Below are 57,671 nucleotides of genomic sequence, written 5' to 3' on the forward strand. Positions count from 1 at the left end.
TCACTTTTAACTTTTCACTTTTAAATAAATTTTGCTGGCTTATATTCTAAACTGTTCAGTTTTCAAAGACCTGCTATACTGTTGAAAATCCTTTATCTTCTTCGTTGCTTCATAAATTTTGAATCCTCACCTATATCTGTATAGGCTCCGGTGAAAAATTTACTTGCGCCTTGAATCTAAAGTTTTTGAACAGCATTTCTTACTGTTGCTAATTCCTCATCTTCTTCGTTGCTGCATAAATTTTGCATCCTCGCCTATGTCTGTATAGGCTCCGGTGAAAAATTTACTTGCGCCTTGAATCTAAGTCCTTTTGAGCATTCTCATTAAAGCTCTTTCAAGGGGTTTACCCCCTTTGCCATCAACTGGCGACTTATCTAATATATCATATTTTCATCTTCATGTCAACCTCTTTTTTAAAATACATTTTTTACATTTAATAGTCTTTTGCATTAACAGATATTTTTATACATTCATTGAATCAATCACATAAATGTTTTTTACCTGTTGCCTTGAGGCGACTTTAATAATATACCACTTTTAAAAGGACTTTTCAACTGGTATTTTTTCTCTTTATTATACGCTTTTATCATCTGTATATCGCTAAAATATTATGATATACAAAGGATATTATAATAAAATTAAGGGTGAGATATTCTCACCCTTAACTACACTTTTTCCTAATTAATCTTATTTTAAGACAGCTATCGATATATTCTACAGTAGAGTCATCTGTCATCATTCCTATAATGTTCAATTCATGATATTGCTGATTTTCGCCCACCAGCTCCCATGAGTATTCCTCTACAGGTTCCTGCCTCGGTATTTCCAGAGACTCTCTTAACTCTGTTAATTCCTCCACCGATAGCTCAATGGGCTTGCAGGTTATACATATCTCCACTTGATGATCATCTTTATCATCAATCATAATATGACAATCCCTAGCCCCTCGATGAATTGCATAATTCATTATTTCGTCTACTATTCTTATACTTCTTGATGGGTCTAATAACAAATTTACTCTCCCCTTCTTAAGGAATCTAAAATTGGCACTAGAGTCGCTGCAACCAGTCCACCAGAAAAACCATTATTATAAAGATTGATACCACCATGGACAATTCCAACATTCATAACCATCGCCATATGAAGAAATCCGGCAATTATTCCACCCTTCCAGCCAAACTCACCGGCAATGGGAGCAAGGCTAGTTCCAAATAGTGCAGCCAGCAATGGTCCAACAGCATTAATCTCCCACTTCATTATATAGGCTGCTAAAAGGACTCCAAGCATAACAGGTGTAATATTTTTAGCATGTTTACCAAAAGATCCAAAGGCAACTACTGTAAATATACCCCCGATTATAGGCCCATTAAGCTGCCCTTTCACAAGTATGATATATAAAGTAGTTATTAATCCCAGTATACCCATGTTAATTAAGCTTAATCCAAAGCCATCTAAGAGAACAAAGTCTTCTACTAATCTACCTTTATGCTTTAATAGCCTTCCGTATCCTTTAAAGGAATATTTATTAAAGTAAAATCCTAATAAAACCATCGCTACAAATAGGATTACTATAAATAAACCAAGGCTTTTATTATATCCTTCAATAATCAATAACCTTTTTTCGTTTTCTAAATTAAAGGCCCTAAAAATAGCCATAAATAAGGTACCCACAACCCCCGCAGTAAAACCGATATTGTAAAGGTTGAAGCCTTGGTGAAACTTAATGAAATGATTTGCTAGAGGTGGCAGTATAAAGCCAATAACAATTCCCACTATGTTACCGAGGGCAATTGCCATTATAGGGTCAAGGCCGAATCCATAGCTGACCTGACTAACAGCAGGGGCTAATGCCGTTCCAAATAGAGCAATTAAAATGAACTTGCTAAATTTTTCCTTCTTATATAAACTGTAGAAATAAACCCCTAAAAGAATAGCCCAGATATTGTAGATATTCTTCCCAAAGAGGGCGAATCCTCCAACCGTCAGCACTGCTGCCATAGTTGTACCATTCATATTTACCCCATTAATCTTTGCAATGGTTATGGATATAATCATAAGTATACCACTATTCAATAAGGCTGCACCAATATTACCTACGTACATATAGTCCGATACTAATATACTTGGATCTACCAGTATACTTTGCAGACCATTGAAAATTTCAATTGGGCTATTAAATATAAAGGCTGCCATCAACACAAACAGTGCGATTCCATACATTACTGTATATTTTGTTTTTTCGTTTATCATGATTATTTCTATATCCTCTTTCTCTTCCTTTGCATTCAACTGTAATTCCGCAGACCCTTGCATTTATGATCCTCCTATCAACATTACATAAGATTGTTATTAGTTGCACAATGTGCACTAAATCTTATTATATCTAATTCTAGGTCCTGTGACAACTAATTTGTATGCAAAGATAGTTAAATTTTGTTGTTGTTGTATTTATATCATTGACCTATTTAGTTGTTTTCTTGCATTAAAATATCGCTTATAGGTTATCAGAGCTCCAGAAAATGTAGCTATAGACACTGTTGATATTAACATAAAGGTTACCATTATTTGATATCTTATGGCTAATACCGGTGATTGGCCTGCTAAAATTAAACCAGTCATCATACCTGGTAGTTGCACAATACCTAAGGTTTGCATTGAATCTACACTTGGCTGCATCCCTGTTCTAATGGCATCTCTAATTAAATCTATAGAAGCTGTTTTTTCTGTTGCACCCAGTGCTAGCTTGATTTCAACCTCCTGATACTTGTTTTTAAAATTATTATTTAGCTGTTTAAAGGTTAATCCTAATGCAACCATAGAATTTCCAACAATCATTCCGCTTACAGGAATAACCTCCGATGGAGAATAGCTTATTGCACCAGTGATAACAAGGATCGCAATAGTAATTGATGCTCCTAAAAAAATAGATACATATGCAGTTTTCTTAGTATCCTTTATTTGTCCTCCTCTTTTGGCAGCTATCTGACTGGCATTAAAAATCATAAGTAGTAGTATTACTGTAGTGATAATCCAATTATCGACCTTAAATATATATGTTAACACAATACCTATTAACGATAGTTGTAGAGTGGCACGAATTACTCCTATTATGATGTCCTTTTCTAGGTGTATTTTTTGTGTCTTTGATATTGATAGGGCTATCAATACTAATACCGTTGTAAAGGATAGGGTTAATATACTCATAGTTCTACCTCCTCATTAGCTTTCAATAAATTCTTTGATAAAGTCTTTTTGTTGATGACTAAAGAATTCTTCAGTCGTAGAGTCCATAAAAACAGTACCCTCTTTGAAAAAGACAGTTCGACTTCCCATCCGCTTTGCTTGTTCTACACTATGGGTTACCAATATAATAGTAATGTGATATTTCTTGTATATGTCTTTTATAAATTCTTCAACTAGCTTTGTATTTATAGGATCAAGGGAAGAAGTTATTTCATCCAGCAGCAGCACCTTTGGCCTAAGCATTAAACTCCTTAAAAGGGAAATCCTCTGTTGCTCACCCCCAGATAAGTCCTTACATTTTTTATCAAGAATCTCCTTTTTAAGATTTAAGCTTGTCAGCATCTCAGTAACATAATCTTCATCCAATTCCAATTTTCCTAGTTTAATAGGATATTCAATATTCTCTCTAACTTTTTCACCAAATAAATAGGGGACTTGAAACACATACCCAACTTCTCTCCTGAGGTCTATTGGGTCTATCTCAAGTATATCTCTTCCGTCATATCTTATAACCCCTCCATTAAAGGACTCTAAGCCATTCAATAGTTTTAAAAAGGTGGACTTTCCACTACCCGATGGCCCCATTATATTAATAAACTCACCCTCTTTAAAGCTAAGGGTAATTTCCTTTAATATCGTTTGATGATTTCTAGCTACTGATATATCCTCTACATTAATCATTTTCCAATGCTCCCTCATTAAATAAAGTGTCCTTGTTAATCCCATCTAGCACCTCTATTAGCAGCTGCCTAAGTTGTTGGCCTTTATCCCCTTTTACAGGTCGAAAAAAGTTATAAGAAAATATTTTATCTTCCTTTATATGATGCTTTATTTGATGGATCCCCTTATCTGTAAGGGAAATATATACTACCCTTCTATTTTTATTACCTCTCACCCTATTTATCAAGTCATTTTTTTCTAACCTATCAATTATCCCCGTTAGGGTGGAGGGGGGGATATGGTATTTCTCACTTAAATCCTTTGGAGTGACTTTACCACCAAAATAGATTCTCTCTAATATATACATATCCTGGGGCAATAGACCAGAGGACTTCAATTGATATTCTTCCTTGAACTTAAATATATCAATCAACCTATGGATTAACTCTTGATCATTCATAATTCCACCTCCGTATTATACGTTATTCGTATTATAATTAGTATATCAAAGCACCTTTTAGATTTCAAGCAAAGAATCTCACACTCTCAATATATAAAAAGAAGATATCCCTTTAGATATCTCCTTAATCTTATCCCTTTATTATATTTCCCTTAGAAGATTGGCCATTTCTATTGCCGTTACCGCTGCCTCAAAACCCTTATTCCCAGCCTTAGTACCAGCCCTCTCAATTGCCTGTTCTATAGTATCTGTTGTTAAAACTCCAAATATCGTTGGCACCTCAGTTTCTAAACCAACTAGAGCTACTCCCTTGGTTACTTCATTAGAAACATAGTCAAAGTGAGGTGTTGCCCCTCTAATTACAGCTCCTAAGCATATAACAGCATCGTATCTTTGGGTTTTTGCCATCTTTTTCGCCACCAATGGAATCTCAAAGGCTCCGGGAACCCATGTAATTTCTATATTGTCCTGGTATCCTCCGTGTCTTTTTATAGCATCTAGGGCTCCTGCCAAAAGCTTGCTACCAATAAATTCATTAAAACGTCCAATAACAATAGCAAATTTCAAACCTTCAGCTGTTAAATTTCCTTCGTAAACTCTCATTATTAATTCTCCTCCTTAAATTCTAACATGTGGCCTAATTTTTTTTGTTTAGTTTTAAGATAATACTCATTCTTTTCATTATGATTCATTTGAATAGGTACCCGTTCTACCACCTCTAGGTTATATCCTGACAATCCTACTAACTTGCGTGGATTATTGGTTATAAGCCTAATTTTTTTAACGCCTAGATCCTTTAATATTTGTGCACCTATACCATAATCCCTCATATCTTCTGGAAATCCAAGGGCTAAATTAGCTTCCACTGTATCATAGCCTTCATCCTGAAGGGCATAGGCTCGAAGCTTATTAATCAAACCGATACCTCTACCCTCCTGTCGCATATAAAGGATTATTCCCCTACCTTCCTCCTCTACCATTTCCATAGCCGTTCCCAATTGATCACCACAGTCGCATCTTAAAGAACCAAAGGCATCCCCTGTTAGGCATTCAGAGTGAACCCTTACTAAAACCGGTTCATCTCCAGCGACATTCCCCTTCACCAGCGCCACGTGGTGTTCATTATTCAATATGTTTTCATAGCCTACTATATTAAAGCTCCCGTGACTTGTAGGCATCTTTGCCTCCGTCACCCTTTTTATGGTTCTTTCATTTTTTCTTCTGTAGGCAATTAAATCTGCAATGGTAATAATCTTTAAACTATGCTCCTTTATAAATTCCATTAACTGTGGAACCCTTGACATGGATCCATCATCATTCATAATTTCACAGATCACTCCTGCAGGATATAGTCCAGCCATTCTAGCTAAATCAACTGATGCCTCAGTGTGGCCTGCTCTAGTAAGTACTCCTCCTTTTCTAGCAGAAAGGGGGAATATATGGCCTGGTTTTTTAAAATCCTTTGGCTTTGTATCTGATTTAACCGCCTTTAATACTGTTAATGCCCTTTCGTGGGCTGATATCCCTGTGGTGGTTTCGATGGCATCTATAGATACAGTAAAGGCCGTTTGATGCTCATCAGTATTTCTAGTTACCATTTGAGGTAAGTCTAATTCTTGTAGTCTCTCAGCCGTCATGGGTAGACAAATTAAACCTCGTCCATATTTAGCCATAAAGTTTATGGTCTCTGGGGTTATAAGCTCAGCAGCTGCAACTAAATCTCCTTCATTCTCTCGATCTTCATCATCAATTACTACAATCATTTTCCCTTTTTTAATATCCTCTAAAGCTTCTTCAATGTTGTTAAATTCATATTCCATCTAATCTCAACCTTTCCAATTATCAAAATCCATGCTTCGCTAGAAATTCCATCGTGATATCCTTCTTACCATTTTCCTTGTCATCTTTGTGATTTATAAGCTTTTCAATATATTTTACAATCATATCACACTCAAGATTTACCAATTGCCCCACGCCTTTTTCAATAAGGGTAGTTTCATCTTTAGTATGGGGGATGATGGAAACCTTGAATATCCTATCATCAACATAGGCCACCGTTAAACTAACTCCATCTATGGCAATGGATCCTTTATTAATAATGTATTTCAGTAATTCCCTAGAGGGTTGAACTGTAATCCATACAGCATTATCCTCTTTTTCATATTCCTGTATAATGCCTACATCGTCTATATGACCGCTGACAATATGTCCACCTAGCCTAGTTCCAACGGCAACTGCCCTTTCTAAATTAACCCTACTACCGACCTTTAAACTTCTTAGATTGCTTCTTCGCATGGTTTCTGCCATTACATCTACCCTAAAACTATTGGAGTTAAATTGATTAACCGTAAGACATACACCATTTGTTGAAATACTGTCCCCCAGCTTCACATCCTCCAATACTTTTTTTGCCTCGACAACGATACTTGCACCATCACCACTTTTTGAAAGGCTCTTAATTTTTCCTATTTCCTCAATAATACCTGTAAACATATTACTTATCTCCTTTAAAGTATCCTTCTATTAATAGATCCTTACCTAAGTACCCAACCCTTAGGTCATTAAGCATGAAAGCGTCATCCACATTGATTTTTCCTTCGCCCTCCACAGGGGTTAAGGCAGCAGTGCCACCTAAAATTTTAGGTGCTATGAAGGTAATCATTTTATCCACGATTCCTTCCTCTAAGGCAGAGTAATTCAATGTACCTCCACCCTCCAATAAAATGCTATCTATTCTCCGTTTTCCCAGTTCTATCATCAGTTGATTTAAATCAACTCTGTTGTTCTTTTCAGGTAATATAATGATTTCTACATGTTTGTCCTTAAGCTTCAAAAGCTTCTCCTTAGGTCCTCTGTTGGTGGTGGCAATTATCGTTGGCTGCTGCGATGCAGTTTCAACAACAATACTATCTAATGGAATTCGCAAGCTACTATCTACGATAACTCTTGTTGGGTGACTTACTTCTTCTAAGGGTAATCTCGTATTTAATCTAGGATTATCTTTAATAACTGTTGTTATTCCAACCATTATTCCTGCCACTCTATTTCTTATTTGGTGGACATAGTATCTAGATTCCTCTCCTGTTATCCATTTAGAGTTTCCTTCTGCGGTAGCAATTTTTCCATCCATCGACATGGCTGTTTTCAAGATTAAAAAGGGTTTACTTGTGGTTATGTATTTAATGAATATTTCATTTAGCCTACGGGCCTCCTCCTCTAAAACACCATGAATAACCTCTATACCGTGGTCTTGCAAAATCTTTATTCCCCTACCAGCAACTAAAGGGTTAGGATCTGTCATGGCAACTACAACGGTTTTAATTCCTGCCCTTATGATGGCCTCAACGCATGGAGGTGTTTTCCCATAATGGGAACAGGGCTCTAGATTTACATATAAGGTTGTACCTTCCCCTTGAAAATTAATTTTCTTTAAGGCATCCAGCTCGGCATGATCTCCACCATAAACCTTATGGAATCCCTCCGAGATAATTTTATCATCTCTTACAATTACAGCTCCCACCAAAGGATTGGGCCTAGTTTTTCCCATGCCCTCCTCTGCCAGTTCAAGGGCCCTTTTCATATATTTAATATCCATAAATTTCACCTCCCTTTATTTTTCCCTTTAAACCAATAAAAAAAACCCTGAGTTACCTCAGGGTCATTGTTTATGAATAGAAATCAACCTAATAGAAAGCATAGGCCTTCTATTATATTACTCCTTCTCTCATCCAGACTATAACTGTCGGCTCTGGAATTACACCAGATCTGCCAAAAGGCTCGCGGGCTTCGTTATAAACGTTACCGCCGGTAGGGAATCGCACCCTGCCCTGAAGGTTTCATTATTAATTGTATTTAAAAGATATCATAATTTGTGATCTAACACAAGGAAAAATTCATAATTATGCTTTAGCTTCCGTAAGCTTTTTGCCTTCCTTGTGGTTTACAATCAGTATTCCCATAATGATGACCACGCCACCCAAAAGCTGCAATGGATATAAGCGTTCTCCAAGCAACAAGAAGGCCGCTATTACTCCTATAAAAGGCATTAGGTTTATATATACATTGGTTTGGGACGGCCCTAAATTCTTTAAAGCATATAGATAGAGAACATAGCATAGGGCTGAGCAAAATAGTGCTAGATATAAAATGTTGACCCATGACAATAGAGAAATCGACTGCCACTGACCCCTTTCCAAAAGAGCAAAGGGTACTAAAAATATTCCACCTATTATACTTTGATAGGTTGATATAGAAATTGTAGGATATTTTCCATCTAAGGACTTATTAATCATTGAGTAGGCTACCCAGCTTAAGGCTGCGCCAATCATCAGTAGGCTTCCTATTATTACTTCATTACCTGCATTAACTGAAATGGAATTACCGATTACCAGCACTACTCCTAGAAGGGATAATATAACTCCAAGCATTTTCTTGGGTCCAATTTTAACTTTGTATATAAGGCCCTCTAGTACCACTGTAAATAGAGGTATAGCTGCCAAAAGAATTGTGGCATTGGCTGCACTAATAAATCTGAGGCCGTAGTTTTCAAATATAAAATAGACAGTAACACCAATTGTGCCACCCAACGTCATATTTTTTATATCTTCCTTCTTTAGCTTAACATTTGGATTCATTCTTAAATTCAGAATGATCAAACATACAGAAGCTATTATAAAGCGTAGAAGTGCAAGGGTTGCAGGGGGAACCTCCCTTAGGGCGATCTTATTGCTGGAAGCCGATATACCCCAGAAAAGGACCGTCAACAATATTGCGATATTTGCATAGAGTCTTTTTTTATTCATTGAAGTCTCTCCTTAAGTAATGTAAAAATTGAGAATTAAATACTCAAAGGAATGAAAATCAAATATATTCATCAAGGTGACTATTTTTTTATAACTAATATTTATTTCCAACCCTACTGATTATTAATTAGTTTATATGCCCTTTTAATAATATCCTAAAGTGATGTTTTTGTAAATAAACTTCATCACTCTATTGTATTTACTTGCATACTGTAATTAATATGATACAAAAAAGGAGGGATTAAATGCTACAGGCAATTATGATTGCATTTGCCATCAGCGTAGATAGCTTTAGTGTAGGTGTTGCTTATGGTGTAAAAAATATTAAAGTGCCTCTCCCTTCAATATTTATATTAGATATCATATCTGTGGTCTTATTAGCCTTGGGTCTTTTTACAGGAAATCTATTAACCAGGATTTTCCCTCCTATCGTTACAAATTTATTGGGCTCTATTATAATAATTGTCATTGGTATATGGTTCCTCATAGAAGGATGGCTTAATTACAAATTCCCTAAAGAAAAGATTCAACAGCAAGCTACAATAGCCTTTATAAGCATAAAATCATTGGGTATTGCCATTTCTGTATTAAGGAATCCCTCTGGGGCAGATTTAGATGTTTCAGGTACTATTGATACTAAAGAAGCTATGCTTTTAGGCTTTGCCCTTGCCATAGACTCCCTTGCAGTTGGTATCGTGGTTTCAATAAACTCCCTAGCAATTATATTATCCGCCTTAGTTTTGGTAGCCACAATGAATTTCTTGTTTTTATTAATGGGCATTTTCATCGGCAAAAGGTTTCTAATGAAAAGCTTAAAAGAAAAAACCTCATTAGTACCTGGTTTCATTTTAATAATACTGGGGATAATACGCTTATTATAAAAATTCTATGGAAATACTATTTTCATTAAATACTGTAATGGATTTAATTAGGCTTATGATAAATTTAGGAGGTTCAAATGATACTAGAACATTATATAGAGGATTATATTCAGTTGATTGTAGTATATACAATTTATGTACTGGAGTTAATTGGTATTTTCATTATTGGCTATTCAGCCGTAAGAGGTTTCTATAATTATATTAAAGAAAAGCTAAAATTTAATGATACCTGTATAAAGATCGAAATTGCAAAGGGTTTAGCCTTGGGTTTGGAATTTAAGCTAGGCGGCGAGGTTCTTAGAACAATCCTTGTTAGAACCATGGATGAAATCAAGGTTCTAGCTGCTATCATTGTCCTTAGGGTGATTCTTACCTTTGTTATCCACTGGGAGATTTCTTCTGAATTGCATCAAGATGAAGAAATTAGAGAATCTATGAATCGCAAACAGGCCTCTTTGAAAAAAGAAAAATAGAAATGTAAGTACCTCTTTAGAAGATTTGAGACTAATAGGTTGCAAAACCCCAAAGTCGGCCTGAGCTTAATTTGGGGTTTTCGTCTATGGTTCTAAATAGTGCTCTTCAGGTTCTGGAATTGCCTCTAATGAATTTACAACAATTAAAGGTTTCTGACTTTCCTCTCCTAAATCCTCATCATAATAGTTCATAGCCTGTAGGCTTCCTTCAATTTTTACCCATGTATTTTCCTCTGGTATATCACCATCATAATAGCAATTAAGAGTAATCATCTCTGGGTCATTCTCGCAACAGGTAATGACATATCGCGTTAAATAAAAGCTATTCTCCTCTAAATCCTGTGGTTTTAATACAAATCCTTGGATATCCACCCCCATACCATGATAGTCTTCAAAGTTATACATAAGCTCCACCATGTTTATTAAATAATTCTCATTATTAAAGATCATTACACCATTAATGATTTTCATGGCTTCCATGGGATCTCTTAAATTGATCTCTTCCCTCAAGTCTTCTGTACTGCTTTGATCAGTTGGAAATTCTTCATTTGGTTTTTTGGCTACGCTATATATTGTAAAAAACAATAATGACATAATGATTAAAGGTACTATAGCTTTTGTAATAATATCTTTTTTACCCATTACAACCTCCTATTAACTAAATCTGTATATCTATGAAATTATATTAGAGAATTGTGTGTTTTATTCTATATACTGGGGCTATCTTCTGTTAATCCTTGGTCATCCTCCTTATATAAACCCCAATATCCATAAGCCAGGGTTATCATGGGTAGAACATAGCATATAATTGCTACCGGTAAGTATTTGATAGTGCTGACCCCTAAAAGGGATACGATGGCAACAGCATTTACATTCCATGGTATCAGTGGTACTAAGACTGTACCGGTATCAGCAATGGTTCTAGCAAGGGTTTTTCCGGAAATTCTTCTCTTTTTAAATTCATCCTTCATGAATCTGCCTGGGATAATTATTGATAGGCTTTGATTACAAGTAATTGTAGCTATAATAAAGCTTAAGAGAGAGGTTTTATAGATGAGTCCCCCCACCTTATGAATCCCCTTTAAATACCATCGCTTAATTGCCTCCATCATAGATAGCTCTTCTATTAATCCGTTGAGGGCTGTAGATACTCCAATGATGATAATTACATTCTTCATGGATAATAATCCTCCACCTGAAATCAACTGAGCCAGTTGGGGGTCTAGGGGATAATAACCTGAAAATAATGATTTGGCTACTTCTATAAAAGAAGGGTTATATACGAAGGCTATAATTCCTAGGCTTGCAATTAGGCCAGTAGCCATACAATATACTATGGATACCTTCAGTAGTGACATGAATAAGATCACCAGTGGTGGCAAAAATGAATACCAGCCCATAGAAAAGCTACCGTTTATAATCCTCATGGTTTCTTCTATTTTTTCTAGACCCAATCCCTCCACCATATATCTATCTCCGGTAACATAATAGAATATTATAGAGATGACAAAAGCAGGGATAAGGGTTGTCATCATATGTTTAACAGTCTCCATCAGCTTCGATTCCGTTACACTAACAGTTAGGTTTAAGGAACTGGACATTGGTGAGGACCTGTCACCAATATATGCACCAGATATGATAGCCCCAGCTACTAGATATGGCGGTAATCCCATAGCCCTTGCAACCTCCATAAGGGGAATTCCTACGGTACTGATAGTACCAATGGAAGTGCCTAAAATCATTGAAATACCGCTACTTATAATAAAAGCTGCTAAAGGAAAATTCATATTAGACAGATAGCTCAGTCCCACTTTCATCATTGCAGGGATAATACCACCCATCATCCATGCAGCTGATATCATCCCTATTAATGACATGATGATCAGCAAAACATAGGCCTTCCTAACTCCCCTATACATCATAGATAGCAGTTCATCTAGATTGTAACCATGGGCTTTTCCCACCGATAAAACCAAAACAAGACCAAATAACAAGCCATAATAGGCCACTTTAAAAATACTAATACCTAGCAGGATAGCTATTAGTGTCAAAACAACACATATAATCGATGTTTTAGTCTTAATTTCCCTCTTCATTCTATGTCCTTCCTTCACAATGTTATAGTATTAGTACTAAAAAATTTGCTGAAAGCTTCATTCCTCTATGATTAATTAATTTTTACTTACATATTTCACTTTTCACATTTCATTTTTCACTTTACATTTTTTATTTTTCATTATTATCCCTTATATATTCTAACACTTTTTATCAAAAATTGCTTGTTAGTTCCCATATATTACAAAGCCTTTACATATCCTTGTTTTCATAGTATTATATAATAACGAAGGCAGAGTAGACATTATGCGTTAAGTGTTAGGAGATGGGAAGTCGCTCCTAAACGAAGAATTATTCAATTCGCGATATAATGTTGCGTCCGCTGCTGCATATGAGAGATACCATGATATTCTCTTAATGTGTAGCGCCTTATGCCTACTAATTAAGAGAAAGGAGGTAAGCAAATGGCAATCTCTCACAAATCATCAAAAACTGGTTTCATCACTCAAAGTAGATTATCAACTAGAAAGCTGGTAATGGCTTCATTGCTTGCAGGCTTAACGATTATCCTTACTAGGTATGGATCTATCATGCTGGCTGGAGGTACTATAAGGCTAGGCTTTGGAAACCTACCCGTTATACTTTCTGGCATACTTTTAGGCCCTATAGGTGGTGCCTTAACTGGTATCGTAGGGGATCTTCTAGGAGTCTTAGTTTTATCTCAGGGTGGCTTTCATCCTGGATTCACTTTAAGTGCTGCTTTAACAGGATTCATTCCTGGTTTAGTCGTAGCATTAAACCATAAGAAAAAGTTTTCTTTCTTAAATATTGTGTTGGCTAATCTATTGGTTTATTTAGTAATTTCATTAGGCTTAAATACTCTATGGCTTACTCAATTAATAGGCAAGAGTTTCTTTGTTTTATTGCCAGCTAGAGGACTAGCCCAAGGTATTGTAACAGTAATAACCATATTTTTGATATACTTCCTATCAAAATTCTTTAAATACTGGGAAAATTAATAAAAGGACCGCAAGGTCCTTTTTTAGTTTGAAACTAGTATCAATAATCCAGATCTTAATCTTATTTTTTATCCCTTTACTCCCCCAACTGTTAATCCACTTACAATATACTTTTGGAACACCATATAGATAATGGTTAAGGGTAGTGCCATAATTATTGATCCAGCACAGAAAACTCCCCATGAGACGGTTCTAAAGTCTGCTGCCCAACCAAAGAGACCTTGAGCTAGGGTATACATTGATCCATCCGATAAAAAAAGATATGAGGTTACGTAATCAGTCCACGGAGCAGTAAAAACAAAAATTGCTGTAATGGCAATAGCTGGCTTTGCTAAGGGTAGCATGATCAGAGTAAAGATTTGAAGCCTAGATGCACCATCTACAATGGCTGCTTCCTCGATGGATTTAGGAACCGTATCAAAATATCCTTTTAGATTCCACACTGCAAAGGCCATGTTGGCGGCAGACCATATAAATATTAGGCTCATGTAAGTGTTTTTAATCCCCAATACCTTCACCAGCATTAGCTGAGGTACCAAGGAGGCAGTTGCAGGTAGCATCATATATACTACAAAAGAGGCTAAGCCTGATTTTTTTCCTGGAAAATCAAACCTGGAAAAGGCGTAGGCAGCTAGGGTAGCTAGGGTTAAACAAAAAATTGTCGTACCAGCTGCAAATATAAAGCTATTCTTTAACCACATTAAAAATCTAGGATGGGATAGCACCGTAGTAAAGTTCTGTATTGTTGGATTTTGTGGCAACAGATATAAGTCCGTTGTTACTAGAGTAGTTCTACTATCAAGGGCAGTATTTAACACCCACCATATTGGTACCAGAGTGATCATACATACGGTTATCATAAATAAATGGGTAAAAAAGTAACTAATTTTTTCCTTCATTTTTCTACTCATTTACTCCACCCCTTCCTGCGATAATGCCTTTGTTACCCTCATGTTAATCATGGTAATGGCTATTAGAATTATAGAAACGATAACCGAATAGGTTGCTGCCATCGAATAGGCATTTTGTTGGGTTAAAACATTAAACTGATAGGTAGATACAATTTCAGTAGCCTTGTTTGGCCCACCACCGGTAATAAGATATATTACATTAAAATTGGTAAAGGTCCAAATTGTTCCTAGAATGGTTGCAGGAAGCATAGCTGGTTTTAGTAACGGCAGGGTTATATTCCTAAGTTTTTGCCAAGGTGTTGCTCCATCAATATCTGCTGCCTCATAATAATCCCTAGGTATACTTTGGAGGGCACCTGTGGCCACCATTGTCATAAAGGGAAAGCCCAACCAAATATTTACGATAATTGCTGACATTAATGCCAATTGTGGATGGGATAACCAAGGTACTGGTTGAATTCCTAAATTTCTTAGTATGATATTAAAAAAACCAAATTGCTCATTATACATCATTCTCCAAACCAAGGCTGTTACAAACTGTGGTATAGCCCAAGGTAAAATAATTAAGGTTCTGTAGAACCCCTTCCACCTCAGCTTTGGCCTGTTTAAGGTTAATGCCAAAACAAGACCTACAGTAACATGAAAAAAGACGTTGGCAAAGGTCCATACAAAGGTCCTTATTAAAACCCTAAAGAATTCTGCATCCAAACCACCTAAGGCCCTTATATAGTTACGTAATCCTACAAATCTTACGGTATCTTGCCCCATGGTATATAGGTTTGAGTTAAAGAAGGAAAGGCCAATACCATATATAATTGGACCAATTGAAATGATTAAAACCAATAGCATAGAAGGTAAAACATAATAATAAGCTTGCTTATTTTTTTTCATCCTATGCCATAGCTTTCCTTCCTTTGAAATTGTCGAGGTTGTTTTTTCACTGACAATCACCGGTTTCATTCTTTCACTCCTCGTTGAAAAAGCCGTCTATAGTTCTATTTTAAATGATTAGGCCTGGATAAACCAGACCTAATCTTATTTTAGAATTATTCACCTTTTGCTTCTTTAATAGCTTGCTCTATGGTAGTTTGTACTGTGTTAGCAACATCGGATGGATTTCCATTTGAGTCAAGAACTGAATCTATACCATCCTTAACTGGAGTCCATACCTGACCCATTTCTGGAATAGCTGGCATAGCAATGGCACTTTTGGCCTGCTCCTGAATTAATTGATCAGTCCACTTGTCAAGGGCTCCTACCTTCGTATTGGCAGGTACTGTTCCAACCATTTCATTAAACATCTTTGCAATTTCTGCAGATGCCATAAACTTTGCAAACTCATTGGCTGCTGCCTTGTTTTGTGACTCCTTAGACATAAAGGCCATCTTTACACCCATAAAAGGCTTAGATTCATTTCCTGTGATGTCATTCTTAGGAAAAGTAGTGGCTCCCCAGTTTACACCTGCTGCTTCTAAATCTCCAAAGCTCCATGGTCCATTTATCCAGAAGGCTGCTTTCCCTTCCATAAATAAAGCTTGTGCTGTACCATAATCCAATTGCTTAGGCATAACCTTTTCTTCGTTCTTTAGTTTATCTAAAAAGTCTAAGTAAGCAATAAACGCTTCATTGTTGAAGTTTGGTACTGCTTCGTCATCTTTGTTAAAGTTAAATATTTCATTTCCAAAACCAGAGAAGAAAGGATGGGTGAAGTAGAATATTCCATTATAGTCAAATACAATACCCCAGTTTTCGCCTTTGGTATTTTCCTTAGCTATGTTAACCATTTCTGTGATGGTTTTAGGAGCTTCGGTAACTAGATCTTTGTTGTAGATAAGTACAATTGCTTCCATTGACATAGGATAGCCATAATGCTTACCAGCGTAGGCACCTGCTTCATAGGTACTTGGTATATAATCGCCCTTTACAGACTTCACCCCATCGTCTATTGCTTGAACCATGTTGGCAACAGCAAATTCACCTGTCCAGTCATGGGGTCCAAAGAAAATATCTGGGCCATCTCCCGTTTGAATTGAAGCCTTTAGCTTATCTTTATAGCCACCTTCAAATGGTGTGTACAATAAATCAAATTGAATTTTTGGATGCTTTGCAGTAAACTGCTTAGTAGCTTCAATTAAAGCTGCTTCTTCTTGACCAGTCCATCCATGCCATACCCTTAATGTAACCTCTTGCTCTGGATCAAATTTACCTATTTCAGAGCTGGTGGATGTAGAACAGCCTGCTAATAAAACTACAAACATCGTAATCAGTAAAGCAACGCTGATAAGTCTTTTCATGAATATTTCCCCCTTTTACAATAATCTACATTTTTTATGCAACCGTTTGCATCTAATAAAATTATATACCATACTCTCTACCCTTGTCAATATAAAAAAATTGTCTCATCCGTCCATTTTGAATATTATTACTCTTGAGATAGACCTCTTATATGATAAAGAGATTAGAATTCTTTTTCTATTGAAATTACCCTTATCCAATATAAAAAGAGCAATACCTATTGTACTGCTCTACTTTACCCGATAGTACCTATGACTCTGTATTTTGCCTACTTTTACGACAATCTAGTAGATGATCATCTACTAGAATCCCTTTTAATAAATTCTGTATCAACTATATAGAAATTATGTTGTAATTTTCCATTGTCTATACCATCTAAAAGAAGTCTGGCTGCGTGATTTCCCAGGTCGGTTGCGTTGATTTCTACTGAGGTTAAGCTTGGGGTTAAATATTGTGCCAGTATAGTATTGTTAAAACCTGTAATAGATATTCCTTTAGGAATCGCATAGCCCATCTCCTTAATAGCCCTCATACTACCATAGGCAATCAAATCGTCTGTAGTGACGATTGCATCAATATCATGAACCTTCCGCAGAAGCCTTAAGGTAGAACGATATCCCTCATCTTCAGTAAAATCTACCTCTACCACAAGATTAGAATCGTAATCTATGCCATGCTTATTTAAGGCCCTTTTATATCCTAAAAATCTATTTTGAGTAACCTTTAACTTCTGGTCTCCACCTAAGAAAGCGATCCTTTTATGGCCTGATTTAATAAGACTTTCTGTAACCTCAAACATGGCTACCTCGTTATTGTTATCTATCCATAGAATTTCATCCTTCTTTATTGGTGTACCAACTACAACAAAAGGAAAGTTGTTTTCCATAAGAAACTCTATATTTTTATCCTCTTCTCTTACGGTCATTAAAATTATTCCATCCACCCTTTTGGAATTAACAATCCTTATAATTTGCTCCAGTTCATCCTCTTCATTTCTAGCAGAAGATAGTAGAAGGGAATAGTTCTGACTCTCTAGGTATCTTGTAACCCCTAAAATAAACTGAGTAAAGAAGGGATTGACAAAGCTATCCTCAGCTGAAGCGGGAAGAATCATCCCTAAGGTCTGGGAGGATTTATTAGCAAGGCTTCTGGCTATCTCGTTTGGATGGTACCCTAATTCTTGTACGATTTCCTTTATTTTATCTTTAGTGACCTGACTAATAAGGGGACTATTTTTTAAGGCCCTAGACACGGTGGATGTAGAAACCTGAGCTTTTTTTGCTACTTCCTTTATTGTAACCTTCATATTAACGCTTCCTTCTATTAAATATTCTAAATTAACATTAATTTTATCATTATTTTCCTTTCAGGTGAATAGCTATTTCATTATTTATTTGTCTCTTTATCTACCTCGACCAGTTTTTTCTGTTACCTCAACAAGAAATTGTTCCATTTCAGGGGTCACCTGATTTTGTGTGAACCGCCAGTCCCAATTACCTCCTACTGTTCCTGGATAGTTCATTCGACCCTCATTATCTAAGCATAACACATCCTGCATAGGTATGATTGCTATCTGGGAGGCAGTGGTCATGGTTATTTCAATCAACCTCCAACAAATCTCCTTGCCATCCATCCCTTTATGAATCCCGTAATATCTATCAAGAATATTCAACACATCGGTGGCACCAGTTTCAACTAGACTTTTGTACCAGCCTAAAGAGGTTTCATTATCATGGGTTCCAGTATACACCACTGAATTAGCCTCAAAGCCCATTGGTCGTTGATTTCTTGGGTTATGAGGACCAAAGGAAAACTGTATAATCTTCATACCAGGAAACTGAAACCTGTTCTTAAGATGATTTACTTCTGGAGTAATAAATCCTAAATCCTCTACTACAACAGGCAGCTCTTTAAGATGCTTGAAGATAGTTGTAAAAAGCTCTGCTCCCGGAGCTTTTACCCACTTCCCCGTTGCAGCTGTTGGAGCACTGGCTGGTATCTCCCAATAGGCTTCAAAGCCTCTGAAATGATCAATTCTTATGATATCTACTAGCTCCATCAGTTTTGCGAATCGATATCTCCACCATAGGAAATCATCTTCCATCATTTTATCCCATCTAAAGTGAGGATTACCCCATAACTGTCCGGTTTTACTAAAGTAATCCGGTGGAACTCCTGCTACCTTCGTAGGATTTCCTTTTTCATCAACCTCAAAAAGATGGGGCTGAGTCCATGCATCACTACTATCATAGGAAATAAATATAGGCAGGTCTCCTATAATTTTAATATGATTCTCATTGGCATAGGCTTTAAGCTCCTTCCATTGCTTATCAAAGATATATTGTAGAAAGTGATGAAATTCTATTTCTTCACGCAAAAGCTTTTTGTAGTGTTCTATCCCCTCTGGAGTCCTATAGGCAATTTTATCATCCCATTGGTTCCATGGCCTTTCATTATGATGATTTTTTAAAGCCATAAAAAAGCAGTAATCAAAAAGCCAGTAGCTATTATTTGATAGAAAGCTCTCATATTCTCCACTGTTATCTGCATTATTAAACCTACTAAAGGCCCTTCTAAAAACCTTCAATTTATAATCCATAGCTCTTTGAAATTCTACCCTTTTGTCATTAAACTTCGGAAGATCTTCTAAATCCTCCGGAAGAATCAAACCATCTTCCATTAATTTATCGATACTAATAAGATAGGAGTTACCTGCAAAGGCTGAGAAGCCTTGATAGGGGGACTCGCCATATCCGGGAGGGGTTAGGGGAAGTATTTGCCACAGACTTTGCCTGCTTCTTATTAGAAAATCTATAAATTCATAAGCCTCGTTTCCCATATCCCCAATGCCGTACTTAGAAGGCAGAGATGTGGGATGAAGGAGAATGCCACTGGATCTTTGCAATATCATTTATTAACCCTCCATCCAAAATTAATAATTTACGCAAACGCTTGCATAATGCTTTATTTAATAAGCGGCAGCCAAGCTCCCTACCGCTTATGTAATACTTTTTCTAAGAAGCCAACTAAGCTTAAAAAACATCGCATCATTAAACTTTCTTAAATCTAGGCCTGTATCTCTGTAAAATTTATCTAATCTGTAATTCAAGGTATTACGATGAATATATAGCTTTCCTGCTGCTTCACCTAAGTTCAAATCGCTATTTAATAGAACTTCCATTGTATAAACTAAATCTTCTTCCATCTTATCATATAGGTCTTTTTTAAAGTTTTCAATATATATTTTTCTTCTCTCTTTATAAGGGATTGAATAAATAAGCCTTTCCAGTTTAATATTTTCTGTATTCAGTACATGTTCACCAGGAAAGAAAACCTTCCCTATTTCAATAACCTCCATAGTCTCTTTAAATGCCTCATATATATCCTGAAGTTTATCATAGCCTCTACTTATGGTTATTTTAATATCTATAAGGAGTTCGGCATTGATGGTATCTCTAATTTGATTAGCTAGGGCGATGGGGTTATGACTATCCCCAGCAACAAATAGAACTATGCCATAGTCCATCTCTACAGAAATGACCCTTTGATCCCCCTTAAAGGCAACGTTTAAAAGTTGTAGAGTATCTGTCATGTCGATATTCTCTTCCCCCTTTAAGAGGATAAGTCTGTATAAATCAGAGGCTTTCATCAATTGTTGCTTAGCCCTTTTCAATAGCAATGGATCATACTGACCTTTAAGCAAGGAGATTAATAACTCTTCTCTACTATAGCTGTTCTGATTATAGGTTTGAATAATCAGTAGTTCTAGCAGTTTCCAAACCTCTAGCCCAAGACGATCTTTAGATGCCAAGTATAGCTCATCATTCCCCTGTAGCTTTATGGAATATGTAAAATGATATTCTAAAAATTTGGCATCATTATTTTCGGTAGCTATTAGAAGGTTCTTATTTTCGTCAAATAAGGCCAGACTATAACCGATGCTGCTATTAAAATGCTTAAACAACTCATTTAATGCCTTCATATTGATCCCTCATTATCATTAAAAGATTGCGACCTCTGTTTCTTTATCGAAAATGTGGATTTTATTTGGGTCAAAGGCCACGTTTATTTGGGTATTTGGTTTAATATTTGAAGAAGATGCACCGACTCTACCAGTGAAGCTATCCTTTCCAACCCTTAAGTAAATATAGGTTTCAGCACCCATAAGCTCTGATACTTCTATTGTGCCCTCTACAATACAATTAGGATACTTTTTAAGAGTCAAATCATCATTATAGATGTCCTCTGGTCTTATACCCATTACTACATCTTTGTTTATATAGCCTTTATCAAGAAGCATCTTAGATTTTTCTTCAGTTAACTGAATTTTATTATGATCAAAAACAAATACAGTATGTTGGCCTTCTGTTAAAAGCTTTCCTTCTACAAAGTTCATTTGAGGGCTTCCAATAAACCCTGCAACAAACACATTGGTTGGATAATTATAAAGGTTTAGGGGTGTATCCACCTGTTGAACAATTCCATCCTTCATAACCACAATTCTATCACCCATTGTCATAGCTTCTGTTTGATCGTGGGTTACATAAATAAAAGTTGTTTGAAGCTTCTGATGGAGTTTAGAAATCTCAGTTCTCATTTGTACCCTAAGTTTTGCATCTAGATTTGAAAGGGGTTCATCCATCAAGAAAACCTTGGGCTCCCTAACAATAGCTCTACCTAAGGCAACCCTTTGCCTTTGTCCACCAGAAAGGGCCTTTGGCTTTCGCTTCAAATATTCCTCAATATTTAGGATTTTGGCGGCCTCCATAACCCTTTTGTTGATTTCATCCTTTGGTGTTTTTTTCAGTTTTAGTCCAAAGGCCATGTTTTCATATACTGTCATATGGGGATATAGTGCATAGTTTTGGAACACCATTGCTATATCCCTATCCTTTGGAGCAACATCGTTTACTAATCGATCGTCAATGTATAGCTGACCTTGGGATATTTCCTCTAAGCCCGCAATCATCCTTAAAGTTGTAGATTTTCCACATCCTGAAGGACCTACCAACACAATGAATTCTTTATCGTTAATTTCTAAGTTGAAGTCCTTTACTGCAGTAATATTCCCTGGATAAACCTTATAAATGTTTTGAAGCGATAATTTTGCCAATTCTATAACCTCCCTATCAAAATATTTATTTGCCCCTATATATCCACAATAGGCAAACTTATAATAATATTCTATATTAAAGGAAGGCAATTAATAAATTGACAAAATTCACAAAATTTCAAAGCCACCTTGTACCAACGGCTTTAGATGGTTTGAAGACTGTCCCATGTCATCTTATAGTTTAATGCTATCATAATTTTGTTCAATATGACAGAAAAAGAATTTTACTAATTAGCAATTTAAGAAAAACAAATAGGGACTGATATTTATCAATCCCTATCATTCTAAGGTTATCCCTTTAGATTTTATAAAGTTTCATCTCCCGGCATCCAATCGATGGGGCATAAGCCGCCACTTTGTAAGGCTTTTAAAACCCGTAAAGTTTCATCAACACTTCTACCAACATTTAAATCATGAATTACAGAATATCTTAATATTCCTTCAGGATCAATAATAAATAATCCTCGAAGGGCTATACCTTCTTCCTCAATTAAAACCCCATAGTCTCTTGCAACTTTTTGGGTCATATCTGAAGCCAATGGAAGTTTAAGTTTTCCTAAGCCACCTTGATCAGCTGCAGCATTAATCCACGCCTTGTGGGAATGTTCACTATCTGTACTGACCCCTAATATATCTGCATTCATAGCTCTGAACTCATCTATCTTACTGTTATAACCTTTAATTTCTGTGGGGCAAACAAATGTAAAATCCAATGGATAAAAAAACATCACTAACCATTTTCCCTTGTAACCATTTAGAGTTACACTCCCAAAGTTTTTACCCTCACCATCAACTGTTTTCATCTCGAAGTGTGGTGCCTTAAGTCCAACTGTTCTTTCCGCCATAATCATTTTACCTCCTATTAATAATAATTTGTCCATTATATTATATCCACTGCTTTTCAATTTAAACATAATTATTATTAATTAATATTGATTATTATTTAAAGTTTTCATATCTTTGTTAATGTCTAGTAAAATGGGTATTATATAATAAGTATTAATATAGCATAAGGAGGATGATTATGAAGGAAGTAAAGATTTATACTAAGAACTATTGTCCCTATTGCAAGAAGGCTGTAGCCTTACTTAAAAGTAAAAGCTTAAACCTTGAAGAAATTGATGTAACCTATGATGAGGATACATTTAAAGAAGTATCGTTAAAAACAGGGTGGGATACAGTGCCTCAGATTTTTATTGATGGACAATTTGTAGGGGGCTGTGACGATATTCATCAGTTAGATGAAAAAGGAGAACTCAATAAACTTTTAGGGATATAAATCCCTTGTTGGTACCATGATTAAAATAGTGAAAACCAGCATCCTAAACTTTTTTTAGTAGGTTTAGGATGCTGGTTTTTATAGCAATTAAAAAAATATTACTTCAATCATTTTTACTCATTTAAATCCATTACGGGTACTTCTCTAGTTTCTGCCGAGAATATATCGTCTTTAATTTTTGCTGTATTACTACCGCTATTCAACTCTGCAATCCAGATATTCTTTCCTCTATAGCTGACAGGTATCCTATTTTGAGAACTAAATATTTCTTGCGCTCTTTTCATATCCATTTTAAAACACTCCCTAATTAATATTTTATATCTTTATTGTTTCAATAAAATATTAGAAAATACATATATATATGCTGATACAATAAAAAGCCCTATTGCTAGGGCTCAAATCTATCAAGAATTTAATCAGCAAGGGCCTCTTGGAGGTTAGTATTTTGCTCCTTTAGCAATTCTTCCATTTCCATTGCCGGAATTGGTGGTTTAAAATAATATCCTTGAATGTAATTGCATCCTTTACCCCTTAAGAGTTCCAGTTGTTCTTCAGTTTCTACTCCTTCTGCCACAACCATTAGATTTAGACTATGGGATAAGGCAATCACAGCATCGGTTATTGCAGCGTCGTTTGTGTTATTGGTTAAGTTACAAATAAATGACCTATCAATTTTAATTTTATGAATGGTAAATTTTTTTAGATAGCCTAAGGATGAGTATCCTGTTCCAAAATCGTCAATACATATTTCAATCCCCATCTTCCTAAGATTTTCAATAACCTTTATTGTAAAAACAACATTTTGCATAGCTGCTGTCTCGGTAATCTCCAGCTCTAGACTGTTACCGCAAAAATTGGTGTTGTTGATGGTTTTTATAATGGTTTTTAAAAGGTTTTCGTGCTGAAAATGATGAGGTGAAATATTTACAGCTAGCCTAAGGGATTTATTGTATTTTTGCTGCCATTCCTTTACTTGGTTACATGCAGTATGTAAAACCCATTCCTCCATTGGAATAATCAAGCCTGTCTCCTCAGCTATTGGTATAAAATGAGATGGTGAAATCATCCCTAATTCAGGATGCTTCCAACGTATTAAAGCTTCTACTCCAACGATTTGGTTGCAGGTTATGTCAACCTGTGGTTGATAGTATACCTCAAAATCCTCCCTTTCTAAGGACTTGCGCATGCTGTTCTCTAAGATATGTCTTTGGTAAACCATTTTTTGTAGGTCCTCTGAGTAAAAATTGTATTTATTCTTACCGCTATCCTTCGCTTTATACATGGCTAATTCTGAGTTTTTCAATAGATCTACAGGGCTACCACCATCTCTGGGATATATAGCAATACCGATACTGGGTGTTATATGAATCTCTTGAGTCCCTAGATTGAGGGGCTTATTAAAATGGTTAAGGATTTCTTTTGCTACAAGATCAGGAGTTTCGGATTGAGTTACATTCTGTAGAAGTATTACAAACTCATCTCCACCTAGTCTAGCTACTAAATCATCGGGAGTTAACAGTTCCTTAAATTTAGCTGCCACCTTAATTAATAAGTCATCTCCAACATTATGACCAAGACTATCATTAATGTGCTTAAAACGGTCTAAATCAATAAAGAGAAGGGCAAAGCTCTTCTTCTTTCTATAGAAATGTGCTATCCCTTGGGTAAGCTTATCTAAAAAGTGGGTTCTATTCGGTAGCCCAGTTAGTGGATCGTGATAGGACTGATAACGGATGGTTTCTTCTGCAGATTTCAGATCGGTAATATCTATAAAGGTTGTTACAACTTCTTTGGGAGTATTGCTTTTATCAAGTATCGGTTGGGCATTAACCAATAACCACCTATATTGCTTAGTGGTAGGATGTATGATTCCTATAGTAGCATTTCTAATAGGTTTGCAAGTTTTCATCACCAGCATGGCTGGATGGTTTTCCTTTGTAAGGATTTTACCATCGGGATATATTAAGCTTCCTTCTGTATCCAAAATTGTGGTCCCCTTCATATCCTCCATCGATAGCCCTAGAATTTCTGCCGCTATATTGTTGACATCAATTATTTTACCGGTGCTATCCTGAACAATAACCCCGCCAGAGATGGCTTCATATAAGCTTTTATAACGCCTTTCACTGGCATCTAATGCCCTTTTACTAAGCTCCTTCTCCTCTATTTGTTCTTGTAATATAATTCCATATTTTTTTAGCTCACTGTAGGTGATACTAAGCTCCCGATGGGATTTATGTAACTGTTCCATATATTTACTTAAGATTAGATATAAAATTGCTGTAGTTATTACTACATAAAACCAACCTTTGAAGGTTTGTATATAGGTTAATCGATTTTTATCTGTTACGATAAAATTTAAGACCTTATCCGACAATATAATCCAAAGTATACCCATAGTAAGATACAACAAGGATGTTTTTTCAGGGACTCCACCATAGGATGTCCTGCCTGCTTGCTTATACATTATAAATACGATTAAAAACAGTGGAATTAGGCTCAAAAAAATTGGTAACCCCATATCCATCCCCCTCTATATCCTTTATTGTATGTTTGTACCCTTAACCAACAAAAGTAAACGAAATATTACATAAATATAGAAATTAATTAATAAATTTACAGATTATAATAGATTCGACAGGACAAAGGCTTCCCTTTCTGACAGATGCTCTATTAAATACCTGAGTTTTACAATTTCTCCAAGGGTGTAGGTTTTATCTTTTAAATCTGAATAGGTATCTATTTTTCGGATGGCGACTTCAATTGCATCCAAATTATAATGCTCTAAAAACAAAACCCAAATCTTAGACTTTTCTTCCCAGTCTTCTTTAAGAAGCCCTAAGGTTTCCCTTGTCATTTCCCAATTTTCATCATCAATATACCCTTCTAATTTCGTTATCTCCTCTGATAATTCTTCACATCCATTTTGAACATAATTTTGAAATACTGTAGCTCCAATAAAAAAAATGATTACTAGAATAATCGTTCCAATAACTGCCTTCATAAGTACCCTCCCCATTTGTTAGCTAGTCTTTTTTTGTGCATAAAATTTCTCATCGGAAGAGATAAATGCAAAAAAAGTATCTTTAATGCTATCAATACTTTCTTTTTTGAGTTGATTAATTACCCATTTTTCATTATGACCTGCTTTCATGAGATTTTTTTTCATTAATTGACCATCCACGATTAATGTGATTGGAAGCTCCTCCTGCTGGGGTAAAATCTTTAAATCTTCCCTTAATACCTTCTGTTTTTCTGCTCTTGGAATTAGACTTAGGTCTCCATTGGTTTCTAAAATGGCATATTCAATATCATGAAGATTGAGATAGTCTTTACCCCTTAGCTGTTCTAGTAAATCATTCATATTGATTCTTAGACGTTTAAGCTCATGCTGAACAAGCTTTCCCTTATAAATCAGTATACTGGGCTTCCCACATATAAGCTCCCTCAGCCTTTCACTTTTTAGAGACATATAGGAGGTGATTATTTGCACAGATAATAATGTAATGATGGGAACAATACCATTAAACAAAGGTATTGCTGCATTTTCCATTGGTGTAGTTGCTAAATCAGCAATCATAATCATGATAACCAACTCGAAGGGTTGCATTTGAGCAATTTGACGTTTACCCATAACCCTCATGACAACAACAACAATAAAATATAAAATAAAAGCTCTGGTAAAGCTTATTAGCATAATTTGTTACCCCCATTATAGATTTTCTAATTTATTATTACCACCTAGCTGTGTTTTTATATGTAGAAATAAAAAAATCCCACCCTTGGGTGAGATTGATATTTTTATATCAATGCCTTGCTAGCGCAATGATAATTGTTGAATTGATGATGCTAGTTAACTAGTCAAAAAATACTAATATATATATTATAAATTTTATGCCTAATTCCTAGCTAAGTGACTAACTCAACCGTCAAGCTGTTGATTATCTACTTATATCTCTATTGAAACAAACTTAATCTCTAAAAACTCCTCTATTCCATAATGACCGCCTTCTCTACCTATACCACTTTCTTTAAAGCCTCCGAAGGGAGCTTGGGGTGTTGAAGGTCTGCCATCATTAACTCCTATGATGCCATACTCCAAGGCTTCCATCACCCGTATGCTCCTCGACAAGGATTGGGTAAAGAAATATGCAGCTAAGCCATAGCTACTGTTATTAGCCATTTTAATTACTTCTTCTTCAGAATTAAAAGAAATAATCGGCATGATGGGCCCAAAGGTCTCCTCCTTTGCGATAATCATATCTCCAGTTGCGCTGGCAATTACCGTAGGCTCCATAAAATATCCGCCCTTTTTATTTATGCCTAAATGCTGTCCTTTTCCTCCATAAACTAGCTTGCCACCCTTATCTAGGGCATCCTCTACATGCTTCTGTACCTTTTCAAAGCTATTGGAATCAATTAGCGGTCCAATCTCTACCCCTTCAACTAACCCATTGCCCAATTTTAGATCCTTAATTCTTTCTACCAGCTTTCTTAAAAAAGCATCTAAAATATTCTCATGGACATAAAATCTATTTGAGGATATGCAGGTTTGACCACAGTTTCTAAACTTAGATGCTACAGCCCCGTCAACAGCTTTATCAATATCAGCATCCTCGAATACAATAAAGGGCGCATGACCACCTAACTCAAGGGATACCTTTTTAACTGTATCTGCCGACTGCTTCATCAGCTGCTTTCCAACCTCTGTTGAGCCTGTAAAAGTAAGCTTTTTCACCCTTTCATCCTCCATAAGGGCGGCACCAATTTGGCTAGAGACTCCCGTTACCATGTTTACAACCCCCGGTGGAAAACCCGCTGCTTCTACTAGTTCCATAAACTTGATTGCCGTTAAGGGAGTTTGACTTGCTGGCTTCAAAACCACTGTACACCCTGCTGCCAATGCTGGTGCCAGTTTCCTTGTAATCATTGCTAAGGGAAAATTCCATGGTGTTACTGCCGCAACTACACCTATAGGCTGCTTCAAAACCATAATCCTTTTTTCTTTACTGGAGGCTGGAATTGTTTCTCCATATACCCTTTTGGCTTCCTCTGCATACCATTCTAAAAAGTTGGCTCCATATATACATTCTCCCACTGCTTCCTTTAGGGGTTTTCCTTGTTCTAAGGTCATAATTCGAGCTATTTCTTCCTTCTCCTCCATTACAAGGTCATATAGCTTCCTTAATAGACTACCCCTTGCAGAAGCAGGTAGTTGTGACCATTCTTTAAAGGCTCCATCGGCAGCATCAATAGCCTCCTTTGTTTCAGTTCCTCCACCCATGGGAACAGTTCCTAATAATTCTCCTGTAGCAGGATTATGTACCTCTATTCCTTTACCGTTTTTTGCCTCCACCCAACAGCCATTGATATACATTTTGTTATTCTTCATTTATAATCATTCCTTTCTAGTGTAGCCTTTATCAAAGGTTAGATTGTTTTGCTTTATATATTTTTCTTATTTTTTTGCCTATTCCTTTTTCCTTAATACTTCTTACTTATTCCATATTACCTATTACCTATTACCTGTTACCTATTACCTATTACCTGTTACCTATTACCTGTTACCTATTACCTGTTACCTATTACCTATTACCTATACCCTATTTATACTATCCTATTCTTATTGCTACTCCTTATAACCTTTAAACTCCTTTTTAGAAGATACTACCATATTATTTGATATTAAAACAAGGCCTTCTTTTTATTTACCAGAAAACCCTGTAGCTTGCAATTAATAAGTCTTCAGCAGGGTTATTTAATTTTTCCACCTAAGGCCTTTAAAGTATTTAAGATTTGCATCATTACCCCAATTTTTAAACAATCCTCATCAATATCGAAGTGCTGTGTATGACCACAATGGACTATTCCTTTATCGGGATTACCTGAACCCAGAACAAAAAACACTCCAGGTAGGGCTTCTGTAAAATATGCAAAGTCCTCCACCCCTAGACTAACCTTTGATATGTTAATTGTATTCTCTTTGCCCAAAAACTCTATAGAGTTTTCTTCAACCAATTTAACCAGGGGATCATGGTTTATTAAAGCGATATACCCCTCTTCTATATTGAGATGTCCTTCACCCCCTAGTGATGTAGCCACTCCTGTAACCACTTCTTGAACTCTCTTTAAAACCATTTCCCTTGTGGTAGGATTGATGGTCCTAACTGTTCCACCCATTTCAACCATTTCTGCAAGGATGTTATTTTGTGCGCCGCCGCTGATGGTTCCGAGGCTTATGACAGCCGAATCCCTTGGGTCAACATCCCTAGCGATTATTGTTTGAAGGGCGGAGATTATATGGGCTGCTATTACAATGGAATCGTGTCCTCCGTGGGGATAGGCTCCATGGCTACTGGTACCTTTGACTTTAATACCAATGGTATCCGATTGAGCATTCATTTGGCCGTATCGAAGGGCGATCTTTCCTACCGGCAACTCCGATGAAACATGCAAACCAAATATGGCTTCAACCTTTGGATTTTCCAGCACTCCATCCTCAATCATGGGTTTAGCTCCTCCAATGGTCTCCTCAGCAGGCTGAAATATTAGCTTGACCTTGCCAGATAAGCTGTCTCTATGGTTATTTAAAATTTTTGCCGCCCCCAACAGAATTGTCATATGGGCATCATGGCCGCATGAATGCATTACACCTTTTTTACTTGAGGAATATGGAGTTTTTTTTAGATCCTCCATCGGAAGGGCATCCATATCAGCTCTAAGGCCAATGGTTTTCCCTCCCTTACTGCCATGGATAATTGCCACTACCCCATGATGATTGATAAAGGTGCTGTACTCAATACCCATCTCCTTTAAGTATTCAATAATTTTTTCCTTTGTTCTTGTCTCCTTTGTTGAAAGTTCTGGATTTCTATGGAAATCCCTTCTAATTTCTATTAGCCAATCAAATATTCCTAGAACTTCTTTATATAAATCTGCAGTATTAAACTTCATCCAACACACTCTCCTGTATCAGTATTTTACCCTCTTCGGCATTTATTGTGGTTCTAGCACCTAAAGGAAGGGTAATATTGGGTTTGCAATGGCCTGCCATTAAATTATATAAAATAGGTATATTATGGGGCAACTTCTCTTTAAATAGCTTATATAGCGGTACATCCTTATGGTCCTCCTGATAACAGCAATCCTTAAAGTTTCCAATTATAATTCCCGCTACCTCCTCTAGCTTTCCAGCTAAAGATAGCTGGGTAAGCATTCTATCAATTTTATACCCTTCCTCCTTGATATCCTCAACAAATAGTATCCTTCCCTTCGTTTCTATTTCATAGGGTGTTCCAAGGGTGGATACAATCATTGATAAATTTCCCCCCGTTAATATACCAGAGGCAATACCCCTTCTTAATGTATGAATTTCATAGAAGGGGGGATTATTAATTTCATATGAGCCTTTATTGATCATTATCGTATTTAGTAGACTACTGGCTGTAAATTCATCCATATGAGGGATATTTAAAGCCATTGGACCATGGAAGGTTATCAGTCTTGATAGCTGATTGATAGCTATATGGATGGCTGTTATATCACTATAGCCAATAAAGATTTTTGGATTTTTCATAATCATATCAAAGTCAATATTTTTCAGTAGCCTTTGGGAACCATAACCACCTCTTAAAGACACTATTCCCTTTATTTCTTTGTTGCTAAAGTAGTTGTTAATATCCTTTACTCTGATAGAATCATCTCCTGCTAAGTATCTGTCCTTTGAATAGCAGCTTTCTCCCACCTCAATTCTAAAGCCCATTGCCTTGAATTTTTCTATTGCTTGATCTAATTGTTTACCTTGTAGGGGACTGGCTGGAGCCACTATCCCTATTAAATCACCTTTTTCTAGTCCTTTGGGCTTAATCATGTTTTCAACCCCCAATGTATAGAATACTATTATCAATCACATTATAACCATTCACACTATTATATGAATCTATTAGTTATTTTGTTTTAATAACCCTTTTATTGTGATATAATTTTTTTCGGTGAATATTATTTCTTCAGGAGGTGGTATATTGTCAGTTCTAAAGGCTATTATTTTGGGAATCGTGCAAGGTTTAACGGAGTTTTTACCTGTAAGTAGCTCTGGACATCTATCAATTACGCAGTATTTATTAAAGGTTCCTGAGGATAATGTACTGTTTTTAACGGTTATGCTTCATTTAGGCACCCTTATTTCAGTGTTTTTTGTATATAGTAAAGATATATTTCTAATGATTGTGGAGTTTTTCAAGTTCATATTTGACGTGATGAGTGGAAAGGGTTTTTCCTTAGAAAATCAGCATAGGAAGCTTGCCGCCATGATTATTGTTGCAACAATTCCAACGGGCTTTATGGGGATTTTTTTTAAAGACCTATTTGCCAGTTTTTATACCTCCCAGTTGGTGGTGGGAGTTGCCCTTCTAATTACTGGTACCCTTTTATGGGCTGCTGAAAAGTTCAATAGTGGGAGAAGAGATATTGGTGATATGAAATGGTATGATGCAGCCTTTGTAGGTTTTTTTCAAGGCCTGGCCATAACCCCAGGCATATCCCGCTCGGGTTCAACCATTGTAGGTTCATTGTTTAGAGGCTTTAATAAGGAGTTGGCGACAAAGTTTTCCTTCCTTATATCTATTCCAGCCATTTTGGGAGCAACGGTTTTTGAGGTGAAGGGAGCCTTAGAGGTTGGCTTAGGGGATTTAACCTTTGGAGTTTTATTGGCTGGTATTCTTGCAGCCTTCCTATCTGGGGTATTTGCCATAAGAAGCCTAATAAACTTCATCAAAAAAGAGAAGCTCTATTACTTCTCTTTTTATACCTGGACCCTTGGGGCCATCATTATTGTTTGGACTATAGTAAGATAAAAGATTGAAAGGTGCTTAGAAAAGTCTAAGCATCTTTTTTAATGTTGATCACTTTTCACTTTTCACTTTTTATTTTTAATTTTTCACTTATTCCCTATTACTTATTCCCTATTTCCTCGTCCACCTATCAGCATCACGGGTATTAAACTTATCCATCATCCTATAAAAGGCTTCCTCTAAATCTATATTTAGGGAATTGGCAAAACAGGTTAGAATAAACATACAGTCAGCCAACTCCATTGCCACACTATTTTCGGGCTCATCCTTTCTTTTGGGCTTTTCTCCATATAAATGATTGATCTCCCTTGCAAGCTCTCCTGCCTCTTCTGTTAATCTGGCCATTAGTGCCAATGGGCTAAAATATCCCTCTTTAAACTGACCTATATAATCATCCACCTGCTGCTGCATTCCCTTAATGGTAAGATTTTTATCCATAAGAATCCACCTCCCTTTTAATGATTTCTATGTAAGAACCTTTTCTCCTGCATAACTAATGACTAGATATTCTAAACCTTCAATAATAGTATTTTCACTATGTTCATAATTATCGCTTTTACACAAAAAACCCCTGCAAAACAGAAGGATGTTTTACAGGAGTCATTAACTGATCAACAGTGGTTAACGGTGAACTCCATCACCTATGTATCGAAGACATATACCCTTTTATAGTAAAGATTGGTGATAATCAAGGCCTTATTATTTAAGCTGTTCTTTATCAAAATGAAAGGTATATGCCTTATTAATTCGTTTCTTAACCTCCCAATGGCATTTAAGTCCTTTAGGGAAAATTACAAGCATGTTCTCCTTTATATGAACCTCTTCATCCTCTGTAGTTACAATTACATCTCCGTCAAATACATATGCCGTCTCTTCCTCAGGATACTCCCAACCGAAGGAGCTAGGTTCACAATTCCATCTATTCCATGTGTCCACACCAAGGCCTTGGGCATCCTTATAGCTAAGCTGAAACACCTTTATCTTGTCCATTATTCACTTCTCCTCTTGAATAAATAATTATTATTATATCATATTTCTCCCATTTCATAACAAATAAAAAAAAGAGTTACATTATATATCCTCCTAAATATTTCATATATAACATTCTAGGCGTAATAATAAAAGGTTTCCCATTTAATCGAGAAACCTTTATTATTTTTATTACCTAATCTCCACCTTATATTCCCTCATCCAAATATCCATTTGAATTAAATATGCTATCAACTGAGGACCTGTCATCAATTGGCCAAACCACGGGGTTTTTAAGGTTTCGCCTCCACTTTCTATTAGCTGTATTGCCTTTTCTCTACTGATTAATTGAAGTATCGGAGAATGCTTATTCTCAATAATCTTCTTTAAGATTTTCTGAACCTCCTTTAAATAGGAAGGATTATGGGTTTTGGGATAAGGACTTTTCTTCCTTTCAATTACATCTTGGGGCAGTATTCCCTCTAAGGCCTTTCTTAGTAGTCCCTTTTCTCTACCCTGGTAAAATTTCATATCCCATGGTATATTCCATACATACTCCACAAGCCACTGATCTGCAAAGGGAACCCTAACCTCAAGGCCATTAGCCATACTCATTCGATCCTTTCTATTTAAGAGGGTCACCATAAACCACTTTAGATTTAAGTAAAAGATTTCTCTTATCCTTTTTTCCAAGGGGCTATCTCCTTCAAAGGTAGGTACCTCCCTTAATGTATTCTTATATTGTAGATCTACATACTCAGCTATAGGCAACTTGGCAAATTCTTTGGATAATATCCCCTGCCTTTCATTGATAGCCTGGGACCATGGGAAGGTATTGGCATTGTATAATTCTTCCCTTGTAAACCATGGGTAACCACCAAATATTTCATCTGCGCATTCCCCTGATAATGCCACTGTTGCCTGCTGCCTAACCTCTTTACAGAATAAGTACAGGGAGGAGTCTACATCCGCCATCCCTGGCAAGTCACTGGCTAATACAGCTTTATGAAGGGCTTCAGCCAATTGAGGTGTGTCTACTATTACTGAATAATGATTAGAGTCAATGGCTTTTTGCATCTTGTCTATCCATTCCTTATCGGAATTAGGTTGAAAGACACTAGGTTGAAAATAAGTTTCATTATCAAAATAATCTATTGAAAAGGTCTTTAACTTTCCCTTTCCTTCCCTTTCAAATGCTTTAGCAGTTACTGCTGATATACAGCTGGAGTCTAATCCCCCAGATAAAAAGGTGCAGACAGGAACGTCAGAAATTAATTGCCTTTCTATTGCATCCATCAATAAGAATTTTACATGCTCCACTGTTGTATTAAAATCTTCAGTGTGGGCCTTACTCTGCAGCTGCCAATATTGCCGTATTTCTAAGCCTTCTCTACTATAAATTAAATAATGGGCTGGCGGCACCTCTTTAATATGCTTAAACACTGCTTTACCGGGAGTTCTGGCAGGTCCTAGGGCAAATAGCTCTAATATACCCTCCTCCTCAATAACAGAGGGAACCGCCGGATTAGCTAGTATTGCTTTAATCTCTGAAGCAAAAACAAAGCTTGTGTCTACCTTGGAATAGAATAATGGTTTTACCCCCAGTCGGTCTCTGGCTAGAAACAACTCTTTTTTTTCTTCATCCCATATTCCAAAGGCATAAATTCCATTAAGCTTGTTGAGACAATCCCTGCCCCATTCAATATAAGCTGTTAGTAGAACCTCTGTGTCTGAGTAGGATTGAAAGCCATAGCCTCTATTAACAAGAAGCTTTCTAACGTCCTCTGTATTATAAAGCTCTCCGTTATAGATTATTGTATACCTTCTTCCATCTACAATTCTCGTCATTGGCTGCCCACCACCCTCAGGGTCTACAACTATTAGCCTCCGGTGCCCTAACAAAGCATTGGTTGTTGCATACACTCCTTCTGCATCAGGCCCCCTTTTGGATAAGGTAGTGATCATCTTATCCATGACAACCCCTCTATCTAGTAAATTCTTTTCATAATCAACCCATCCAACAAAACCACACATTCCCTTCATCTCCTTCAAAGTCCTAATAAATTTCCATATAATTAGAATATGATTACTATAGTTCATATGAGTTTGTCTTCATTAAATGTTTAATATGTGCTATAATTATTTCGTTAGTGGGCCGAAAAGTTTATACGAAAAAGGTGATTGAATGATAAAACGATTTGTTAAGTATTATCGCCCCCATCTACCATTATTCTTTTTAGATTTTGGTTGCGCATTTTTAATTGCTTTATTAGATCTTATATTTCCGATGGTTACTAGATGGACCATTAACTCTGTCCTGCCGGACAAAAACCTCAATCTTCTTCTAATGATTGGTGGAGGTTTATTGGCATTGTACGTAGCCAGATACATATTAAACTATATCGTAGACTACTACGGTCATGTTTTGGGTGTAAGAATGGAGTATCATATGCGGAAGGATTTATTTAGTCATATTCAAAAGCTATCCTTCAATTTCTTTGATAATACAAAAACCGGCCATATCATGTCTCGTTTGGTAAACGACTTAAATGAAATTTCGGAATTGGCCCACCATGGCCCCGAGGATCTGTTTATTGCTACTGTAACTCTACTAGGCTCCTTCCTAATCATGATGACAATTAATTGGCAATTGACCCTAATTGTATTTGCAATTATTCCTATTATGCTTTATTTTGCCATTAGTAAGAATAAACGTATGCAGTTTGCTTTTAAGGATATGCGTCTTAAGATTGCCGATATCAATGCACAGGTAGAGGATAGTATAGCTGGTGTTCGGGTGGTAAAGTCCTTCACTAATGAATGGTACGAGCAAGAGAAATTCGAGAAGGGCAATAAAAATTTTCGCCTCTCCAGAGAGAATGCCTTTAAGGTAATGGCTCAATTTTTTTCTGGCATTGGTTTCTTTTCTAATCTTATAAATCTATTGGTTTTATTTATTGGGGGACTTTTTATCTATTATAATAGGTTAACGGTTGGAGATTTAGTAGGCTTTCTACTATATGTATCCATGTTCCTTCAACCCATTAGACGAATTACTGCTTTGGTAGAGAATTATCAGAGGGGTGCTGCAGGCTTTAACCGTTTTCTAGAAACGCTAGATATCAATCCAGATATAGTAGATTCGCCTGATGCAGTTGAAATTGGACGTCTTAATGGAAATATTGAATTTTCAAATGTTACCTTTAGCTATAATAACAAGGGGGATGTTTTGAAGGATATTAATTTTAAAATTGACAAGGGAGAAACAGTGGCCTTTGTTGGCCCCTCGGGAGCAGGAAAAACCACCCTTTGTAGTTTAATACCCCGTTTTTATGAAATTGATAAGGGATCTCTAATGATTGATGGTATGGATATACGAAAAATGACCCAAAGATCCCTTAGAGATAATGTTGGAATCGTTCAACAGGATGTATTTTTATTCTCCGGGACAGTTAGAGATAATATTGCCTATGGTAAGGTTGCTGCAACAGACCAAGAGATTATAGAAGCTGCCAGGCTAGCTAATGCTCATGAATTTATTATGGCATTGGAAAATGGCTACAACACTTATATCGGCGAGAGGGGAGTAAAGCTTTCTGGAGGACAAAAACAAAGAATCTCCATTGCTAGGATATTCTTAAAAAATCCACCAGTATTGATTCTAGATGAAGCCACCTCTGCCCTAGATAACGAAACAGAAAAGGTCATTCAAGAATCCTTTGTAAAGCTGGCTAAGAGCAGAACTACATTAGTTATCGCCCATAGAATGGCCACCATAAGAAATGTTGATAGGATTATGGTCCTTACTGAGGATGGAATAATTGAAGAGGGAAATCATAGTACCCTAATGGATAAGGAAGGGGTATATGCACGACTTTATAAAGCACAGTTTGATGATTTGGTCTCATAATAAAACAAGCCAGTATTCACTGGCTTGAATTTATTATGCCTTCTTTTAAGGAGCTATATCAACAAACTTCCTTTCGTATATTCCATATACGATATATATTGCAACTATATAAAGAATGATGAAGAAGGCACTTAATACCCCTATGATTGTGTTGGCACCTAAGCTTGACATCATCTTATATAATAAGAAGCCTATTCCACCGGTAATCACCCTTAACAATAGGGAAAGCATAATATTTAAGTTGTTTTTAACCGCCGCAGTAGGACTAGACCAATTTAATAATGGCCTTTGAATATTAATCGCAATGTCTATGGTTGAAAAGAACAAGGTTGTGGCTATACAAAAGGCTGCGGCCAACAAAATCATGGTGAAGTTAACAGGCAAATAATAGGCAGCGGCTACACCAAGGATGATTGAACCTGTAAAATTAATAATTAGAGTTGTATAGATCCTATATTTAATGTTATCTCTAGCGCTTATGGGTAGAACCTTGGTTTCCCAGAAGGCCTTTCCTTCCCTTGTAATTGCAGTTGCTGAAAGGCTTCCCATAATTGCTGGTGTTGAAACTACAATGGTATAGATATAGATAATGTAGGGCTCTAGGGCTTCAGAGTTAAATAGGTCACCACTAAGCTCTCCTGTCAAAGATGTTAATACAAACATCAGTATTGGGATAAACATCGTTAATACTGTATTTAACAAAAAGGTTGGATTGCTGGTTATAATGGCTATATGCCTTTTAATGATTTGGATTCCAATGCTTCTACTTTTATAGTATATTTTCCCCTTTTCTATTAAAGCAGAACCTTCTTGGTTAAACTTTAATAATGCAGCGCTATATAGCTTTTTAGCAAATAGCTTTAATACCACAATAAAGGCAAGGTTTAAAAGAATGAATAATCCTCCATCTAGTAGTGACCCCTGAATCATCTTTGTTAACCAGATGCTAGGTGGAAATTTGTGGCCGATTAGTCTTAACAACCCATCCTCCTGGGATAGAAGATTGTTTATAGCATCAGGCTGCATTTGTATTCTGGTCATTAGAAGTTGCACTCCAATCACTATTGCAATCAGTACCAGATTTCCCACAATCACCAGCATATTTCTCTTCCTACCTCTACCTATTAAAGACATAAAGGGCAAAACAATCAGTGTAGAAATAATCATTGGTAAAAGTGGCGAAATCAAAAGGGCCATTATCCCTAAGATTAGACTAAGGACCTTTACCCCATCAATTGTTCCATAAATCACTACTGAGGTTCCTAGAAAAAAGCAGCCTATAGCAAGGAGATAAATATACACCGAAGCCAGCTTAGAGAATACAATGGTGTCCTCCTTAACAGGCAGGGTAGCGATCAGCCTTAAATCCTTTGAATAAAAGAAAATCGATATAATAAAGGGGATACCTGCAAATAACATCAGCATCACATTGGCTATATAAATATAGGTGATGGTTAACTCAGGATATCCAATCATAGAAAAGGAATCATATAAGGTTAAGGCCAATTGAATCGCTGGAAGAATCAATAGAGCTGGCAATAACATCGTTAATATTCCCAGAAACTTATTTTTTACATTCAGGTGCTGGGTATATTTACTAAAGAAATCCTTTATCTGTATTTTGGTTAAGGCTATGAATTTATTCATCTTTCGTCATCTCCAAGAATATTTCTTCAAGGGTAGCAGTACTGTTCTTCTTGATGTTTTCTAGGGTATCACAGGCTATAAGCTTTCCTCTATGGATGATTGCAACCCTGTGACAAAGATTCTCTACCACTTCCAGCACGTGGGATGAGAAAAATACTGTTCCACCCTTTTGACAATGGTCCCTCATAATATCCTTCAGTATTTTTGCCGAGTGGGGATCTAGACCCACCATAGGTTCATCCAGAATAAACAAATTAGGATTCGGCAACAGAGCTCCAGAAACCAAAAGTTTTTGCTTCATACCATGGGAATAGGAGTTAATGGTTTGAGTTAAGGCATCATATATTTGAAAGGCCTTGGTAAACCTCTCGATCCTCTCCTTCCGCTGTTGAATGGGTACTTCATGGATATCTGCGATAAAGTTCAAATAGTCAATCCCTTTCACCGCATCAAAAATGGTAGGATGATCCGGAACAAAGGTGAAATTTTTCTTTGCCCCTACAGGCTCTTTCGAGATATCTATTCCATTAATCTCAATGGTTCCCTGTGTTGGTGCTATAATCCCTGTAATCATTCTTATGGTGGTTGTTTTACCTGCACCATTGGGTCCTATAAAGCCGATGATTTCCCCCTTTTTAATTTCTAATGATAAATTATCTACGGCTTTTTTCTTGTTGTCATACACCTTTGATACATTTTTTACTAAAAGCATTTACTACACCCCTTTTACATTTATTTGTCATTAAGATTGTATTGTTAAGCTACCTGTTTTGGCCCCCACTACCTTCACCAAATCCTGTGGCTTTAAAAGTATTTGCACTCCCCTTAAGCCGCCACTTACCATAATTCTTTCAAAGGCTAGAGCGTTACTATCGATGATTATTGGGTAGCTCTTCTTCATTCCAATGGGTGATACTCCACCCCTTATATATCCAGTTAATTGTTGAATTTCTTTAGTTGCAACCATTTCTACTTTTTTATTACCACTAAGGCTAGCCAACTCCTTTAAGTTCAGTTGTCCATCCCCTGGTATGCAGGCCACTAAAATTCCAGTTTTATCCCCCCTGGCAACCAGTGTTTTAAAAATTTGATTTAAAGGAATCCCAATCTTTCCTGCTACATTTTCTGCACTTACATCTGTTTCATCCACCTGATATTCTATAATTTCATAATCAATTTTTAGCTTGTCCAGGATTCTCGCTGCATTGGTTTTTTTCATATTCATTCCCTCTTTTATTCTATAATAAAGCTCCCATGATCTTCATCTATCCTCTCCCTTGACGCCATAATAAATTTTAATGCTATTAAAACAAATGTCCCTAATATTCCTTCAACGATCCATATATTCCACTTCCAATACATAAGGGTAACTAAAGAACCATTTAAGAAAGCATGAAGGAGAATGGAATATATAACATATTTAAACTGCTTTCTCTTTACTGCCATCAAAACTATTAAAGAGAAGGCTATATGAACGACTATTGTAAAAAGCCTCTCCACTCCTCCAGCCAAGAAGGCGGCTGAGGGAAGATTAATGAGTTGTTCCTTCAGATAATCTCCAACCCCTAAGGGTAAAAGGCTACCTATGGTAGTATCAAAGATACCTCCATTGATCATAAAGCTATATACAATATTGTTAATACTGGTGAAACCCAATAAATATATGGCTTCTATCCCTCCATGACCTATTCCAAAGGCCACTCCGTTTTTCCAGTCTAGCTTATTCTTTAAAAGAAACTTAAAGCCTAAAAATCTACCCACTTCTTCAAACAGTCCTGCCGTAATGCTTAAAAAGAGAATATATATCCATATATTTGACATGATATTGTTGTACCAAGGTTCCTTCTCTAACATCTTCAGCAGAGGGATTCTAGTGATTATCTGAAAAACAAAGAATATTAATCCTCCAACCAATACAGAAACTACCGAAGCCTTTTTAACCCTACAAATATATATGGCTAAGGCTATGGGAACCAGAAAAGAAATAATCAAGGAAACAAACATAAAAAATATTGACAAACTACTAACCAAACATCATTCCTCCTTTTCGTACTCCTACTTCGTAGTAGAATATATTGACCAGCCTAAAACAATTATCGTAATAATTCCCAGTATGACCCCTATAGGATTGCCAAAATTTACCGTCCAACCGATTCCAAACCTTTTTTCAATCCAAAGGCTTGGGTCCTGAGGATTAAAATAGAAAATTCCTAGCTTCCAAAACTGATCATCATCTCTATTTACCAGTTTTTCATCCCTCTCCTCATTGGTGCTTACAGTAATTTTACTGCCACTTTGTCCTGTTGATATGGCAAGGATGATAAGAGTTAAAATTGGTGCAGCTATTAATACTATGTTAGCCACCATATTAAATACCCCTGAGGTTTTTATAATTTCAATAATCATCAGCTGCTGATATGCAAAATATAAGCAGATAATTGTGGCAGTAAAGATTGTAAAGGCTACCCATCTTCTGTTGGCTGTTAGATATTGCTCAACTGATGTTTTAGGTTTTGAAGGATTTAGGGTCATCTTACTCCTCCCTATTACAATTGAAATATAATAAAACATCAGTACCATAGCCAGTTGAGAAAGGGGCATTCCAAAGGCAGAAGAAAAACCTTTATTACCATATTCAATAACCTTCCCCGTAATATCAAACTTCATAGGAATTCTATGGGGTAAATGGGGATACATAATCATTGTAAAGAGCCAGGTGAAAATCGTAATTACTGCCGGTATCAAGAACCACTTCATAGAGGGCATTTTATTAGCTGAACCTCTAGAGGTACTAATCATTACAACCTGTTTTCTGTTTATAAGCCATCCCTCTGCAGCCTTCAATTTCTTTGTTTTCAGGTGAATGAAGATGTAGTTTATAGGTAAAACCATTATGGCTATGGTAATTCCCATATTCAGAAGCCTAATATCATTTCCTCTAAAGGCAAAGAAAATAATCAATCCCACGATGATGCAAAAACTAACTAAATAGTTTCTTCGGTACTCCTTTTTTAATATTAGTACTTTTTCATCCTTCAATACTTCCTCTGGGATGTTTACACCAAAAAGAAGGGTTTTTCTTATATAGTTGGGTAGCAATAACCCAAATATCAAAAATGGGATATATATCGTAAAAAGATTTAACCAAAGGGTAAATGTAAACATTTTATTTCCTCCCCCTTCCTATAAAGCTAGAGTATTTCTTATCAATCATCCCATGGAAGTCCTCTTTAGAAACTCCCCTTAGATAGGCTTCGGCCGCCAAGGTTTCTAGATTCTCCTCCAAAGTCTGAAGATAATCCTCTGTTAACTCAGCCTTGAGGTCTGGATTAATCATAACTCCACTTTTTCTGTGAACCACTACCCAGCCCTCCTGTTTTAGCTGGGTGTAAACCTTATTTACTGTATGAAAGTTTATACCTATATCAGCAGCCATCTGTCGAACCGAAGGGAGATCCTCACCTATGGCTAATTCTCCAGTGGCTATTCCTTTAATAATTTGGTTTTTTATTTGTTGGTAAATGGGGGTTTCCGACTCAAATTCAATTTTCAACAGCAATTTTACCCCTCCTCGTTATATCTGTTATATATATTATATAACAGTTCTACTATTAATCAAGATATTTTTTACAGAAAAGGATGTTAATATTCCTTAACAAATAAAAAAACCACTAAACTAGTGGCTCAGACCATCGAAAAAGTATAAAACTACACTTAAATCCCTATATTCTTGAATAATGAGAAATCTGCGGAGATAAGAATAAAAGAAGGAGAAAATTACAGATGAGTGTTTTCAATGTCTGAGCCGAAGGTGAGTTTTGAAAACACCTGTAATTTTTGAGTTCATCCTGCCTTTTGACCGAGAGCCAATTTCTCAGTTTTAAAATATAGGGTTTTTTGATAACCTCAGCCACTAAACTAGTGGCTTAAGGCAGATTTTACTTTAGATTTGCTGTGATATCTCGATAAGAAAAGGATAAACCAGGCGGTTAATATAACCCCTTTAAAAACGCTACTCATACTTATGCTCCACCAAACACCATCTAATCCTATGGTATCTATTGCAGAAAGGATCATAGCAGAAGGGATTCTTAATGCATTGAATATGATCCCAACTATAGAAGGGGGTATGGTTTTACCTAATCCATTAAAGGCTCCACCTGTGGCTATTTCAATACACATAAATAGCTGAGAATAACCTAGGATTCTTAAATAGATGATTCCAATCCTTAATGCCTCTTCTTCCCTAAGGAAAGCGTTAAAGATTGTACCACCACCAAATATTAATAAACCAGTGGCGAATAAACCTATAGAGCCCACCATAAGAATGGCAGAAAAGTAACCTTTATATATTCTATCCCATTTTCCAGCCCCAAAGTTTTGGCCAGTAAAGGTACTAAGGGCTGTGGCAAAGCCCCCTGCCGTCATCCAAGAAATTGCCTCAATTTGACTGCCAATACGCTGAACAGCCACCGGAACTGGTCCCCATTGGGCAATGATTCTAGCTATAAACATGGCAAATATCGTAAAAAGACCGCTCTGCAGGGCTACTGGAGCTCCAAGTCGGACGATTTCCTTTACCCTAGCTTTATCAATAGATGAGAATAACTTCAAGTTCGAAAAAACCTCTGGATGTTTTTTAGTTTCTAGCAGAAAAACGGAGGTTACAATCATTTGAGAAGCAACAGTGGCTATAGCAGCCCCCATAACCCCCATGGCTGGTATAGGCCCTAAGCCCAGAATAAGAATAGGGTCTAATATCATATTGGTTATTAATCCGATGACATTGATAATAAAGGGTACCCTGCTATTGCCATAACCATTTAATATGGCTGTAAAAACAGGATTGATAAAGCTAAAAATCATCCCTAATGCAATGATGGTTAAATAGGCGGTGGCTTGACTCACAACCTCTTGATGATCAAGGTTAAAAAAGCCTATCAGTTGATTTTTAAATAATATTAATAGGAGTCCATAGCCTAGGGCTAATCTAATATTGATGTCAATGGAGGATTTAACATAGCTTTTTACAGCTGAAAGATCATCCCTTCCAACTGATTGAGCAACTCCAACCTCTGCCCCAATTTTGGAGATATATATAAGGGCCATAGATAGCCAAATAAAGAATCCTGCAGTACCAACAGCAGCTACTGAAAGACTTCCTAGCCTACCAACCCACATCATATCCGTTAAATTATAGGCCATCTGTACAAAGGAGGTTCCCATAATGGGGAGGGCCAATTTTATAAGGGCCTTTGCTATATTACCTTCTGTTAGGCTGTTTCTTTTCAATTTAATAATCCTCCTTCATATAGTAACATTGACTATTCAATTATACTTATTTTGAAGGGGTTTTTTCAATACCTACAGTTTAATTTCTTTAGTACCTAAGTTTCTATAGGTTCACATGACTTTTTGCCAACACTCTATCTAACCATCCAAGGATGTCCCTATAAACCTCCTCTTTATTACATTCATTAAGCATTTCATGTCTTCCATCCTTGTAAAGCTTTAATGACACGTCGTCAAAGCCTCCACTGGTATAGTCTTCATAGACCTCAGTCACACCCTTGCCATCTTTGCCAACTGGGTCCTTCTCTCCGGAAAATATGAGTATGGGTAGCTCCTTTGGGATATTCTTTAATCCATCAGCTGAGTTCGCTTCTTTTAATCCCAAAATAATGTCCTTATAAAAGCTAGTTGTACAAACTCCTCCACAGAAATCATCATATATATATTTATCTACCTCTATTTTATCGCTGGTTAACCAGTCAAATTTTGTTCTAGTGGGCTCAAAGCCCTGGTTAAATCCGCCAAACATCAAGTTATCCATTAACTTACTTCTACCTCTTTTTCCTAATCTTATAGTCTCCAGCTTACAAATCAGAAGGCCTAATTCTCCACTAAGTCCTGCCTTCCCAGAGGTGCCACTGAGTATTACTCCCATAACCTCTTTACCATACTTTTGAATATAGGTTCTGGTTAATAACGATCCCATACTATGACCTAAAATAAAAATTGGGGTATCTGGATGCTGACCCTTGATAAGGCTTGTTAGCTGTTGCATATCCTTAACTACCCTTTGCCAGCCCTCTTCCTCAGCCAAAAAACCTAGCTCCTCCGACGACTCAGCGGTTTTACCATGGCCGATATGATCATTGGCATATACTCCATAACCATGGTTGGTGAGAAAAGTAGCAAACTCCTCATATCTTCCCGAATGCTCTGCCATTCCATGGGCTATTTGCAGAACTGCCTTAAGCTTGATTTCATCTGGTGGCAGCCATATTTTATAGTGGATGGTTTTGTCGTCATAAGCTTGGTAGGTGCTCTCCCTATAATTCATACTAGTTACCCCTCCAATACTATTTATTATATTATTTCGTATAAAAAAATGATTTTAATACTTCCTTTTTAAAATAAATCAAATTTATATTTCAATATGTTGATCCTTTACATAAAAAGCCTATGTAAATACATTTAATATTCTATATTTTCTAAGCTTCCCCTTTATATTTTTAACGACAACAAAGTACATTCTTTGACATAGGGTGAAGAAGATATCAATTTTTATCCTCCCGTGGTTTTATCTTGTTTTTTACGATATAATGATTGTGTTAAAAATTGTAATTATTCTAGGTAGAGGTGATTTGATGCAGAGAATCTTAATTGTTGAAGATGATAAAACCATTGCTATGGGAATTGAATATTCCCTTAAACAAGAGGGCTTTGAAACCTATATATGCCATGATGCCAGTAGCTGTAAAAAGATAATTGAAACCACTAGCTTTATGCTAATCATTCTAGATGTATCTCTTCCTGATGGCAATGGCTTTGAACTATGTAGGTTGATTCGATCAAAGTCCAGTACCCCAGTGATCTTTTTAACTGCCTGTGATGATGAAGTAAATGTGGTTATGGGGTTGGACATGGGAGCTGACGATTATATAACGAAGCCCTTTAGAATTAGAGAACTAACCTCTAGAATCAAAAGCGTTCTCCGAAGATATAACATTCATAATAATGGCAAAGCTTTAATTAATATTGGCGATATTACCATTAATCCTACTGAAGCTAAGGTCTTTAAGGATCATCAGGAGATTTTTCTTACAGCATTGGAATACAAGCTATTGCTAACCTTAGCAAATCATGAAGGAAAGGTATTAAGCAGAAATCAAATTCTGGAGGGAATCTGGGATGTGGCCGGTGATTATGTTAATGATAATACCCTTACCGTTTATATTAAAAGGCTGAGGGAAAAAATTGAGGATGACCCCCAAAATCCACAAATTATCAAAACCATTAGAGGTCTAGGCTATAGGGTTGGTGAATAATATGTCTCTACTAAAAAATCCTGAAGTTAAAAGAATACTATTTATGGCGTTATTCCTATTTTTAATCTTTATGTTTATGTCTATTGCTATGAGCTTTATCAATTTAAGATTTATTGACGGAATGATCAATCGTAATAATGCCGCTATTGTTGGATTCCTAGTGGAGGAATATCCTGGTGCTGAGGCTGAAATAGCCAAAGGCATCCTTGAAATTGATAATTCAAAAGTACAAAAGGGAAAAGGGATTCTTCAAAAATACGACTTAACCTCCCAAGATCTTCTACTGGAAAAAACCATCACTATAGATATCTTTAAAATGAACATTCTTCTCTTTATTTTTATTGCTACTATCATTTCTACAAGCTTTTTAATATTGTTTTATTTATTTTTAAAGGGTCATTACAGAAAAATAGAAGAGGTAACAAAGTATGCCCAAAATGTACAAAACAAAGATTACTCCCTTGATATTCGGGATAATTCTGAAGGAGATATTAGTATTCTTAAAAATGAAATCTATAGGATTACCACCATGCTAAAGGAGCAGGCGGAGGTTTTGCATAATGATAAAATGGCTTTGGCTAATTCAATTGCCGATATATCTCATCAGTTGAAAACTCCAATGACCTCATTATTCGTTATAAATGATTTATTGTATGAGACCCCTCCCGATGAGGTTCGAATCGAATTCCTTAATAGGATGAGATCACAGTTGAAGAGAATTGACTGGCTGGTTTCTTCTTTACTGAAGCTATCAAAGCTAGATGCTGGTACTATTGTAATGAAGAAGGAAAATGTAAATGTTAAAAAGCTGATAGATAGAGCTCTTGAAGAAATGACCATCCCATTAGAGATAAAAATGCAAAGGATTACTATAGAAGGTGATGAGGATAGCTGCTTTATGGGTGATTTCAATTGGAGCCGTGAAGCCATAATTAATATTCTTAAAAATTGTATAGAGCATACACCCGAAGGTGGGAGTATTCATATAAGCTTTGAAGAGAACCCCATTTATACTGCAATTACCATTAAAGATACTGGCAGGGGTATAGAAAAGGAAGATATCCCCTACATCTTCAATAGGTTTTATAGAGGCCGCAATGCCTCTGCCGATAGCGTAGGTATTGGGTTGGCCATGTCCCACGCCATTATCGAGAATCAGATGGGGGATATAGTAGTTAGTAGTGAAAAAAATCAGGGAACTGAATTTAAGATTAAATTTTTTAAGGGGATTATTTAGTGTTAAAAAGGTGACTAAATTGTCACCAAAAAAGTCACTGTATAGTCATTTTAGACAGATATAATGAACTTATCAAAATCAAAGGAGTAGAGAAAAATGGAAATTTTAAGAGTAGAAAATCTGTCTAAAATTTATGGCAAAGGGGCCATACAAGTTAAAGCATTAAACAACGTATCCTTCAGTGTTAAAAAGGGAGAATTTGTAGCGATTGTTGGGCCATCGGGATCAGGCAAATCTACCCTTTTACATGTTTTAGGAGGAGTTGACCGACCCACCAGTGGTAAGGTATTCATCGAGGATACTGATGTATATAGCCTTAATGAATCAAAGCTTGCCATCTTTCGAAGGAGGCAAATAGGCCTTATCTATCAATTTTATAATTTAATCCCTATCCTAAATGTAGAGGAGAACGTTACCCTTCCCCTCCTATTGGATGGTGGGAAAATTAACAAAGGTAAGCTAGAGGAAATACTAGCAATTCTAGGTTTAACCGATCGGCTTAATCACCTTCCAAATGAGTTATCCGGCGGTCAGCAGCAAAGGGTTTCAATTGGTAGGGCCCTAATAAATAATCCTGCTCTAGTGCTGGCGGATGAACCCACCGGCAACCTAGATAGTAAAAATTCTAAGGAGATTATTGATCTTTTAAAGGTCTCCAATAAACAGTTTAACCAAACCCTAATCATCATAACCCACGATCCTCAAATCGCCTTGCAGGCAGATAGGATAATTACCCTTGATGATGGTCAAATCATAAAGGATGAGGTGATTAGAGGGTGAATATTTTAAATAAGTTAACTCTAAAAAACCTACAGCTCAATAGAAGACGGACTATCGTAACCATTATTGGAATAATACTATCCGGTGCCATGATCTGTGGTGTGGCTGCCCTTGCAACAAGCTTTCAGGACTTACTGGTACAAGGAGCAAAGAAGACTGATGGTAATTATCATGCAATATTTTATAACGTAAAATATGAAAACAGCAAATATATCACCAGTCATGCCTATACCAAGACTTCTATGTTAACGAAGGATATAGGCTATGGAGTTCTTGAAACTCCCAGGCAAGAAGAAAAGCCCTACTTATTTATTAAGGCCTATGATGCTGTGGCACTTGAAAGCCTACCCCTCACCCTTCTTGAAGGGAGACTACCCAATAAAGAAGGAGAGATGCTTGTTTCCATTGAGCTAAAAACAGCAGAAGCAAAGGATTATTTAATCGGAGATACCATCACAATAGATATAGGTAGTAGGATGGAGGAAGGAAACTATTTAGGTCAGGACATAGCTTTGAAGCCCCAAGAAAAACTTGTAACCTACAATACAAAGACCTATACAATAACAGGCTATATACAAAGACCTAGAAATGAGTATCCCGCATCCCCTGGCCATACTGCTATAGCCTTTTTAGATGAAGGCAACCTTCTCCCTCAAGACGAAGTGAATGTTTCAATTTTAGGAGTAAAGCCAAAAAAAATATTTGAAAAGGTTCCACAAATAGCTGAGACTGCTGGTGTAACTAGAATGTCCTATAATAATGAATTACTAAAATGGATGGGAATATCCCAGAATGAAGCCCTCAACAATATGTTTGGTAGTTTAGCTTTAATTATAATTTCGTTGGTTGTTGTTGGTTCAGTTTCTGTAATCTACAATGCTTTTGCCATTTCTGTAAGTGAAAGAAAAAAGCAATTTGGAATGCTGGCCAGTGTAGGAGCTACTGCCTATCAAATTAGGAGAATGGTCTTCTATGAAGGCTTGATTATTGGTTTAATTGGAATACCTATTGGGATTTTATCAGGCTTCTTAGGAATTGGAATTACCCTTAAGGTGGTAAACCACCTCATGGTGGATTCAATCTTTGGTTCCGGAATTGCTCTTAGGTTAATAATCAATCCAACCATTGTAATTACTACAATTCTCTTTGTAGGCCTTACCATCTTCCTATCAGCCTATTTTCCGGCTAGGAGGGCATCAAAAATATCTCCAATTGATGCCATAAGATTAACCACCGATATTAAGCTAAAGGCTAAGAAGCTTAGAACATCAAAACTCACAAGAATCCTCTTTGGTATGGAGGGTGAGTTGGCACTTAAAAATTTAAAGAGAAATCGAAAAAGATACAGAGCAACAGTTTTTTCTTTGTTCATTAGTATCGTCCTATTTGTCTCCTTCTCGGCCTTTATGACCTATGGCTTTGCCAGTAGCGAATTGTATTATGGTGATATACCCTTTGACGTAGGAGTTATTAGCAATGAAGCTCCAACAGACAAGGCATTAGAGCTTTTTGAAGAAATCTCAGAGTTTGATCATATTGAAAGAGTTAGTATTCATAGAACTCTAAGAATTACTGGAGAAATACCTGACATATCTTTATTTGGTCAATATCTTAGAGAGCAAATTCAAGAACATAATATGTTGGAGGAAAATTCTAAAGGGAATTATGAGATAAACATCAATGTAGTATCCTTAACCCCAGAGGAGCACCAGATTTATTTGGAGAGTTTGGATGCTAAACCAGCATCAACTAAGAACCTTGGTGCAATATTGGTGAATAAAAATATCGTAGGTGGCAGAATAGAATATGAACCCCTTAACCTTGAGGTTGGTGATAAGCTTGATATACAAAGTAATAATTCGAGTCTTCAACTTGAAGTTACAGAATTAGCAGACAGTATTCCCTTTGGTGGTAGATATAACTCTATGGCAACAATCACAATGATCGTAGAAGAGGATGTCTTTGAAGAGATTTATCAAGCTCAATCCAAGGATATTCAAAAGAATAATTTAGTTGCCCACATAGCAATTAAATCAAGTAATAGTGCTAAGTTGATGGAGGACATTAAAAGCCTAATCAAAACAGATGGTAACAAAGCCTTCAACGTTGTTGATATAACTACCATGAAGCAGGAAATGGAACGAATGAGAATTGTGATTGCCATCTTCCTATATGGCTTTGTAAGCTTAATAACCTTGATTGGTGTTACCAATATCTTTAATACAATTAGCACCAATGTGGCTCTAAGACGCAGGGAGTTTGCAATGCTTAAGTCAGTGGGTTTAACCCCAGAGGGCTTCAACAAAATGATCAACTTTGAAAGTATTTTCTATGGTTTAAAGGCCCTTTTATATGGCTTGCCTGTCAGCGGATTTTTAAGCCTATTGATGCATAATTCCTTTGGCAACCTATTTGAGTTTGAATTTGTTCTTCCTTGGAAGGAGATATTTATCTGTATTGCAGGGGTATTTATAGTGGTTTTCGTAACTATGATGTATTCCAGTGCCAAGCTTAAAAGAGAAAATATTATTGACGCTTTAAAAGAAGAGAATTTATAGAAAGATATCTAAAAACTGGAGAACTACGAGAGTTCTCCAGTTATCTATTGATGTTTTAAATTGAAAATACTAATACATTATTGATTTTTTGAGTCTTTAAGGTTTCTTATTTGGATGATTTGTGGCTAAAAGTTTAATCCTTTTAGAATTTAATTTAAAAAAGCTGAGAACCAAAACAATTCTCAGCTTAATATCTTAATACTATTCCATCATCATAATCCCTAAGGCCTTAAAGGTTTCATAGGTAATGTTGGGGTTTTTACGAATTCCGTGATCCTCTTGAAATTTATAAAGGGCCTGCTCCATTCCCGGACCATATTTACCATCAAGATAATCATAATTATAATAGCCCAGAATCTGTAATCTTCGTTGTACCTCCATAACATCAGAGCCAAAATCACCAGGTTGAATGGTATTTAACCCATATCCAAAGGGCCCATAGGCACCATTAACTATGGCCACTGGGGTTCCTACCTTCACGTAGGTATATAAATCTTCCACATCCCTATTATTCATTCTAATACATCCCCCAGAAGCATTGTAGCCTATTGAATTGGGTTTGTTGGTTCCATGTATACCGTATTTACCCCAGGGTACGTTGATGCCCATCCACCGGGTTCCAAAGCCTCCACCCCATTTGGCTTTATTAATTACCTTCCAAGAGCCTATAGGGGAGGGTGTATCAATTTTACCACTGGCAACGTTGTATCTTTTTATAACAGCATTACCGTTTAATAGATAGAGCTTCTTTTCTGCTATATCAATAAGAATTTTTAAATCTTCATAGTTGGGATTGTTTATTAACATTTGGTTTTCCCATTGCATGTACTCATTAAAAACCTTTTCTGCCCCTACTGAAACTTTATGATTAAATATATTATAGCCAGCAGTAATAACTACAGTTAGACATAATATTAAAATAAATAGTTTAATAGATCCTTTTATAGTAAACAACCCCATCCCCCCCATTAGTAATTATATGCGGAGGGACAGGGTCATTTACTTATAACTTTTGTCTATACATAAAATCATTGGCAGTATACTCATAAAAAGAATAAATTAAGCCAATTCTCTCTTCCCCTTGGTTTCTTGGTTTAATTTTGTTTTATCAATGAAAAACTCAGGCTGTAGTAGGTTTTTGTAGCTTTTTCTTCTGGAATCAGTATATGGGACTGAATTACTTTATAGCCTGAATAGTCAGTAACACATGTAAAGGTGATGCCTGCCTCTTCAAAACAAAAATCCTTAAAAGTGTTCTTTTCAATTTCCTCCCCTATTCGCCTTGGAAGTTTAGAAAATAAACCTATTTCCTCCTGGGCACCAGCGAAAGCAAGGGATACTAGAAACATTTGCTTGTCATATGAATAAAGCCATTTATCATTATTCGTGATTTCAATTTCAAAAGAAACTCCCTTCACATATCCGTTTGCAATTGTAAAATGATACTTTGGCTTTTCAGTATCTTGGATTTCAATATGGGTCCTTCCGTCAAAATCCTTTTTCACCCATTTTCCATCTTTATTTAAGTATTTATTGCCAAAGTTAATACCAAAAAACTCAGCATAATAATTGTGGTTCTCAACAAATTCTGCTACAGTCAAATTCCCTCGGTTGGGAGGAAGTTGCTGTGCGGAGGTTACTGTAAGCAAAAAAGCTATTGCAACTGCATGTGCACCAATATAAAACACACCTCGGTACCATTTGGTGTCTTTAAGAGTATAAGATACTTCCTCATCCCATGGTTGGGTTTCTTTCTCATTACACAGCTTATAGCTTTTCAAAAGACAAATTAAGTTATAGATTGGAATATTGTAACCCATCCCAGTACCTATAACACTCCAAGTTCTTTCTAATCCCTCAGCATAAGATAGTGGCCTACCATCAGGATTCTCAATTCTAAGTCCTAAAAGGGCCTTTCCCGGAGTAGTCCCCAACATATGGAGCCAGAAGGGTTCTATAAACAACATGATAGCAATTGATATGAAGGAATCAAGTGAGTTCTCAAAATTACCTCTAGTAGCCAAATTAACATCAAATACCAATGCAAGTAAAGCCATCCAAAGAGTATTGTACATAAAGATGTCGAAGATTCTAGCTAAAAATCTACGCCATGGATGAAATACCTGTGGAAGCTCATCCCCTTTGATAGAAAAATATCCACTGTCTGTTCCTTTCATTGATTCCTTGATACAATTCAGATATTTCTTAGCATCCAAATCAGCAAAGGTTACCCATTCTCCCTGCATAGCCCGGCACACATCCTGCGCATAAGAAGCATCTTTCTTTTCTTGATCTAGTTTGACAATTTGCTTGGAAAGAGTGTCTAGCAAATCCTTACTTCCTTCTTTTAGGGCTTTAATTTCCTCTAAGGATATATGCAGGCTCCGTAAAAGTTTAATACGTAATAAAATTTGTAGATCATTCTGAGAATAATCTCTATATCCGTTATCCATGCGTTTTGGTGTAATGAGGCCCTCACGTTCATAAAATCTAATATTTCCTCGTTCCATCCCTGATAGCATTTCAACTTCTTTTATTGTCATATCCGTCCTCCTTTACGATTTGTTGTCTTAATAATAAACTATAAAGTCTGTTTATAGTCAAATGTTTTTATGTGAAACTCCTATTTACACTAACATTATATAATACTCGCTACAGTATGTGTTGATACTCTAAATTATTGATAATATTTAATATGAATCATATTAACTACTATGTATTGATTCTCCATGAAGTTTTAGTACACCTTCACTAATCCCTCGACAATTTTCTTGTGTCTCTTGATACCAACTTGTAATTATGAAAGTTCTTTTAATTCACTTAAACATAATCTTCTAATATAAGTACATACCAGATTTCCTGCTTATAGGTCAATTAATTAATGAATTTGAAATATAAAAAAAGCTTATCTCTAAGCTTTTCTCATATCTGACATATAGTTGTTCTTTTGGTTTCTAGGTAGCATTTAAAGCATCTGACTTCAAACTTCTTTGCAAAATCTGCCTTCTCAACTAAGTATATTTAGAATTTATACCAATAACATGTATACTCATATGCTTTTTCTAGACCCAGCTTTTCTGCCATTAATTTTGAACCAACATTATCTTCACTACAATCCCAATGGGGTTCTATACCCGTCTTCTTACACTCATTTAAAAACACTGTAGCTAGTTTATATCCATATCCTTTTCTTCTATGATTTTCTAATGTTTCTATTCCAATGGTATGAGTATTATCCTTAACTAATCCAGAGTAGCAAATGCTTACTATTTCCTCTTCTATTAAGTAATAATAACATATACCTTTATCTAAAAAATTCTCTAGACTTCCCCAGAATTGTTCTATTTTATTTCTCAAGAAATCTAAGTTGGAGATCTTTAAATTAAAGGTATTTATATCAACTTTCACTATATTCGCTATGTTTTCTTCACTTATTAAAGTTTCATTTTTTGACTTGTATACCAGCTGCTTATCTTTTCCTAGATTTTCACTTGAGAAAACTTCTTCAATTACTCTATTCCATCCTTGGGTAACTCCCGAAATTTCAATCCATTTGATACCAATGTTATTCAAGCTAGAATAAACACATCCTTCAATGAAAGATAAAAGTTCATTATTAAATTGAAGATTGCTATAATCCCCTAATAAATAGAAGCCTCCCATACCTAAACAAAAAACTAATGCTGATTTTGGTTGTCCTATGTCATCTACAAAAACCCACCCTGGATTATTTTTTTGAATTACTGATGCAGCCTCTGGAAATTTGTCATTTCTAATCAAATAATCTATTTTAGAGTACTTGTCTTTACTTAATTCTTCAATCATAATTATTCATCCTTTCTATTAACTTCCGTTTTCCCCTTCTCTAAAGTACCCTTAGCTTTAGCCCATCCCCTGTATTAAAAGGATTTAGAATAATGGTTTATATAAGAATAATGGCTGGATTAATCTAGCCATTATTCTTATATAAATATTAACATTTTTTCTCATAGAAAGCAATTTTCACTAATTCAGATTTAATATTGTAGTTAGAGTTATACAACACTCAAAACCTTCTAATTATTAATAACCTTCAGTAAAATATATCTTAAGATACCTTTAGGATTTTCAGACGTTGGGTATTTGTATTCTAACTTCTTAATTTCAAATCCACACTTTAGCATATTCTTTAAACTTGGTAAATTAAAGGGGGATATTGTACAAACCAAGTATTTTGCTTCTTTATCCTCATCCTTACTTAAGTAATCCATTAAAGAGTTAAAGGTTTTTCTTTGTAGTTTGCTTCCACGATATTCTGGCTTAACAATCGTTGTCTCCAGCTGCAAAACCGAATCTAACTCATCGTCAACTAACCCTATATCACGACCAAGATTACGTTCTTCTTGTCTTGGATAGCTGGCATATCTATATCCAACTAACTGATTTGCTTCATTAAAGACACCAATTACATAGCCACCTTCTTTAAGCCCTCTTCTCATTTCATCTTCCGTATCCATCACAAAAATGTCTTTATCTTCTAATTGATGATAAATTTCTAATTGCATACTCAATAGTTCATCGATATATTCTAGTCCAATTCTTTTCAATATTAGCCTTTCCAAAACCTCACCACCTTTAAATAATGCCCCACTAGCTTTGATGATAATGATTATTATTAATATTACCCTATTCTTACCCATAACTCACAATTTCTTTATTCTATCGAATTGGTTCATAAAAAAAGACCCCTATTAAAGTCCTATTATAGCAAACAACCCTGTTCCCTCAATAAAACTAGGGGCACAGGGTTCTCATCCTTAAATGTATACTGATGCTAAAATCTTTTTTCATATGTCCCCCTGCTTATTCATTTGCCTTCAAATAGCTCATAACCACTAACAAAGTATTCTTCCAACTTATTTAGAATCTCTTTGAAATTATCTCTACCTAGTCCAATTCTAAAATAATTGCCTTCGTAATCAAATATATCACCAGGAACAATCATGATATTCTGCTCCTTTACAATTCTATCGCAGAACTCAACTACATTTATTTTGGAATTAAGCCTAGGAAATGCTATTGACCCACCATTAGGTTCTATCCATGTAAAAAGGTTGCTAAACTTATGAAAGAAACTTCTTGCTGCTATTAAATTCTCTTGAATTCTCTCTTTATTTCTTTTTACGATAGCTTCCTTTTGTCTTAAGGCCATAATCCCTAAAATTTCACTAGGGGCACTGCCACATATGGTTGTATAATCCTTTAATGTAGCAAGTTCCTTCATAAGCTTATGGTCCTGAGTTGTAATCCAGCCTAGCCTAAGGCCAGGTAAGCTAAAGGTTTTAGATAATCCAAATAATGAAATACCTTTTTCATAGAGATCGGCAACTGAGGACAATGCATTTTCTTCACTATGCTCTAATAGCCAATACATTTCATCAGAAAATATGTATAAATTATATTTCTTAGCAATTTCAATTATTTTATTTAGTTCTACCCTTGTGGGCATATATCCCGTTGGATTATGAGGAAAGTTTATTATGATCATTTTGGTGTTGGCTTGAATATTTCTTTCTAGAAAGTCTATATCTAGATGCCATTGATTATCCTTTTCTTCTATTCTCCAGTTGGTTACTGAAGCCCCTAAGGATTTGCAGATTTCAGCTAAGGATTGATAAATGGGATCTATTACAATAACATGATCTCCCTCGTCAACCACAGCATTCATCGCAACAAAAATTCCTTCCTCTGGAACAAAGGTTATAACATCTTGGGCATCAATATTCTTATAAAGACTGGCTATTTCCTTTCTCAGAATGGGATGCCCCATTGATTCAGTATAGCTAAGCTTTAAATGATTCCAAAGCCTTAAGCTCTCTTCATCAGCATTTGCGACAAGTTCCTCCATCGTTAAGCTTTCGCAGTCAGAAGGACTTAATAAGTATTGCGCAGTAAACTCATATATTGCAAAGTATCTTTCCAGCTTAAATTCCTTAATTTTCATGAACTGATCCCTCCTATATCCTTATTAAATCTATTGTATCATTTAAGTTAACTTAAATAAAATCTAAGAATATTTCTTATGTGTAAGGATTTAATTGGAGCTGGTAGAACTAAAAAAACGAAGGATTAGCTTTTATTAGCGCTAATCCTTCGCTTTACTCATTTATTATATCCTCACACTTGCTAGGGTAATTTAATCTTCAGTTGTATCCCCATGAAAGGTTACAGTAAAAACGTATGCTACATCATACTCTTTAAGAGCTTCCATTCCTTCCTTCTCATCAAATATGCTTGATGGACTTTCAGTTGAGAGTTCTCTATTCTATTCAGCTGAACCTCTTTAATCCCATTGGTAATTATCGCCAGCCTAAAGCCTTTGTCGAATAAATATCTACAAATATCGATTGCCCCTTCAATTATGAATGAGGCTTCTCCTAGGAATTGAAGATATCTTTGACTAAAATCCTGAAAATCTGATTTAACTGACAGCGAATGCTCCTGTATAAGTCTTTCAAAGCGCTTTGTTCTTAGTGTAATCATATCCACATTGCCCACCTCAAATTCCTTCCACAACTGCATATTGATGGTTCTGTAGCTATTAAGGATTTCATCGCTACATTCTATATCATGATCCTTTAATAGACTGGTTAAGGCGAATACTTCCGCTTTTGTGTAATCAAACAATGTATCATCTGCATCAAATAAAATATATTGATAAATCAATTTTTAACCCCCTTTGTTGTTGGTAAGACTGTAAATTAATCCGTTGTACATAAATTTTAGATAAAATTAACCCAGTATTTTAGCCAAGTATTGGGGCACCTCTACCTCTGCATCCCTGTTTATTAGCTTTACCTCTATACCCATTCTCTCGGCTCTATATACAAGGTCATGGGCGGTGGAGGTATAAAAGGAGGTTCCCACCACCAAAAGAACATCTGCCTCTGACACCATGCTTATTGCTTCAAAGTACAAGGGGATCTCATCGCCGTATAAAACAACCTTTGGCTGTAGCAATGTATCACAGTGGGTACAATAAATCTTCTCATTAACTCCTTCTAAATCATAACTCCTTAAGCACTTGGGACAAAAAATACTATTTAAGTTCCCGTGAATTTCAATAACCCTTTTGCTGCCTGCCTTTTCATGGAGGGAATCAATGTTCATTGTCACTATGGGTATATTGTGTTTAGCCAGTGCAAGATGGGCCCCAT

General features: G+C 36.1%; 55 protein-coding genes and 3 riboswitches (1 of these 58 running past the window's edge). Of the genes, 10 read left to right on the forward strand and 45 right to left on the reverse strand.

Annotated elements, in window-relative coordinates; genetic code table 11:
* Positions 1–661: 661 nt before the first annotated feature.
* From F8153_RS10690 to F8153_RS10735, 10 genes are all read right to left on the reverse strand, one after another.
* Positions 662–1,012: a hypothetical protein gene (locus F8153_RS10690; protein ID WP_151866348.1), complete on the reverse strand. Its 351-nt coding sequence runs from the start codon at positions 1,010–1,012 to the stop codon at positions 662–664.
* A 2-nt stretch (positions 1,013–1,014) separates the two neighbouring features.
* Positions 1,015–2,313 carry a DUF1576 domain-containing protein gene (locus tag F8153_RS10695; protein ID WP_192929778.1) on the reverse strand — a complete coding sequence of 433 codons (1,299 nt, stop codon included), beginning with the start codon at positions 2,311–2,313 and terminating at the stop codon, positions 1,015–1,017.
* Between the two features lie 135 nt (positions 2,314–2,448).
* Positions 2,449–3,204 carry an ABC transporter permease gene (locus tag F8153_RS10700; RefSeq protein ID WP_151866349.1) on the reverse strand — a complete coding sequence of 252 codons (756 nt, stop codon included), beginning with the start codon at positions 3,202–3,204 and terminating at the stop codon, positions 2,449–2,451.
* Positions 3,205–3,219: 15 nt separating this feature from the next.
* On the reverse strand, positions 3,220–3,924 hold the full coding sequence (locus F8153_RS10705) for an ABC transporter ATP-binding protein (protein WP_192929779.1): 705 nt from the start codon (positions 3,922–3,924) through the stop codon (positions 3,220–3,222).
* On the reverse strand, positions 3,917–4,363 hold the full coding sequence (locus tag F8153_RS10710) for a MarR family winged helix-turn-helix transcriptional regulator (protein ID WP_151866351.1): 447 nt from the start codon (positions 4,361–4,363) through the stop codon (positions 3,917–3,919). Before F8153_RS10710 ends, F8153_RS10705 begins: the two co-directional genes overlap by 8 nt.
* Positions 4,364–4,504: 141 nt before the next feature.
* Positions 4,505–4,966, reverse strand: a complete 462-nt coding sequence (ribH, locus tag F8153_RS10715) for a 6,7-dimethyl-8-ribityllumazine synthase (protein WP_151866352.1) — start codon at positions 4,964–4,966, stop codon at positions 4,505–4,507.
* 2 nt (positions 4,967–4,968) lie between these two features.
* The gene (locus F8153_RS10720; RefSeq protein WP_151866353.1) at positions 4,969–6,183 is read right to left on the reverse strand and encodes a bifunctional 3,4-dihydroxy-2-butanone-4-phosphate synthase/GTP cyclohydrolase II; all 1,215 of its coding nucleotides are present in this window, start codon (positions 6,181–6,183) and stop codon (positions 4,969–4,971) included.
* A 22-nt stretch (positions 6,184–6,205) separates the two neighbouring features.
* Positions 6,206–6,856 (reverse strand): riboflavin synthase, encoded by a 651-nt coding sequence (ribE, locus tag F8153_RS10725; protein ID WP_151866354.1) that lies wholly within the window; start codon positions 6,854–6,856, stop codon positions 6,206–6,208.
* 1 nt (position 6,857) lies between these two features.
* On the reverse strand, positions 6,858–7,958 hold the full coding sequence (ribD, locus tag F8153_RS10730; protein ID WP_151866355.1) for a bifunctional diaminohydroxyphosphoribosylaminopyrimidine deaminase/5-amino-6-(5-phosphoribosylamino)uracil reductase RibD: 1,101 nt from the start codon (positions 7,956–7,958) through the stop codon (positions 6,858–6,860).
* 117 nt (positions 7,959–8,075) lie between these two features.
* A riboswitch (FMN riboswitch) is annotated at positions 8,076–8,202 on the reverse strand.
* A gap of 60 nt (positions 8,203–8,262) precedes the next feature.
* Entirely contained in the window at positions 8,263–9,165 is a 903-nt protein-coding gene (locus tag F8153_RS10735; protein WP_151866356.1) for a DMT family transporter, read from the reverse strand.
* A gap of 245 nt (positions 9,166–9,410) precedes the next feature.
* Here F8153_RS10735 and ytaF point away from each other — a divergent pair, with 245 nt between their 5' ends.
* A complete protein-coding gene (gene ytaF, locus F8153_RS10740; RefSeq protein ID WP_151866357.1) occupies positions 9,411–10,046 on the forward strand; it encodes a sporulation membrane protein YtaF in 636 nt (211 codons plus the stop codon).
* A 77-nt stretch (positions 10,047–10,123) separates the two neighbouring features.
* Positions 10,124–10,519, forward strand: coding sequence for a DUF1622 domain-containing protein (locus F8153_RS10745; protein WP_207707724.1), 396 nt, complete (start codon positions 10,124–10,126; stop codon positions 10,517–10,519).
* Between the two features lie 84 nt (positions 10,520–10,603).
* On the opposite strand, the gene F8153_RS10750 is transcribed toward F8153_RS10745, so the two are convergent.
* Positions 10,604–11,161, reverse strand: coding sequence for a TIGR03943 family putative permease subunit (locus F8153_RS10750; RefSeq protein ID WP_151866358.1), 558 nt, complete (start codon positions 11,159–11,161; stop codon positions 10,604–10,606).
* A gap of 65 nt (positions 11,162–11,226) precedes the next feature.
* Entirely contained in the window at positions 11,227–12,615 is a 1,389-nt protein-coding gene (locus F8153_RS10755) for a Na+/H+ antiporter NhaC family protein (protein ID WP_151866359.1), read from the reverse strand.
* 250 nt (positions 12,616–12,865) lie between these two features.
* A riboswitch (THF riboswitch) is annotated at positions 12,866–12,961 on the forward strand.
* A 77-nt stretch (positions 12,962–13,038) separates the two neighbouring features.
* Here F8153_RS10755 and F8153_RS10760 point away from each other — a divergent pair.
* Positions 13,039–13,593, forward strand: coding sequence for a folate family ECF transporter S component (locus tag F8153_RS10760; RefSeq protein ID WP_151866360.1), 555 nt, complete (start codon positions 13,039–13,041; stop codon positions 13,591–13,593).
* Positions 13,594–13,661: 68 nt separating this feature from the next.
* On the opposite strand, the gene F8153_RS10765 is transcribed toward F8153_RS10760, so the two are convergent.
* From F8153_RS10765 to F8153_RS10800, 8 genes are all read right to left on the reverse strand, one after another.
* The gene (locus F8153_RS10765) at positions 13,662–14,504 is read right to left on the reverse strand and encodes a sugar ABC transporter permease (protein WP_151866361.1); all 843 of its coding nucleotides are present in this window, start codon (positions 14,502–14,504) and stop codon (positions 13,662–13,664) included.
* Positions 14,505–15,464, reverse strand: coding sequence for a carbohydrate ABC transporter permease (locus F8153_RS10770; protein WP_151866362.1), 960 nt, complete (start codon positions 15,462–15,464; stop codon positions 14,505–14,507). It abuts the gene before it with no gap.
* An 86-nt stretch (positions 15,465–15,550) separates the two neighbouring features.
* Positions 15,551–16,798: a sugar ABC transporter substrate-binding protein gene (locus tag F8153_RS10775; protein ID WP_151866363.1), complete on the reverse strand. Its 1,248-nt coding sequence runs from the start codon at positions 16,796–16,798 to the stop codon at positions 15,551–15,553.
* Between the two features lie 296 nt (positions 16,799–17,094).
* Positions 17,095–18,105, reverse strand: coding sequence for a LacI family DNA-binding transcriptional regulator (locus tag F8153_RS10780; RefSeq protein ID WP_151866364.1), 1,011 nt, complete (start codon positions 18,103–18,105; stop codon positions 17,095–17,097).
* A gap of 96 nt (positions 18,106–18,201) precedes the next feature.
* Complete coding sequence (gene malQ / locus F8153_RS10785; RefSeq protein ID WP_151866365.1) at positions 18,202–19,710, reverse strand: 4-alpha-glucanotransferase; 1,509 nt, start codon at positions 19,708–19,710, stop codon at positions 18,202–18,204.
* A gap of 87 nt (positions 19,711–19,797) precedes the next feature.
* Positions 19,798–20,781, reverse strand: a complete 984-nt coding sequence (locus F8153_RS10790; RefSeq protein ID WP_151866366.1) for a PucR family transcriptional regulator — start codon at positions 20,779–20,781, stop codon at positions 19,798–19,800.
* 18 nt (positions 20,782–20,799) lie between these two features.
* Positions 20,800–21,912: an ABC transporter ATP-binding protein gene (locus tag F8153_RS10795; RefSeq protein WP_151866367.1), complete on the reverse strand. Its 1,113-nt coding sequence runs from the start codon at positions 21,910–21,912 to the stop codon at positions 20,800–20,802.
* A gap of 305 nt (positions 21,913–22,217) precedes the next feature.
* A complete protein-coding gene (locus tag F8153_RS10800; RefSeq protein ID WP_151866368.1) occupies positions 22,218–22,757 on the reverse strand; it encodes a peroxiredoxin in 540 nt (179 codons plus the stop codon).
* A 179-nt stretch (positions 22,758–22,936) separates the two neighbouring features.
* Between F8153_RS10800 and grxC the strand changes: the two genes are divergently transcribed.
* Positions 22,937–23,191: a glutaredoxin 3 gene (gene grxC / locus F8153_RS10805; RefSeq protein ID WP_151866369.1), complete on the forward strand. Its 255-nt coding sequence runs from the start codon at positions 22,937–22,939 to the stop codon at positions 23,189–23,191.
* Between the two features lie 113 nt (positions 23,192–23,304).
* Here the strand turns inward: grxC and F8153_RS10810 are convergent, their stop codons facing one another.
* The 7 genes from F8153_RS10810 to F8153_RS10845 all read right to left on the reverse strand — a co-directional run bounded on the left by F8153_RS10810 (position 23,305) and on the right by F8153_RS10845 (position 31,061).
* On the reverse strand, positions 23,305–23,475 hold the full coding sequence (locus F8153_RS10810; protein WP_192929780.1) for an H-type small acid-soluble spore protein: 171 nt from the start codon (positions 23,473–23,475) through the stop codon (positions 23,305–23,307).
* A 128-nt stretch (positions 23,476–23,603) separates the two neighbouring features.
* Complete coding sequence (locus F8153_RS10815; RefSeq protein WP_192929781.1) at positions 23,604–25,712, reverse strand: sensor domain-containing protein; 2,109 nt, start codon at positions 25,710–25,712, stop codon at positions 23,604–23,606.
* A 102-nt stretch (positions 25,713–25,814) separates the two neighbouring features.
* Positions 25,815–26,195 (reverse strand): DUF4363 family protein, encoded by a 381-nt coding sequence (locus F8153_RS10820; RefSeq protein WP_192929782.1) that lies wholly within the window; start codon positions 26,193–26,195, stop codon positions 25,815–25,817.
* 18 nt (positions 26,196–26,213) lie between these two features.
* Positions 26,214–26,888 carry a DUF421 domain-containing protein gene (locus F8153_RS10825; RefSeq protein ID WP_151866373.1) on the reverse strand — a complete coding sequence of 225 codons (675 nt, stop codon included), beginning with the start codon at positions 26,886–26,888 and terminating at the stop codon, positions 26,214–26,216.
* 252 nt (positions 26,889–27,140) lie between these two features.
* The gene (locus F8153_RS10830) at positions 27,141–28,583 is read right to left on the reverse strand and encodes an NAD-dependent succinate-semialdehyde dehydrogenase (RefSeq protein ID WP_151866374.1); all 1,443 of its coding nucleotides are present in this window, start codon (positions 28,581–28,583) and stop codon (positions 27,141–27,143) included.
* A gap of 362 nt (positions 28,584–28,945) precedes the next feature.
* Positions 28,946–30,145 carry a M20 metallopeptidase family protein gene (locus tag F8153_RS10840; RefSeq protein ID WP_151866376.1) on the reverse strand — a complete coding sequence of 400 codons (1,200 nt, stop codon included), beginning with the start codon at positions 30,143–30,145 and terminating at the stop codon, positions 28,946–28,948.
* The gene (locus F8153_RS10845) at positions 30,135–31,061 is read right to left on the reverse strand and encodes a S66 peptidase family protein (RefSeq protein WP_151866377.1); all 927 of its coding nucleotides are present in this window, start codon (positions 31,059–31,061) and stop codon (positions 30,135–30,137) included. Before F8153_RS10845 ends, F8153_RS10840 begins: the two co-directional genes overlap by 11 nt.
* A gap of 151 nt (positions 31,062–31,212) precedes the next feature.
* Between F8153_RS10845 and uppP the strand changes: the two genes are divergently transcribed.
* Positions 31,213–32,043, forward strand: a complete 831-nt coding sequence (gene uppP / locus F8153_RS10850) for an undecaprenyl-diphosphatase UppP (RefSeq protein ID WP_151866378.1) — start codon at positions 31,213–31,215, stop codon at positions 32,041–32,043.
* Positions 32,044–32,151: 108 nt separating this feature from the next.
* Here the strand turns inward: uppP and F8153_RS10855 are convergent, their stop codons facing one another.
* From F8153_RS10855 to asnB, 3 genes are all read right to left on the reverse strand, one after another.
* A complete protein-coding gene (locus tag F8153_RS10855) occupies positions 32,152–32,478 on the reverse strand; it encodes a nucleotide pyrophosphohydrolase (RefSeq protein ID WP_151866379.1) in 327 nt (108 codons plus the stop codon).
* A gap of 149 nt (positions 32,479–32,627) precedes the next feature.
* A riboswitch (Fluoride riboswitch) is annotated at positions 32,628–32,691 on the reverse strand.
* Between the two features lie 48 nt (positions 32,692–32,739).
* Positions 32,740–33,030: a cupin domain-containing protein gene (locus tag F8153_RS10860; RefSeq protein WP_151866380.1), complete on the reverse strand. Its 291-nt coding sequence runs from the start codon at positions 33,028–33,030 to the stop codon at positions 32,740–32,742.
* Positions 33,031–33,201: 171 nt separating this feature from the next.
* Entirely contained in the window at positions 33,202–35,052 is a 1,851-nt protein-coding gene (asnB, locus tag F8153_RS10865; protein WP_330577779.1) for an asparagine synthase (glutamine-hydrolyzing), read from the reverse strand.
* A 142-nt stretch (positions 35,053–35,194) separates the two neighbouring features.
* Here asnB and F8153_RS10870 point away from each other — a divergent pair, with 142 nt between their 5' ends.
* Positions 35,195–36,919, forward strand: coding sequence for an ABC transporter ATP-binding protein (locus F8153_RS10870; RefSeq protein WP_151866382.1), 1,725 nt, complete (start codon positions 35,195–35,197; stop codon positions 36,917–36,919).
* Between the two features lie 45 nt (positions 36,920–36,964).
* Here the strand turns inward: F8153_RS10870 and F8153_RS10875 are convergent, their stop codons facing one another.
* The 8 genes from F8153_RS10875 to F8153_RS10910 form a co-directional block, all read right to left on the reverse strand.
* On the reverse strand, positions 36,965–38,566 hold the full coding sequence (locus F8153_RS10875; RefSeq protein ID WP_151866383.1) for a putative ABC transporter permease subunit: 1,602 nt from the start codon (positions 38,564–38,566) through the stop codon (positions 36,965–36,967).
* The gene (locus tag F8153_RS10880; protein WP_151866384.1) at positions 38,559–39,278 is read right to left on the reverse strand and encodes an ABC transporter ATP-binding protein; all 720 of its coding nucleotides are present in this window, start codon (positions 39,276–39,278) and stop codon (positions 38,559–38,561) included. The genes F8153_RS10875 and F8153_RS10880 overlap by 8 nt, the downstream gene beginning before the upstream one ends.
* A gap of 30 nt (positions 39,279–39,308) precedes the next feature.
* Positions 39,309–39,785 (reverse strand): Cys-tRNA(Pro) deacylase, encoded by a 477-nt coding sequence (gene ybaK / locus F8153_RS10885; protein WP_151866385.1) that lies wholly within the window; start codon positions 39,783–39,785, stop codon positions 39,309–39,311.
* 14 nt (positions 39,786–39,799) lie between these two features.
* Entirely contained in the window at positions 39,800–40,597 is a 798-nt protein-coding gene (locus F8153_RS10890; protein ID WP_151866386.1) for a YhfC family intramembrane metalloprotease, read from the reverse strand.
* A 24-nt stretch (positions 40,598–40,621) separates the two neighbouring features.
* Positions 40,622–41,731: a DUF1648 domain-containing protein gene (locus F8153_RS10895; protein WP_151866387.1), complete on the reverse strand. Its 1,110-nt coding sequence runs from the start codon at positions 41,729–41,731 to the stop codon at positions 40,622–40,624.
* A 1-nt stretch (position 41,732) separates the two neighbouring features.
* Positions 41,733–42,125 carry a GntR family transcriptional regulator gene (locus F8153_RS10900; protein ID WP_151866388.1) on the reverse strand — a complete coding sequence of 131 codons (393 nt, stop codon included), beginning with the start codon at positions 42,123–42,125 and terminating at the stop codon, positions 41,733–41,735.
* A 359-nt stretch (positions 42,126–42,484) separates the two neighbouring features.
* Positions 42,485–43,858: an MATE family efflux transporter gene (locus F8153_RS10905; RefSeq protein WP_151866389.1), complete on the reverse strand. Its 1,374-nt coding sequence runs from the start codon at positions 43,856–43,858 to the stop codon at positions 42,485–42,487.
* 103 nt (positions 43,859–43,961) lie between these two features.
* Complete coding sequence (locus F8153_RS10910; RefSeq protein ID WP_151866390.1) at positions 43,962–44,912, reverse strand: alpha/beta hydrolase; 951 nt, start codon at positions 44,910–44,912, stop codon at positions 43,962–43,964.
* A 307-nt stretch (positions 44,913–45,219) separates the two neighbouring features.
* Between F8153_RS10910 and F8153_RS10915 the strand changes: the two genes are divergently transcribed.
* The 4 genes from F8153_RS10915 to F8153_RS10930 all read left to right on the forward strand — a co-directional run bounded on the left by F8153_RS10915 (position 45,220) and on the right by F8153_RS10930 (position 50,475).
* Positions 45,220–45,900 carry a response regulator transcription factor gene (locus F8153_RS10915; protein WP_151866391.1) on the forward strand — a complete coding sequence of 227 codons (681 nt, stop codon included), beginning with the start codon at positions 45,220–45,222 and terminating at the stop codon, positions 45,898–45,900.
* Between the two features lies 1 nt (position 45,901).
* Entirely contained in the window at positions 45,902–47,137 is a 1,236-nt protein-coding gene (locus tag F8153_RS10920; RefSeq protein ID WP_207707725.1) for a sensor histidine kinase, read from the forward strand.
* 96 nt (positions 47,138–47,233) lie between these two features.
* Positions 47,234–47,917, forward strand: a complete 684-nt coding sequence (locus F8153_RS10925; protein ID WP_151866392.1) for an ABC transporter ATP-binding protein — start codon at positions 47,234–47,236, stop codon at positions 47,915–47,917.
* Positions 47,914–50,475, forward strand: a complete 2,562-nt coding sequence (locus F8153_RS10930) for an ABC transporter permease (protein WP_151866393.1) — start codon at positions 47,914–47,916, stop codon at positions 50,473–50,475. The genes F8153_RS10925 and F8153_RS10930 overlap by 4 nt, the downstream gene beginning before the upstream one ends.
* 201 nt (positions 50,476–50,676) lie before the next feature.
* Here the strand turns inward: F8153_RS10930 and F8153_RS10935 are convergent, their stop codons facing one another.
* The 7 genes from F8153_RS10935 to F8153_RS10965 form a co-directional block, all read right to left on the reverse strand.
* Entirely contained in the window at positions 50,677–51,429 is a 753-nt protein-coding gene (locus F8153_RS10935; RefSeq protein WP_243136956.1) for a L,D-transpeptidase family protein, read from the reverse strand.
* Positions 51,430–51,569: 140 nt separating this feature from the next.
* Entirely contained in the window at positions 51,570–53,018 is a 1,449-nt protein-coding gene (locus F8153_RS10940; protein ID WP_151866395.1) for a MerR family transcriptional regulator, read from the reverse strand.
* A gap of 478 nt (positions 53,019–53,496) precedes the next feature.
* A complete protein-coding gene (locus F8153_RS10945; RefSeq protein ID WP_151866396.1) occupies positions 53,497–54,300 on the reverse strand; it encodes a GNAT family N-acetyltransferase in 804 nt (267 codons plus the stop codon).
* 230 nt (positions 54,301–54,530) lie between these two features.
* A complete protein-coding gene (locus F8153_RS10950; protein WP_151866397.1) occupies positions 54,531–55,076 on the reverse strand; it encodes a GNAT family N-acetyltransferase in 546 nt (181 codons plus the stop codon).
* 245 nt (positions 55,077–55,321) lie between these two features.
* Positions 55,322–56,458, reverse strand: a complete 1,137-nt coding sequence (locus F8153_RS10955; RefSeq protein WP_151866398.1) for an aminotransferase class I/II-fold pyridoxal phosphate-dependent enzyme — start codon at positions 56,456–56,458, stop codon at positions 55,322–55,324.
* A 239-nt stretch (positions 56,459–56,697) separates the two neighbouring features.
* Positions 56,698–57,180, reverse strand: a complete 483-nt coding sequence (locus F8153_RS10960) for an HAD family hydrolase (protein ID WP_151866399.1) — start codon at positions 57,178–57,180, stop codon at positions 56,698–56,700.
* A 66-nt stretch (positions 57,181–57,246) separates the two neighbouring features.
* Positions 57,247–57,671, reverse strand: the 3' portion of a protein-coding gene (locus F8153_RS10965; RefSeq protein WP_151866400.1) for an SIR2 family NAD-dependent protein deacylase. It continues 178 nt past the right edge of the window; 425 of the gene's 603 nt are visible here — the last part of the coding sequence; its start codon lies off the right edge, out of view — the gene reads right to left on this strand; its stop codon occupies positions 57,247–57,249.

The organism is Alkaliphilus serpentinus, assembly GCF_009017255.1.
Taxonomy (GTDB): Bacteria; Bacillota; Clostridia; order Peptostreptococcales; family Natronincolaceae; genus Alkaliphilus_D; species Alkaliphilus_D serpentinus.

Excerpts from the sequence above, each read along its gene's own strand:
- F8153_RS10695 (WP_192929778.1), bottom strand. The coding sequence starts at position 2,313 with ATGCAAGGGTCTGCGGAATTACAGTTGAATGCAAAGGAAGAGAAAGAG.
- F8153_RS10700 (WP_151866349.1), bottom strand. The coding sequence starts at position 3,204 with ATGAGTATATTAACCCTATCCTTTACAACGGTATTAGTATTGATAGCC.
- F8153_RS10705 (WP_192929779.1), bottom strand. The coding sequence starts at position 3,924 with ATGATTAATGTAGAGGATATATCAGTAGCTAGAAATCATCAAACGATA.
- F8153_RS10710 (WP_151866351.1), bottom strand. The coding sequence starts at position 4,363 with ATGAATGATCAAGAGTTAATCCATAGGTTGATTGATATATTTAAGTTC.
- ribH (WP_151866352.1), bottom strand. The coding sequence starts at position 4,966 with ATGAGAGTTTACGAAGGAAATTTAACAGCTGAAGGTTTGAAATTTGCT.
- F8153_RS10720 (WP_151866353.1), bottom strand. The coding sequence starts at position 6,183 with ATGGAATATGAATTTAACAACATTGAAGAAGCTTTAGAGGATATTAAA.
- ribE (WP_151866354.1), bottom strand. The coding sequence starts at position 6,856 with ATGTTTACAGGTATTATTGAGGAAATAGGAAAAATTAAGAGCCTTTCA.
- ribD (WP_151866355.1), bottom strand. The coding sequence starts at position 7,958 with ATGGATATTAAATATATGAAAAGGGCCCTTGAACTGGCAGAGGAGGGC.
- F8153_RS10735 (WP_151866356.1), bottom strand. The coding sequence starts at position 9,165 with ATGAATAAAAAAAGACTCTATGCAAATATCGCAATATTGTTGACGGTC.
- ytaF (WP_151866357.1), top strand. The coding sequence starts at position 9,411 with ATGCTACAGGCAATTATGATTGCATTTGCCATCAGCGTAGATAGCTTT.
- F8153_RS10745 (WP_207707724.1), top strand. The coding sequence starts at position 10,124 with ATGATACTAGAACATTATATAGAGGATTATATTCAGTTGATTGTAGTA.
- F8153_RS10750 (WP_151866358.1), bottom strand. The coding sequence starts at position 11,161 with ATGGGTAAAAAAGATATTATTACAAAAGCTATAGTACCTTTAATCATT.
- F8153_RS10755 (WP_151866359.1), bottom strand. The coding sequence starts at position 12,615 with ATGAAGAGGGAAATTAAGACTAAAACATCGATTATATGTGTTGTTTTG.
- F8153_RS10760 (WP_151866360.1), top strand. The coding sequence starts at position 13,039 with ATGGCAATCTCTCACAAATCATCAAAAACTGGTTTCATCACTCAAAGT.
- F8153_RS10765 (WP_151866361.1), bottom strand. The coding sequence starts at position 14,504 with ATGAGTAGAAAAATGAAGGAAAAAATTAGTTACTTTTTTACCCATTTA.
- F8153_RS10770 (WP_151866362.1), bottom strand. The coding sequence starts at position 15,464 with ATGAAACCGGTGATTGTCAGTGAAAAAACAACCTCGACAATTTCAAAG.
- F8153_RS10775 (WP_151866363.1), bottom strand. The coding sequence starts at position 16,798 with ATGAAAAGACTTATCAGCGTTGCTTTACTGATTACGATGTTTGTAGTT.
- F8153_RS10780 (WP_151866364.1), bottom strand. The coding sequence starts at position 18,105 with ATGAAGGTTACAATAAAGGAAGTAGCAAAAAAAGCTCAGGTTTCTACA.
- malQ (WP_151866365.1), bottom strand. The coding sequence starts at position 19,710 with ATGATATTGCAAAGATCCAGTGGCATTCTCCTTCATCCCACATCTCTG.
- F8153_RS10790 (WP_151866366.1), bottom strand. The coding sequence starts at position 20,781 with ATGAAGGCATTAAATGAGTTGTTTAAGCATTTTAATAGCAGCATCGGT.
- F8153_RS10800 (WP_151866368.1), bottom strand. The coding sequence starts at position 22,757 with ATGGCGGAAAGAACAGTTGGACTTAAGGCACCACACTTCGAGATGAAA.
- grxC (WP_151866369.1), top strand. The coding sequence starts at position 22,937 with ATGAAGGAAGTAAAGATTTATACTAAGAACTATTGTCCCTATTGCAAG.
- F8153_RS10810 (WP_192929780.1), bottom strand. The coding sequence starts at position 23,475 with ATGAAAAGAGCGCAAGAAATATTTAGTTCTCAAAATAGGATACCTGTC.
- F8153_RS10815 (WP_192929781.1), bottom strand. The coding sequence starts at position 25,712 with ATGGGGTTACCAATTTTTTTGAGCCTAATTCCACTGTTTTTAATCGTA.
- F8153_RS10820 (WP_192929782.1), bottom strand. The coding sequence starts at position 26,195 with ATGAAGGCAGTTATTGGAACGATTATTCTAGTAATCATTTTTTTTATT.
- F8153_RS10825 (WP_151866373.1), bottom strand. The coding sequence starts at position 26,888 with ATGCTAATAAGCTTTACCAGAGCTTTTATTTTATATTTTATTGTTGTT.
- F8153_RS10830 (WP_151866374.1), bottom strand. The coding sequence starts at position 28,583 with ATGAAGAATAACAAAATGTATATCAATGGCTGTTGGGTGGAGGCAAAA.
- F8153_RS10840 (WP_151866376.1), bottom strand. The coding sequence starts at position 30,145 with ATGAAGTTTAATACTGCAGATTTATATAAAGAAGTTCTAGGAATATTT.
- F8153_RS10845 (WP_151866377.1), bottom strand. The coding sequence starts at position 31,061 with ATGATTAAGCCCAAAGGACTAGAAAAAGGTGATTTAATAGGGATAGTG.
- F8153_RS10855 (WP_151866379.1), bottom strand. The coding sequence starts at position 32,478 with ATGGATAAAAATCTTACCATTAAGGGAATGCAGCAGCAGGTGGATGAT.
- F8153_RS10860 (WP_151866380.1), bottom strand. The coding sequence starts at position 33,030 with ATGGACAAGATAAAGGTGTTTCAGCTTAGCTATAAGGATGCCCAAGGC.
- asnB (WP_330577779.1), bottom strand. The coding sequence starts at position 35,052 with ATGAAGGGAATGTGTGGTTTTGTTGGATGGGTTGATTATGAAAAGAAT.
- F8153_RS10870 (WP_151866382.1), top strand. The coding sequence starts at position 35,195 with ATGATAAAACGATTTGTTAAGTATTATCGCCCCCATCTACCATTATTC.
- F8153_RS10875 (WP_151866383.1), bottom strand. The coding sequence starts at position 38,566 with ATGAATAAATTCATAGCCTTAACCAAAATACAGATAAAGGATTTCTTT.
- F8153_RS10880 (WP_151866384.1), bottom strand. The coding sequence starts at position 39,278 with ATGCTTTTAGTAAAAAATGTATCAAAGGTGTATGACAACAAGAAAAAA.
- ybaK (WP_151866385.1), bottom strand. The coding sequence starts at position 39,785 with ATGAAAAAAACCAATGCAGCGAGAATCCTGGACAAGCTAAAAATTGAT.
- F8153_RS10895 (WP_151866387.1), bottom strand. The coding sequence starts at position 41,731 with ATGTTTACATTTACCCTTTGGTTAAATCTTTTTACGATATATATCCCA.
- F8153_RS10910 (WP_151866390.1), bottom strand. The coding sequence starts at position 44,912 with ATGAATTATAGGGAGAGCACCTACCAAGCTTATGACGACAAAACCATC.
- F8153_RS10915 (WP_151866391.1), top strand. The coding sequence starts at position 45,220 with ATGCAGAGAATCTTAATTGTTGAAGATGATAAAACCATTGCTATGGGA.
- F8153_RS10920 (WP_207707725.1), top strand. The coding sequence starts at position 45,902 with ATGTCTCTACTAAAAAATCCTGAAGTTAAAAGAATACTATTTATGGCG.
- F8153_RS10925 (WP_151866392.1), top strand. The coding sequence starts at position 47,234 with ATGGAAATTTTAAGAGTAGAAAATCTGTCTAAAATTTATGGCAAAGGG.
- F8153_RS10940 (WP_151866395.1), bottom strand. The coding sequence starts at position 53,018 with ATGACAATAAAAGAAGTTGAAATGCTATCAGGGATGGAACGAGGAAAT.
- F8153_RS10945 (WP_151866396.1), bottom strand. The coding sequence starts at position 54,300 with ATGATTGAAGAATTAAGTAAAGACAAGTACTCTAAAATAGATTATTTG.
- F8153_RS10955 (WP_151866398.1), bottom strand. The coding sequence starts at position 56,458 with ATGAAAATTAAGGAATTTAAGCTGGAAAGATACTTTGCAATATATGAG.